The 56,519-nt window shown below is 60.3% G+C and carries 54 protein-coding genes (2 of these 54 running past the window's edge); 46 read left to right on the top strand and 8 right to left on the bottom strand.

Going from position 1 to position 56,519, the window contains the following annotated elements; genetic code table 11:
- Both OKC28_RS04650 and OKC28_RS04645 read left to right on the top strand, forming a co-directional pair.
- A protein-coding gene (locus OKC28_RS04650; RefSeq protein ID WP_125597258.1) for a LysR family transcriptional regulator crosses the window boundary here: on the top strand, positions 1 to 657 show its 3' portion. The gene continues 246 nt to the left of window position 1, outside the view; 657 of the gene's 903 nt are visible here — the last part of the coding sequence; its start codon lies off the left edge, out of view; the stop codon is at positions 655 to 657.
- Between the two features lie 113 nt (positions 658 to 770).
- Complete coding sequence (locus OKC28_RS04645; protein WP_042467471.1) at positions 771 to 1,085, top strand: putative signal transducing protein; 315 nt, start codon at positions 771 to 773, stop codon at positions 1,083 to 1,085.
- 14 nt (positions 1,086 to 1,099) lie between these two features.
- Here OKC28_RS04645 and OKC28_RS04640 read toward each other — a convergent pair whose 3' ends face one another.
- Complete coding sequence (locus tag OKC28_RS04640; protein WP_017412345.1) at positions 1,100 to 2,383, bottom strand: dicarboxylate/amino acid:cation symporter; 1,284 nt, start codon at positions 2,381 to 2,383, stop codon at positions 1,100 to 1,102.
- Between the two features lie 208 nt (positions 2,384 to 2,591).
- On the opposite strand from OKC28_RS04640, the gene OKC28_RS04635 reads away from it, so the two are divergent.
- Together OKC28_RS04635 and OKC28_RS04630 are read left to right on the top strand one after the other, a co-directional pair.
- Positions 2,592 to 2,837: a YecH family metal-binding protein gene (locus tag OKC28_RS04635; RefSeq protein ID WP_270687768.1), complete on the top strand. Its 246-nt coding sequence runs from the start codon at positions 2,592 to 2,594 to the stop codon at positions 2,835 to 2,837.
- A gap of 110 nt (positions 2,838 to 2,947) precedes the next feature.
- Positions 2,948 to 3,547, top strand: coding sequence for a YhgN family NAAT transporter (locus OKC28_RS04630; protein WP_005316467.1), 600 nt, complete (start codon positions 2,948 to 2,950; stop codon positions 3,545 to 3,547).
- A gap of 110 nt (positions 3,548 to 3,657) precedes the next feature.
- Here the strand turns inward: OKC28_RS04630 and OKC28_RS04625 are convergent, their stop codons facing one another.
- Positions 3,658 to 4,626, bottom strand: a complete 969-nt coding sequence (locus OKC28_RS04625; protein ID WP_270687765.1) for a LysR substrate-binding domain-containing protein — start codon at positions 4,624 to 4,626, stop codon at positions 3,658 to 3,660.
- A 272-nt stretch (positions 4,627 to 4,898) separates the two neighbouring features.
- Between OKC28_RS04625 and tatA the strand changes: the two genes are divergently transcribed.
- The 3 genes from tatA (at position 4,899) to OKC28_RS04610 (ending at position 7,026) form a co-directional block, all read left to right on the top strand.
- Positions 4,899 to 5,060, top strand: coding sequence for a twin-arginine translocase TatA/TatE family subunit (gene tatA, locus OKC28_RS04620; RefSeq protein WP_005316461.1), 162 nt, complete (start codon positions 4,899 to 4,901; stop codon positions 5,058 to 5,060).
- Positions 5,061 to 5,074: 14 nt separating this feature from the next.
- The gene (locus OKC28_RS04615) at positions 5,075 to 5,377 is read left to right on the top strand and encodes a YfcZ/YiiS family protein (RefSeq protein WP_005316458.1); all 303 of its coding nucleotides are present in this window, start codon (positions 5,075 to 5,077) and stop codon (positions 5,375 to 5,377) included.
- A 227-nt stretch (positions 5,378 to 5,604) separates the two neighbouring features.
- Entirely contained in the window at positions 5,605 to 7,026 is a 1,422-nt protein-coding gene (locus OKC28_RS04610) for a lytic transglycosylase F (protein ID WP_159165169.1), read from the top strand.
- Between the two features lie 24 nt (positions 7,027 to 7,050).
- On the opposite strand, the gene OKC28_RS04605 is transcribed toward OKC28_RS04610, so the two are convergent.
- Complete coding sequence (locus OKC28_RS04605; RefSeq protein ID WP_005316451.1) at positions 7,051 to 7,197, bottom strand: hypothetical protein; 147 nt, start codon at positions 7,195 to 7,197, stop codon at positions 7,051 to 7,053.
- A 78-nt stretch (positions 7,198 to 7,275) separates the two neighbouring features.
- On the opposite strand from OKC28_RS04605, the gene OKC28_RS04600 reads away from it, so the two are divergent.
- Positions 7,276 to 8,529 (top strand): phospholipase D family protein, encoded by a 1,254-nt coding sequence (locus OKC28_RS04600; RefSeq protein WP_270687759.1) that lies wholly within the window; start codon positions 7,276 to 7,278, stop codon positions 8,527 to 8,529.
- A 468-nt stretch (positions 8,530 to 8,997) separates the two neighbouring features.
- Here the strand turns inward: OKC28_RS04600 and OKC28_RS04595 are convergent, their stop codons facing one another.
- A complete protein-coding gene (locus OKC28_RS04595; protein ID WP_270687757.1) occupies positions 8,998 to 10,116 on the bottom strand; it encodes an acyl-CoA desaturase in 1,119 nt (372 codons plus the stop codon).
- Between the two features lie 149 nt (positions 10,117 to 10,265).
- On the opposite strand from OKC28_RS04595, the gene fabR reads away from it, so the two are divergent.
- Both fabR and OKC28_RS04585 read left to right on the top strand, forming a co-directional pair.
- On the top strand, positions 10,266 to 10,886 hold the full coding sequence (gene fabR / locus OKC28_RS04590) for an HTH-type transcriptional repressor FabR (RefSeq protein WP_005316443.1): 621 nt from the start codon (positions 10,266 to 10,268) through the stop codon (positions 10,884 to 10,886).
- A gap of 21 nt (positions 10,887 to 10,907) precedes the next feature.
- On the top strand, positions 10,908 to 11,273 hold the full coding sequence (locus tag OKC28_RS04585) for a YijD family membrane protein (RefSeq protein WP_021140174.1): 366 nt from the start codon (positions 10,908 to 10,910) through the stop codon (positions 11,271 to 11,273).
- 35 nt (positions 11,274 to 11,308) lie between these two features.
- On the opposite strand, the gene OKC28_RS04580 is transcribed toward OKC28_RS04585, so the two are convergent.
- Entirely contained in the window at positions 11,309 to 11,623 is a 315-nt protein-coding gene (locus OKC28_RS04580; protein WP_125608572.1) for a DUF1145 domain-containing protein, read from the bottom strand.
- On the bottom strand, positions 11,607 to 12,236 hold the full coding sequence (gene rsmD, locus OKC28_RS04575) for a 16S rRNA (guanine(966)-N(2))-methyltransferase RsmD (protein WP_270687753.1): 630 nt from the start codon (positions 12,234 to 12,236) through the stop codon (positions 11,607 to 11,609). Before rsmD ends, OKC28_RS04580 begins: the two co-directional genes overlap by 17 nt.
- A gap of 111 nt (positions 12,237 to 12,347) precedes the next feature.
- On the opposite strand from rsmD, the gene ftsY reads away from it, so the two are divergent.
- The 10 genes from ftsY (at position 12,348) to hutH (ending at position 24,379) form a co-directional block, all read left to right on the top strand.
- Positions 12,348 to 14,153, top strand: coding sequence for a signal recognition particle-docking protein FtsY (gene ftsY, locus OKC28_RS04570; RefSeq protein ID WP_270687751.1), 1,806 nt, complete (start codon positions 12,348 to 12,350; stop codon positions 14,151 to 14,153).
- Positions 14,154 to 14,204: 51 nt separating this feature from the next.
- Positions 14,205 to 14,873: a cell division ATP-binding protein FtsE gene (gene ftsE / locus OKC28_RS04565; RefSeq protein ID WP_005316428.1), complete on the top strand. Its 669-nt coding sequence runs from the start codon at positions 14,205 to 14,207 to the stop codon at positions 14,871 to 14,873.
- Between the two features lie 97 nt (positions 14,874 to 14,970).
- Complete coding sequence (ftsX, locus tag OKC28_RS04560) at positions 14,971 to 15,924, top strand: permease-like cell division protein FtsX (protein WP_005316425.1); 954 nt, start codon at positions 14,971 to 14,973, stop codon at positions 15,922 to 15,924.
- A gap of 451 nt (positions 15,925 to 16,375) precedes the next feature.
- Entirely contained in the window at positions 16,376 to 17,230 is an 855-nt protein-coding gene (rpoH, locus tag OKC28_RS04555; protein ID WP_011899178.1) for an RNA polymerase sigma factor RpoH, read from the top strand.
- A 152-nt stretch (positions 17,231 to 17,382) separates the two neighbouring features.
- A complete protein-coding gene (can, locus tag OKC28_RS04550; protein ID WP_005316416.1) occupies positions 17,383 to 18,042 on the top strand; it encodes a carbonate dehydratase in 660 nt (219 codons plus the stop codon).
- 11 nt (positions 18,043 to 18,053) lie between these two features.
- Positions 18,054 to 18,758: a histidine utilization repressor gene (gene hutC, locus OKC28_RS04545; protein WP_058394753.1), complete on the top strand. Its 705-nt coding sequence runs from the start codon at positions 18,054 to 18,056 to the stop codon at positions 18,756 to 18,758.
- Positions 18,759 to 18,913: 155 nt separating this feature from the next.
- Positions 18,914 to 20,149, top strand: a complete 1,236-nt coding sequence (gene hutI / locus OKC28_RS04540) for an imidazolonepropionase (RefSeq protein ID WP_234595850.1) — start codon at positions 18,914 to 18,916, stop codon at positions 20,147 to 20,149.
- A complete protein-coding gene (hutG, locus tag OKC28_RS04535; RefSeq protein ID WP_270687743.1) occupies positions 20,142 to 21,086 on the top strand; it encodes a formimidoylglutamase in 945 nt (314 codons plus the stop codon). Before hutI ends, hutG begins: the two co-directional genes overlap by 8 nt.
- 55 nt (positions 21,087 to 21,141) lie before the next feature.
- On the top strand, positions 21,142 to 22,845 hold the full coding sequence (hutU, locus tag OKC28_RS04530) for a urocanate hydratase (protein ID WP_270687738.1): 1,704 nt from the start codon (positions 21,142 to 21,144) through the stop codon (positions 22,843 to 22,845).
- 1 nt (position 22,846) lies between these two features.
- Entirely contained in the window at positions 22,847 to 24,379 is a 1,533-nt protein-coding gene (hutH, locus tag OKC28_RS04525; protein WP_270687736.1) for a histidine ammonia-lyase, read from the top strand.
- A gap of 72 nt (positions 24,380 to 24,451) precedes the next feature.
- Here the strand turns inward: hutH and OKC28_RS04520 are convergent, their stop codons facing one another.
- Complete coding sequence (locus tag OKC28_RS04520) at positions 24,452 to 25,549, bottom strand: calcium:proton antiporter (RefSeq protein ID WP_270687734.1); 1,098 nt, start codon at positions 25,547 to 25,549, stop codon at positions 24,452 to 24,454.
- Positions 25,550 to 25,829: 280 nt separating this feature from the next.
- Here OKC28_RS04520 and OKC28_RS04515 point away from each other — a divergent pair, with 280 nt between their 5' ends.
- Both OKC28_RS04515 and OKC28_RS04510 read left to right on the top strand, forming a co-directional pair.
- A complete protein-coding gene (locus OKC28_RS04515; RefSeq protein ID WP_058394758.1) occupies positions 25,830 to 26,480 on the top strand; it encodes a class I SAM-dependent methyltransferase in 651 nt (216 codons plus the stop codon).
- Positions 26,481 to 27,131: 651 nt separating this feature from the next.
- Positions 27,132 to 29,060 (top strand): EAL domain-containing protein, encoded by a 1,929-nt coding sequence (locus tag OKC28_RS04510; RefSeq protein WP_212540607.1) that lies wholly within the window; start codon positions 27,132 to 27,134, stop codon positions 29,058 to 29,060.
- 22 nt (positions 29,061 to 29,082) lie between these two features.
- Here the strand turns inward: OKC28_RS04510 and OKC28_RS04505 are convergent, their stop codons facing one another.
- A complete protein-coding gene (locus tag OKC28_RS04505) occupies positions 29,083 to 30,030 on the bottom strand; it encodes a 1-aminocyclopropane-1-carboxylate deaminase/D-cysteine desulfhydrase (protein ID WP_270687731.1) in 948 nt (315 codons plus the stop codon).
- A gap of 69 nt (positions 30,031 to 30,099) precedes the next feature.
- Here OKC28_RS04505 and OKC28_RS04500 point away from each other — a divergent pair, with 69 nt between their 5' ends.
- The 24 genes from OKC28_RS04500 to OKC28_RS04385 form a co-directional block, all read left to right on the top strand.
- Entirely contained in the window at positions 30,100 to 30,963 is an 864-nt protein-coding gene (locus OKC28_RS04500; RefSeq protein WP_270687729.1) for an MSHA biogenesis protein MshI, read from the top strand.
- Positions 30,963 to 31,556, top strand: coding sequence for a PilN domain-containing protein (locus OKC28_RS04495; protein WP_021139571.1), 594 nt, complete (start codon positions 30,963 to 30,965; stop codon positions 31,554 to 31,556). Before OKC28_RS04500 ends, OKC28_RS04495 begins: the two co-directional genes overlap by 1 nt.
- Positions 31,556 to 32,203, top strand: a complete 648-nt coding sequence (locus OKC28_RS04490) for an MSHA biogenesis protein MshJ (protein ID WP_270687726.1) — start codon at positions 31,556 to 31,558, stop codon at positions 32,201 to 32,203. The genes OKC28_RS04495 and OKC28_RS04490 overlap by 1 nt, the downstream gene beginning before the upstream one ends.
- Positions 32,196 to 32,516 carry a SctD/MshK family protein gene (locus OKC28_RS04485; protein WP_270687724.1) on the top strand — a complete coding sequence of 107 codons (321 nt, stop codon included), beginning with the start codon at positions 32,196 to 32,198 and terminating at the stop codon, positions 32,514 to 32,516. Before OKC28_RS04490 ends, OKC28_RS04485 begins: the two co-directional genes overlap by 8 nt.
- A 70-nt stretch (positions 32,517 to 32,586) precedes the next feature.
- A complete protein-coding gene (gene mshL, locus OKC28_RS04480; RefSeq protein ID WP_096117712.1) occupies positions 32,587 to 34,257 on the top strand; it encodes a pilus (MSHA type) biogenesis protein MshL in 1,671 nt (556 codons plus the stop codon).
- A gap of 92 nt (positions 34,258 to 34,349) precedes the next feature.
- Complete coding sequence (locus OKC28_RS04475; protein WP_270687721.1) at positions 34,350 to 35,240, top strand: ExeA family protein; 891 nt, start codon at positions 34,350 to 34,352, stop codon at positions 35,238 to 35,240.
- Positions 35,237 to 36,301: a tetratricopeptide repeat protein gene (locus tag OKC28_RS04470; RefSeq protein ID WP_270687719.1), complete on the top strand. Its 1,065-nt coding sequence runs from the start codon at positions 35,237 to 35,239 to the stop codon at positions 36,299 to 36,301. The genes OKC28_RS04475 and OKC28_RS04470 overlap by 4 nt, the downstream gene beginning before the upstream one ends.
- 32 nt (positions 36,302 to 36,333) lie before the next feature.
- A complete protein-coding gene (gene mshE, locus OKC28_RS04465; protein ID WP_021139565.1) occupies positions 36,334 to 38,043 on the top strand; it encodes an MSHA fimbrial ATPase MshE in 1,710 nt (569 codons plus the stop codon).
- 74 nt (positions 38,044 to 38,117) lie between these two features.
- Positions 38,118 to 39,338: an MSHA fimbrial biogenesis protein MshG gene (gene mshG / locus OKC28_RS04460; RefSeq protein WP_021139564.1), complete on the top strand. Its 1,221-nt coding sequence runs from the start codon at positions 38,118 to 38,120 to the stop codon at positions 39,336 to 39,338.
- Positions 39,339 to 39,628: 290 nt separating this feature from the next.
- Positions 39,629 to 40,090, top strand: coding sequence for a hypothetical protein (locus OKC28_RS04455; protein WP_058394768.1), 462 nt, complete (start codon positions 39,629 to 39,631; stop codon positions 40,088 to 40,090).
- Between the two features lie 77 nt (positions 40,091 to 40,167).
- Positions 40,168 to 40,839, top strand: coding sequence for a type II secretion system protein (locus OKC28_RS04450; RefSeq protein ID WP_058394769.1), 672 nt, complete (start codon positions 40,168 to 40,170; stop codon positions 40,837 to 40,839).
- A 14-nt stretch (positions 40,840 to 40,853) separates the two neighbouring features.
- Entirely contained in the window at positions 40,854 to 41,288 is a 435-nt protein-coding gene (locus OKC28_RS04445) for a prepilin-type N-terminal cleavage/methylation domain-containing protein (RefSeq protein WP_270687714.1), read from the top strand.
- Between the two features lie 54 nt (positions 41,289 to 41,342).
- Positions 41,343 to 41,831, top strand: coding sequence for a pilus assembly FimT family protein (locus OKC28_RS04440; protein ID WP_270687712.1), 489 nt, complete (start codon positions 41,343 to 41,345; stop codon positions 41,829 to 41,831).
- A complete protein-coding gene (locus tag OKC28_RS04435) occupies positions 41,818 to 42,441 on the top strand; it encodes a prepilin-type N-terminal cleavage/methylation domain-containing protein (RefSeq protein ID WP_270687710.1) in 624 nt (207 codons plus the stop codon). The genes OKC28_RS04440 and OKC28_RS04435 overlap by 14 nt, the downstream gene beginning before the upstream one ends.
- The gene (locus OKC28_RS04430) at positions 42,441 to 43,331 is read left to right on the top strand and encodes a PilW family protein (RefSeq protein ID WP_087757018.1); all 891 of its coding nucleotides are present in this window, start codon (positions 42,441 to 42,443) and stop codon (positions 43,329 to 43,331) included. Before OKC28_RS04435 ends, OKC28_RS04430 begins: the two co-directional genes overlap by 1 nt.
- The gene (locus OKC28_RS04425) at positions 43,321 to 43,791 is read left to right on the top strand and encodes an MSHA biogenesis protein MshP (RefSeq protein WP_392400148.1); all 471 of its coding nucleotides are present in this window, start codon (positions 43,321 to 43,323) and stop codon (positions 43,789 to 43,791) included. The genes OKC28_RS04430 and OKC28_RS04425 overlap by 11 nt, the downstream gene beginning before the upstream one ends.
- Positions 43,788 to 47,432, top strand: a complete 3,645-nt coding sequence (locus OKC28_RS04420) for a DUF6701 domain-containing protein (protein WP_270687707.1) — start codon at positions 43,788 to 43,790, stop codon at positions 47,430 to 47,432. Before OKC28_RS04425 ends, OKC28_RS04420 begins: the two co-directional genes overlap by 4 nt.
- 204 nt (positions 47,433 to 47,636) lie before the next feature.
- Complete coding sequence (locus OKC28_RS04415) at positions 47,637 to 48,677, top strand: rod shape-determining protein (protein ID WP_005308111.1); 1,041 nt, start codon at positions 47,637 to 47,639, stop codon at positions 48,675 to 48,677.
- 42 nt (positions 48,678 to 48,719) lie between these two features.
- A complete protein-coding gene (gene mreC / locus OKC28_RS04410) occupies positions 48,720 to 49,610 on the top strand; it encodes a rod shape-determining protein MreC (RefSeq protein WP_017412500.1) in 891 nt (296 codons plus the stop codon).
- Entirely contained in the window at positions 49,610 to 50,095 is a 486-nt protein-coding gene (gene mreD, locus OKC28_RS04405) for a rod shape-determining protein MreD (RefSeq protein ID WP_005316354.1), read from the top strand. The genes mreC and mreD overlap by 1 nt, the downstream gene beginning before the upstream one ends.
- 100 nt (positions 50,096 to 50,195) lie before the next feature.
- Positions 50,196 to 50,783, top strand: a complete 588-nt coding sequence (locus OKC28_RS04400; RefSeq protein WP_005316352.1) for a Maf family protein — start codon at positions 50,196 to 50,198, stop codon at positions 50,781 to 50,783.
- Between the two features lie 94 nt (positions 50,784 to 50,877).
- Complete coding sequence (rng, locus tag OKC28_RS04395; protein ID WP_005316349.1) at positions 50,878 to 52,347, top strand: ribonuclease G; 1,470 nt, start codon at positions 50,878 to 50,880, stop codon at positions 52,345 to 52,347.
- Positions 52,348 to 56,247 (top strand): YhdP family protein, encoded by a 3,900-nt coding sequence (locus OKC28_RS04390; RefSeq protein ID WP_270687704.1) that lies wholly within the window; start codon positions 52,348 to 52,350, stop codon positions 56,245 to 56,247.
- A gap of 49 nt (positions 56,248 to 56,296) precedes the next feature.
- Positions 56,297 to 56,519 carry the 5' portion of a Dabb family protein gene (locus OKC28_RS04385; RefSeq protein ID WP_270687702.1) on the top strand. It continues 98 nt past the right edge of the window, so 223 of the gene's 321 nt are visible here — the first part of the coding sequence; the start codon lies at positions 56,297 to 56,299; its stop codon lies beyond the right edge, outside the window.

Raw genomic sequence — 56,519 nt, 5'->3', positions numbered from 1 at the left:
AGCGCCAGCCAGCAGGAGGTGACCGGCATTCTCAAGCTGGCGGTACCCATCGAGACGGGGCAGCTGGTGGTGGGTCGGCTGGTGGCCAAATTTCTGCAAGTTTATCCGGGGCTGCAGGTTGAGCTGGAGCTGACCAATCGCATAGTGGATCCCATCAATGAGGGGCTGGATGCCATAGTGCGCATCGGCGACATGAGCGATTCCAACCTGGCGGCGCGGCGGCTGTGGAGCACTGAGCGGCTGCTGTGTGCCAGCCCGGATTATCTGGCCCGCAGTCCGGCCATCACTCATCCCGAGGATCTGGTGCGCCATGAAAGGGTGGCGGTGAGCAGCGGGTTTCTGGCTTCGCACTGGTGCTTCGAGCTGGATGGAAGAGAGGTGCTGGTTGACCCTCCCTCCCGCTTTAGGGTTAATAATATAACCTGTGCCAGAGAGGCCGCGAAGGCGGGGCTCGGGCTCGCCTCCCTGCCCGCCATGCTTTGCCATGAGGAGCTTGCCAGCGGCGCCCTGGTGCCCCTGCTGCCCGAGTGGCAGCAGCCCAAGGTGCCGATTTATCTGTTGTTCCCGGAGCGGCGGCTGATGCCGCGCAAGTTGCGGGCCTTTATCGATTTTATGGTGGCGCAGGGGGCCGATTACGGGATAGACAACTTGCTGTGACAGACAGGTCAGGGGAAGTCGTGGATCCTGGGATCCAGGTTCGATCCCGAGGATGGAAGAGGGGCATGGTGCCAGCTAGACATGGCATCAACAAGCGGTTGCAGGGGGAAGGCATGGATCAATGGATCAATCTTTATCGGGCTTCCCATTCGCTGGAGGCCCATGCCCTGAAAGGGGCACTGGAAGTGGAAGGGGTACTGGTGCGACTCAACGGCGAGGCCCTGTCGGGGGCGCTGGGCGAGCTGCCGGTGGATCTGTTGCAGGTGACCCTGATGGTGCGCGAGCAGGACCGCAGCAAGGCAGGACGGGTCATCGAACGTTATCAGCAGCGCCAGGGCAATGGCTGGCTCTGCGGTCAGTGCGGGGAGGAGAACGGCGCCAACTTTGAGGTCTGCTGGCGCTGTCATCACGATCCCCACGATAGTTAATCCCTCACCCTGCCTCAGCGCAGGGTGAAGTCGATATCATCTCCTGCGCTGGCGTCGTGATAGGTCGCCAGATCCAGCTCCTTCTCGCTGCGAGCAATCAGCACGGACACCAGAATATCGCCGGACACGTTGACCGTGGTACGCGCCATGTCGAGGATCCTGTCGATCCCGGCGATGAGGGCTACCCCTTCCAGCGGCAACCCTACCGCAGTGAGCGTCAGGGTCAGCAACATGAGCCCTGTGCCCGGTGTGCCTGCGGTACCGATACTGGCCAGGGTGGCGATGCTGATGATGGTCAGGTAATCCACCATGTGCAGATCCACGCCAAATGCCTGGGCCACGAACAGGGCTGTGACTCCCTGGTAGAGGGCGGTGCCGTCCATATTGATGGTGGCGCCGATGGGCAGTACCTTGGCGGTGATGGCGGGGGAGACCCCGAGCCGCTTCTCGGCGCAGGCCAGACTGATGGGCAGTGTACTGCTGCTGGAGCTGCTGGTGAAGGCCACGGCCTGGGCATCGACGATGCTCTTGAAGTAGTGCAGCGGGTTGAGCCGCGCCAGCAGGATGAGCAGGCTGCTATAGACGCCAAGCACATGGAGCAGGCAGCCGAGATAGACGGCGCCGATTACCTTGAGCAGCGGCAAGAGCAGACTCACCCCGTATTTACCCGTCATCCAGGCCATCAGGGCGCAGACGCCGTAGGGCGCCAGCGCCATGACCATCTGGGTCAGCTTGAACATTCCCTCTGCCAGCGAGGTAAAGAAGAGGATGGCGGGGCGACCGCGTCGGCCTGTGGCGTTGAGGGCGAGGGCGAGGGCGACCGCAAAAACGATCACCTGCAGTATCTTGCCATCCACCATGGCCTGCACAGGGTTGCGTGGTACCAGATGGCTCAACACGCTGGCCAGGGTTGGCTGTTCCGCCATACCGACCCGCTCATAGGGCCCCATGTTGGCGCCCATGCCGGGTTCCAGCAGCCAGCCCATCATCAGACCGATGCAGATGGCAATGGCGGTGGAAAAGAGATAGAGGCCTATAGCCTTGCTGCCGATCCGATCCAGGCTCTTGCCCTTGAGCAGGGAGGTCAGGCCGGCGATGACAGAACAGAAGATGAGTGGCACCATCAGCATCTGTATGGTGTTGACGAACAGGACGCCAAGGGGCTTGAGCTGCAACGCCTGTTCACTGAAGCCGAGTCCCAGCCCGATCCCCGTCAACATGCCGATCAGGGTCTTCAACCAGAGGGGACGGCGGGTCCAGATCCGCCAGGGCTTGAAAGCCAATCCATGGAACAGCATGACGCCAATGTCCTTATATTCTGTCTGCGATGGCAAAAAGGGGCGTTAGTGTAGCCATCCCCTTGTCAGGTTGCCACATTATCGACAAAGCGGTACTCACGACCAGCTTGCTATGAGGGAAATCGGCAATTTATTGGCCTATATCAAGGTCACCCCCTTCGGCGCAGGATTTAATAGGCATTAAATATGTTTATTAATGAGGTTTGCTATGACTCAATCGGTACACGGTCACGAGGTGATGGAGATGATGCTGGCACAAGGGGGGCAATTTACCCGTGCCAGCCTCAAGCAGGCGATCGATGCGCACTTCGGTGCCGATGCCCGTTTTCATACCTGCAGCGCGAGCGAGATGGATGCCGAGGCGCTGATCGCCTTCCTGGCACAGCGCGGCAAGTTCATCGAATCAGCGCAGGGTTTCCAGACCCACGCCGACAAGATCTGCAACCACGGTTGACCTTCACGGCGGGCACGTCCTTGGTGCTCGCCGAATCACTGTCCCTTTGTTAGTATTTCCTCCTGTTTTTCTCTGCCGAAGGCTTGGCCCGGGCATTGCCCTGGAATCGTATGGACACTTTCTCCGCTGCCGTCATGTTGTTTCTGATCATGGATCCGCTGGGTAACCTGCCGGTCTTCCTGTCGATCCTGCGTCATATCGATCCCAAGCGACGGCGCAAGGTGATGATGCGGGAGCTGTTGTTTTCGCTGGCCATCATGATGGCCTTCCTGTTTGCCGGTCAGCAGATCCTCAATTTCCTCAATTTGCGCCAGGAAGCGGTGAGTATCGCAGGCGGCATCATATTGTTTCTCATCGCCATCAAGATGATCTTCCCGAGCGAGGGTGGGGTGACCGGGCTGGCGGCGGGCGAGGAGCCCTTCCTGGTGCCCATGGCCATCCCCATGATTGCCGGTCCTTCCATTCTTGCCTCCCTGTTGTTGCTGGCAAACCAGGAGCCGACCCGGATGACGGATTGGTCGCTGGCGCTGTTGATGGCCTGGGGTGCCAGCGCTGTGATCCTGATGTTCTACGAGGTATTCAACAAGCTGCTGGGTGAGCGAGGACTCACAGCCGTGGAACGGTTGATGGGCATGCTGCTGGTGATGATTGCGGTGCAGATGCTGCTGGACGGTGTCCACCACTATCTGGCGGTGACGGGTCAGGGCTGACGGTCAGGCTCTCCCCTCGCCAACACTGATAATCAGGCCAGTCGTTGGCGGCGGTATCCGGCTCACTCATGATGAGGAAAGCTGGGCGTTCTCTTACTCGGTGCTGATAGTCAGGACGGCTCGGTTGCCGAGGGTTCCAGCTTGCTCATGATGAGGGCGAGCAGTGTCTCCCGTAACCAGCGGTGGCCCGGGTCCTCTTCGTGGCGCTGATGCCAGATGAGCAGGTGGGAGATGCTGTCGAGTGCAATGGGCAGCGGCAGCGGCACCAGCGGATAGACCTGGGTGGCGTGGCGTGCATAGAGCCTGGATAGGGTCACTATCATGTCCGAGTGCATGCCCATTCGCAGCGCGGCCTCGAACGAGGGCACGGTTGCCTCAATCCGGCGGTAGAGCTCCATCCCCGCCAGCTTGTGATCCAGCATCCAGCGATCCCGTCCCTCGCAATAGGTCTGCACATGGGGATAGGCCAGGTAGCGGGCGAGGTCCCATTCGGGTTCGTGCAGGGCAGGGTGATCGTGCTGCACCAGACAGGTGAGATCATCGATGGCGAGCAGCCGCTGGCAGATGGCGTTGGGCAGGGTATCGAGCCGAAAGTCCGAGCTGATGCAGTTCTCCCGCACCGTGAAGGCAATATCCACCTGACCCTGGCTCATCTCGGTCAGGCTGTTCTCGGTCCACTCCTCGTAGCGCAGCCGTATGCCCGGTGCCTGGCGTTTCAGCTCGCTCAAATAGAGCGGGGCAAACAGGGTGAAGGCGCTGTCCATGCTGGCGATCACAAACTCCCGCTCTGTGCTGGCTGGATCGAAATCCGGCGGCTGGATCAGGTTGTCCAGGGACAGCAGTATGGGTTGTAGTTGCTGTTGCAGCACCAGAGCGCGGGCCGTGGGTTCCAGCCCGTAGGCGGAGCGCACGAACAGGGGATCATCGAAGGTCTCCCGCAGGCGACCCAGGGCCTTGCTGACGGCAGACTGGCTCAGATGCAGGCGACGGGCGGCCCGGCTACCATTCCGCTCTTCCAGTAAAACTTGCAGGATAATCAATAGATTGAGGTCGATACGCCCCAGCTGTTCCAACAACATGATATGAATCCTTTTCAATTCTTAGATGAATTTATACCATTTGTTTTCATATCTTGGCGACCCTATGCTCGGTTCGTCTCTCGCCTTCATGGCGGCTGGTACAGGATGTAGCGGTTGAGGGGACAAGTAGCATCAATTCATACGGCGACCCTGGGTCGCCGTATTTTTTTGGTGATTTATTTGCAAACTTGCACCTGTCTTGATTTTGCCCAACAATCCTTGCGCCTTCTTTTGATACAAACAAAGCGTATCTATCAGTCAGGAGTATCCCGATGGGACTCGGTGGAATTCATATCTGGCATTTGTTGATCCTGCTCGTGGTGGTGGTCGTGGTGTTTGGCAGCAAACGCCTGGCCGGCGCCGGTGAGGATCTGGGCACCGCCATCAGGGATTTTCGTAACGCCTTGCGTGACGATGCCAATCATCCGAAATAAGTAGGAGTGGAAGTATGTCTGTAGACGAGAAAGTTGAATTGAACGAAACCTGCGACAGCTGCGGCTGTTTTGCCGAGATCGGCACCATCATTGGTGAAGGTGACGATCTGATGGAGCTGGTAATCGAAGCTGCAACAGAAGCCGATGCCCGCGCCAAGCTGGCGGCCTATGAGGCGCTGGCCAAGCAGGTGACTGCCGAGGCCATGATCAGCAGCGAGCTGAGCCAGGGTGCCAGCGGCGTGATCCTGAAGGCCCGGTTGCAATTCACCTGCACCGCCGAAAAGCTGATTTTCGAGCTGCGCGCCCGCTCTATCTGAGCCCGGTAGTGACACGGCGGGTTCGCCTGCCGTGTTGACCCTTCTGCTGTGGGTCTGCGTTCTATAGTTAGTTATCCCACAGACGGTTTGCCCGGCGGGAGTCGGCCAACAGAAGGCGTACACATGATGACGCGGCGAGATCTCTGCCGTGAATCCCACCTTCTATAACGACTTATCCTGCTGACCAACAGTCCGGTGCTACCTGGTCCACAGAAGGCGATTACATCATGATGCAGCGATGGATCTGGGGCCTGCTGGCCCTCTGCTGTCTTCCTCTGCTGGCGGCGGACCTCAAGCCACAGCGCTTGCCCCAGCCCGGGGATCTCGAACATATACTGCAAAAGAAAGAACTCAGGGCCCTGGTGGTCTATGAGCGGGGTTTCTTTTTTCTCGATAAAGGCGCCCAGCATGGCATTCTGGTCAATCAGCTGCAGGGTTTCGAGCGCTGGCTGAACCAGACCTACCTCGCCAGGGAGCAGATCAAGCTCAAGATCATCTACATACCGGTGCGCCAGGACAAGCTGCTGGACTACCTCACAGAGGGGCGTGGCGATCTGGTGGCGGCCAACATGACGGTGACCCCGACCCGGCGCGAGCAGGTGGCCTTCTCCAATCCGGTGATCACCCCCATCGAAGAGTGGATCGTGAGTCAGCACGCTCTGCCGACGTTCAACCGTATCACCCAGCTTTCCGGCCGGCGCGTCTGGGTGCGGGCCAGCTCCAGTTATTACGAGAGTCTGCGCCAGCTCAACTGGTTGTTTCGAGAGCTGGGGCTTCCCCCCATCTATATCGAGACTGTCCCCGAATATCTGCAGGATGTGGATCTGCTGGAGATGGTGGCGGCAGGTATTATCCCCCTCACAGTGACCGACAGCTTCAAGGGGCGCATCTGGCTTGGGATGATCAGCGGCCTCAGGGCCCACAAGCTGATCCCGCTGCGGGATAATGGCCGCAGTGCCTGGGCTCTGCGTAAAAACAGCCCCGAGCTGCTCAAGGCGGTCAACGGTTACCTGGCCGATACGGGCAAGCACTCCCTCTACAACGACATGACATTGCGCCAGTTGCTGGTGCGCAGCGACCAGATGAGCAATATTCTGGCGCCCGATCCCATGGGGCGGCTCTCGACCATCCGCAAGGTGCTTGAGCAGTATGCCGACAAGTATCAACTGGACTGGCTGATGCTGGCGGCACTGGCCTACAAGGAGTCTGGGCTCAATACCGGCGCGCGCTCGGTACGTGGGGCCGTGGGGATCATGCAGCTGTTGCCGAGTACCGGCAGCGAGGTGGGCATACGTGGCGCCAGGTTAGCCAGTCTGGAGGGCAATGTAGAGGCGGCTTGCCGCTATCTGCGGCTGATCCTGGACACCTATTTCAACGATCCTGCGCTGGATCAGCTCAATCGCCACCTGTTTGCACTGGCTGCCTATAATGCCGGACCGAACCGGGTACAGGCACTCAGGGCCAAGGCGCAAGCCGCCGGGCTGGATCCCAACGTCTGGTTTGGCAACGTGGAGCAGCTGGTGGCTAACGAGGTGGGGCAGGGCCCCATCAACTACGTCAGTACCATCTACAAGTACTATGTGGCCTATCGCTTCAGCCTGCCACAGCTGGAGGGCAAGGCGGCCGCCATCGAGGCGGCCCGGCCCTGATCACCCCACCGGTCAGGGGGATCTTTAGTGGGGCTGCTCGGGAGAAGAAAAGGGTTCCCAGCCCTGATCCCTGTGTTGCAGATACCAGGGTGTCAGCTGGCCGGTCGGGGAGGGATCCGGCTGGCTGGCTTGCGGTCGATAGCTGATGGCAGGGCGATCACTGAGTTCCATGGTAAATTCCTTTATCCACATTCCAACGAGGCCTGTAGCCAGCGTTATGCCATTCCTCCATGACAAGCAGATGACGCCATGATCCCGGGTGAGTTTGCACTGATCGACCAGCCCGAACTGGCACTCAAGGTGCGTTGCCAGCTGATCCGTAACGCCCGCAGCCGGATCCAGGCCCAGTACTACAGCTGGGAAGAGGACAGCAGCGGCAAGCTGTTGCTGTCCGAGTTGCTGCACGCAGCCCGGCGCGGGGTGCGGGTACAGCTGCTCATTGACGACCTTTATGCCGGTGACAACCGTTTTCTGGAGATAGTCGCGCGTCAGCCCGGCATAGAAGTGCGGCTGTTCAATCCGTTCTGGTTGCGGGGCTGGCGCCCGCTGACCCTGCTGCTGGAGGGGCTGCTCAGCTTTCGCCGCATCAATCACCGCATGCACAACAAGTTGCTGCTGGTGGATGGCAGCCAGGCAGTGATCGGTGGCCGCAACATAGGTGACCGCTATTTCGGGCTGGGCGGTACGCCCCGATTCGTCGATCTGGACCTCGCCTGCCGCGGCCCTGTCTGCCAGCAGGCAGAACAGGGCTTCGACCAATTCTGGCGCAGTCGCTGGAGTCACCCGATCCGCCGTCTGTTGCGCCGTCCCCTGCAGCGGGCCGAGGTGACAGTGGTGAACGACTTCCTGCTCACAATGACAGATCCGCACGTAGCTGCGGTCTACGACCTGCCTGCCAGTCTGTTCGAAGCCGATCCCGTCTCCCTGACCTGGCATCGGGGGCGGGCCGAGGTGTGGTTCGACCGACCCGGCAAGGGGCTGGTGTCGCGACCGACCACTGCGCCCCTGCTCTGGCGCAAGCTGGCTGACAACGCGGGCTCCCTGAAGTTGGTGAGTCCTTACCTGATCCTGACCCGAGGGTTGCGCCGTCGGCTCAGGCAGCAGCGCCAGGCTGGGGTGAATATCGAGATCCTCACCAACTCCCTGGCCAGTACGGATGTACCCCTGGTGTATGGTGCTTACCGGCGCCATCGTCCCTGGATGATCCGGCAGGGGATAGCGCTGTCCGAGCTGGAGGGGGATACCCTCAGCCTGCATGCCAAGTTGATCCTGATCGGGGACGGGGAGGCGCTGCTTGGCAGCTTCAATCTGGATCCTCGATCCCTGATGCTCAACACCGAATTGATGTTGCATCTCGAGTGCCCAGCGCTCTGCGCCGAGCTGCAGCAGTGGCTGACGCACTGGCAGCAGCTGTCTGCTCATTCAGTGGCTGCGCCTCACTCAACCCTGCGCCGGCTGTTGGCGAAGATGAGTGACTGGTTGCCCTTGCAGCGCTGGTTGTGAGCGTGTGCGAGATCTCGTAAAGCCTTGTGCGCCTTAGAGGATAACGTTTGCCATCCAAAGGCGATATTCTATCTTATCGTATTGTTTTTAATCAGATTGTTCTTGTGTAGGAATCCTGGTAGCGCACTGTCGCTTGCATGGCAGACTGAATAAAACGGTTTTTTATTTTATTTAAGTGCGTAATATTTCAATCGCAAGGACAAACACGGCGGCTCGCCCGTCGTGTGGAAAAAGGTCGTGAAGGGAACCGCCAGTTGGATCGCTCCAGCAGGCACCTGATTCGGATGGGTAGCGGAAACTCAAGAAACAGGGCAGAACCCGGCAGGACCGGACTCCAATATGGAACATGCTATTTGCGAGGGGGTGACATGGAAATGTCACCCCATTTTTTATGGCCAGACCCCAAGTTTGTGCCCATAAAAAGACCGCCGGTTGGCGGTCTCTGTGTGCTGTGGCGGGGCCTGTAACTCAGGCGATGCCCGCCAGCAACCGACTCCAGTTGCGCTTGCTGGCAACGAAGCCGTCGTGCAGGTTGCGATATTCCAGTTGCAGTTTCAGCTTGTCGTAGCGGGCAAGCGCCTTGCGTTTGCGCTGCTCCAGCAGGGATTTGCGGCTGGCATAGTAGAGCTGCAACTGCTGGCTCAGTTTGTCGTACTCCTCCTGCAGCAACGCCTGCCACAGCTCCCTGTCTTCGCGTTTGCGCAATTTGGCCTGGGCGCGCTTGAGTTGCATCTCAAGTCTTGCCTGTTCGATCCGCTCTTCCGGGCAGGACCTCAGATCCCGGGCCAGCCCGCACCAGGAGGCGCTGCGGATCAGCCACTTGGTGGGATCGAACTGCCACCAGCGGATGCCGTTACGGTAGTCGTTCTCGAACAGGTGGTGGAAGTTGTGATAACCCTCGCCGAAGGTGAAGAAGGCCAGGATGCCGTTGTCCCGTGCCGTGTTGCGGTCAGTAAATGGCTGACTGCCCCAGATGTGGGCCAGGGAGTTGATGAAGAAGGTGGTGTGGTGGGTCATCACCATGCGCAGCACCCCTGCCAGCAGCAGCATGCCGAGCAGATCGTCGTGGACAAGCCCCAGCAGCAGCGGAATGCCCAGATTGGTGGCCAGGGTCAGCGCCAGATAGTGCTTGTGTTGGAAGGCAACGATGGGGTTGTTCTGCAGATCCCGCACGTTGCTGTAATCGTTATAGATCTCGCGTTGGTACTCGCGCAGCATCCAGCCAATGTGGGAATACCAGAAGCCGCGACCCGCGCTGTAGGGATCCTTCAGGTTGTCATCCACATGGCGATGGTGACGGCGATGGTCGGAAGACCAGTGCAGGGCCGAGTTCTGCAGGGCGAGGGCGCCGCCGATGGCGAAGATCCACTGCAGGATCCGGTGGGCCTTGTAGGCCTTGTGCGACCAGAGGCGGTGATAACCGGCTGTGATGGAGATGCCGCTGTAACAGAACAGCAGCAGGAAGCAGCTCCATTGCCAGAGGTCATAGCCATGGGTCATACCGTACCAGGGCACGGCGATCAGTGCGGTCAGCCCGGAGAGGGCAAACAGCAGGGTGTTGGTCATGATGATAGGTGGGCGTTCCATCTCACTCGGTTCCTTTCAGCGAACAGCTGTGCGCCATTCTCCATGTAGCAAGAATTCGGGTCAATGGTAAAAAAGTAGGAGACAAACCTGATCCTGGCTCGGCCTTCGGGTTATCATTTGGCCTCGATAACCTGAAGGTGACTGTTTTCGTGGGTATTCGCGCGCAACAAAAAGAAAAAACCCGGCGTACTCTGATCGATGCGGCGTTCAGCCAACTGTGCGCCAATCGCAGTTTTTCCAACCTCAGTTTGCGGGAAGTGGCTCGGGAGGCCGGCATAGCACCGACCTCCTTCTATCGCCATTTTCGCGACATGGAGGAGCTGGGCCTGACGCTGGTGGATGAAGGGGGCCTGACCCTGCGCCAGTTGATGCGTCAGGCTCGCCAGCGCATTGCGGGTGGTGGCAGTGTCATCAGCACCTCGGTGCAGACTTTCATGGAATTCGTCGAGAACAACCCGAATATCTTCCGGCTGCTGCTGCGCGAGCGTTCCGGTACCTCGGCTGCATTTCGTCAGGCGGTGGCACGGGAGATCCAGCACTTCATCGCCGAGCTGACCGACTACCTTGAAGCGACCTCGGGGGCTCCGCGGGAGGAGGCCTACATCCAGGCCGAGGCCATGGTGACCATCGTCTTCAGCGCCGGTGCCGATGCGCTCGACATGACGAGCGAGGAGTGTCGGGCCCTGTCAGATCGCACCATACGCCAGCTGCGCATGATCGCCATGGGCGCCGAAGTTCAGAACCAGAAGCGCCGTGAACCTCTTTCTTAAGTCAACAGGATGGACAGCTCCATGCATGACCAGAATCTGATCCCGAAGAAACCCCTGCTGCTGGCCCTGCTCGTTGGTATTTGTGGCGATGCTTCCTTGTCGGCCCTGATCGAGCCTGCGGTGCCCTTCTCCTTCTTTCCCATGATTGCCCTGGTGCTGGCGGCTTATCAGCTTTATCAGCACTACCGCCATGTCTCGCTGGAGGGCAATACCCCGGTTTGCATGCTGCTCTGCTTCTTCATCGGCGGGTTCGGGCATGCGGCGCTGGTCAAGGTGCAGTATCCCGAGCTTGGCAGCAATTTCTTCTCGCTCATCATGATGCTGTTGCTGCTCGCCGTGTTGTCGATCAAGCTGGGTATCAGTGTGGGGAAAAAAGAGAAGGAGTGACCAGCACTCCTTCCTGAACCATGACAGTGCCGGCATCAGTCGGCGCTGTTGATATCTGTGCCATGCTGTTTGGCTTCTATGATGGCTTTGAGTCGGGCGCGGATATCAGCCATGCCGAAGACGCCGAACACCAGTATCAGTATTACTTCGAGCCGGGTGACCACGAAGTAGGGTTTGCAGGCAGACTTGACCATGCTGGCCTGCACCAGGTGGACCAGGGCGATGAGCAGGCCGCATATCGGCAAAAGATCATTCAGCTTGCCGGGTAGCGGAGCCACCAGACTGACCAGCACGCCGAACCAGAAGAACAGGGTCAGCCCCATCGCCAACAGATTAAACATCCGCTTCATTGCTCACCTCCCGCAGATAGAGTTGATAGCAGACTTGACCGGCCTGCTTGTTCTTGAGCAGTTGCCAGCTGGCGGGCAACGTCAGGTCGGCCATCTCTTTCTCCCGCTCCAGATAGATCAGAGCATCCGGTGCCAGCCAGCCGTGCTGTTCCAGCAGATCGCACACCCGGGGCAGCAGCTCGCGCCGAAACGGCGGATCCAGGAACACCAGGTCGAACGGGGTGGCCGGGCCTTGCAGCCAACTGACGGCATCAGACTGGATCACCAGGCCCTTGCTGCTGCCAAGGGCGGTCAGGTTCTTTCTGATCTGGTCGGCGGCACCTTTGTCCATCTCGACCAGAGTGACCTGCTCGGCATAGCGCGACAGCGCCTCCAGCCCCAGGCCGCCGCTGCCGGCAAACAGATCGAGACAGCGAACGCCACGCACATGGGGAGCCAGCCAGTTGAAGATGGTCTCCTTGACGCGATCCGTGGTGGGCCTGAGCCCTTCCACATCCTTGACCGGCAATTTGCGGCCCTTCCACTGGCCGCTGATGATTCTTACAAAGCCCGATTTCCCCTGCGGGGCCGGGCTCTTGTTCGGGATGTTACGGCTGGGTTTCACTCTGGGCATCGCGTTTCGTCGTCAGAAAATAAAGTGGTAGTATAAGGCGGTTCATTTTTATGCCGACCCGCCGAGGGACGGCTATCTTAGCAGTCAGCCAACGAAGTGAGTATTTTTTAGATGGCAAAAGGTTTGTTTTCCTGGCTGGGTTTCGGCCGCAAGAAAGAAGAGGCTGAGGCTGTCCAACCACAGACACCCCAAGCCACCCCTGTTACCACTGAGCCTGAGGTCACTGCTTCCCCCGCTCCCGTTTCTGATACTACGCCGGTCGTGGTGCATGAATTGCCGGCCAGTGCACAAAATGATGCCCTGCATGCTGGCGCTCCACTTCATGATGACGATTGCCCTCCCACTGAGCTGGACGTGGCTCCGCTGGTCGTGGAGGAGTGTGCCTCCGAACTGGAACCCGTCATCGTCAACGAATTGCTGATCGAGCAAGCGCGCGTTGAGGCACAGGCTGTCGAGACCGCTCGTGTTGCTGCCGAGGCGCAAGCCGCAGAAGCGGCCCGTGTTGCTGCCGAAGCACAGGCTGCAGAAGCGGCCCGTGTTGCTGCCGAAGTGCAGGCTGCCGAAGTGGCCCGTGTTGCTGCCGAGGCGCAGGCTGCAGAAGCGGCCCGTGTTGCTGCCGAAGCGGCTCGTATTGCCGCCGAGGCGCAAGCCGCAGAAGCGGCTCGTGTTGCTGCCGAAGCGCAAGTCGCTGAAGCGGCTCGTGTTGCCGCCGAAGCGCAAGCCGCAGAAGCGGCTCGTGTTGCTGCCGAAGCGCAGGCCGCCGAAGCGGCTCGTCTTGCTGCCGAAGCACAGGCCGCAGAAGCTGCTCGTGTTGCTGCCGAAGCGGCTCGTATTGCCGCCGAAGCCCAGGCCGCCGAAGAGGCTCGTATCGCCAAAGATGCCCAGAGAGCGGAAGCTCTTCGCCTGGTTGCCGAGATGGAGGCTGAAGCCGCCGCACTGGCTGCCTTGCCGCTGGCTGCCAAGGTGGATGATGACACTCAGGACAAGCCGCAGCGGGAGGGTTTCTTTGCCCGTCTCAAGCGCAGTCTGGTGCGTACCAAAGAGAATATCGGTTCCGGTTTCTTCGGTCTGTTCAGTGGCAAGAAGATCGATGACGATCTGTTTGAGGAGCTGGAAACCCAGCTGCTGACCGCCGATCTGGGGGTCGATACCACCCGTCGCATCATAGATGGCCTGGTGCAGCATGCGGATCGCAAGCAACTCAAGGATGCCGAGGCACTCTACGGCCTGCTCAAGCAGGACATGGGCGCCATGCTGGCCCAGGTCGAGCAGCCGCTGGTGATCGACACCAGCAAGAAGCCCTATGTGATCCTGATGGTCGGGGTGAACGGTGTCGGCAAGACCACCACCATCGGCAAGCTGGCCAAGCAGTTCCAGGCCGAAGGCAAGAGCGTCATGCTGGCCGCTGGCGATACCTTCCGTGCCGCTGCCGTCGAGCAGCTGCAGGTATGGGGTCAGCGCAACAACATACCCGTGATCGCCCAGCATACCGGTGCCGATTCTGCCTCCGTCATCTATGACGCCATTGAGGCTGCCCGTTCCCGCGGTGCCGACGTGCTGATCGCCGATACTGCCGGTCGCCTGCAGAACAAGAGCAATCTGATGGAAGAGCTCAAGAAAGTGGTGCGGGTGATGAAGAAGCTGGATGAAGAAGCACCTCACGAGATCATGCTGACGCTGGATGCAGGCACCGGTCAGAACGCCCTGAGCCAGGCCAAGCTGTTCAGCGAAGCCGTGGGTCTGGACGGTATCGTCCTCACCAAGCTGGATGGCACCGCCAAGGGCGGCGTCATTTTCGCGGTGGCCGACAAGTTCCAGATCCCGATCCGTTATATCGGGGTGGGCGAGGGGATCGACGATCTGCGCCCCTTCGTCGCCAACGACTTTATCGAGGCACTCTTCAGTCGCGAGGAGTAAGCGCCACATGCCCCGACTCAGGTCGGGGCATGTCAATGTCAGGGATCCGTTATGATTCGTTTTGATAAGGTCAGCAAGGTATATAGCGGCGGCCATCAGGCGTTGCAGAAGGTCAGCTTTCACCTGCACAAAGGGGAGATGGCCTTCCTGACCGGGCACTCGGGGGCTGGCAAGAGTACCCTTTTGAAGCTTATTGGCGTGATGGAGCGACCGACCGATGGCCGTGTCTTCTTTCACGGCGACGATGTCAGCCACATCAAGCGGGGGGATATCCCCTATGTGCGTCGCCAGATCGGCATGATCTTCCAGGATCACCGCCTGCTGATGGACAGAACCGTGTTTGACAACGTGGCCCTGCCGCTGGTGATCGATGGTTACAGCCATGCAGACATCAACAAGCGGGTTGCGGCGGCGCTGGACAAGGTGGGCTTGCTCGGCAAGGAGCGCTACCAGCCGCGCATGCTCTCCGGTGGTGAGCAGCAGCGTGTCGGCATCGCCCGTGCCATCGTCAACAAGCCGCCGTTGCTGCTGGCGGATGAGCCGACCGGCAACCTGGATCCCCAGCTCTCCATGGATATCATGCGGCTGTTCGAGGAGTTCAACCGCTTCGGGGTCTCGGTACTCATTGCTACCCATGATCTGGGGCTGATTGCCCGTATGCGCTACCGCACCCTGACCCTCAAGGCGGGCCGCATGTATTCGGCGGGGGAGGAGCTCTGATGGTTATTGTTCGCCATAAACAACCGCCGCTGCGCCGTCTGATGATGGTCATGTGGATGGATCACGTCGCCGATATTCGACACGGGGGAGAGCTCTGATGGCTATCGTTCGCCATAAACAGCCACCGCTGCGCCGTCTGATGATGTACGGGGTCGATCACGTCCGTCAGGCGTTTGCCAGCCTGGGAGAGTTGTGGCGCAATCCGCTCGCCTCCCTGATGACCCTGGCGGTGCTCGGCGTCAGTCTGGCATTGCCCTCCTGCTTCCACGTCTTGCTGAAAAACGCCGAAGTGGTGGAAGGCAGCTGGCAGACCAGCTCCCAGATTTCTCTTTATCTGCGCAAGGATCTGCCAGAGCAGAGCATTCTCGACATGAAGCAGCGGATCCTGCTCTATCCCGAGGTGGAATCCGTCACCTACATGAGCCGGGAGGAGGCGCTGAAAGAGTTTCGCGAGATCTCCGGCTTCGGCGATGCCCTCGACTATCTGGACAGCAACCCCTTGCCGCCCGTGCTGAGCGTCATTCCGGATCCCCGCTGGCAGAATCCGGAAGGGGCCGCCGAGCTGCTCGGCAAGCTTAACAACGAAGACGGGGTTGAGCAGGGCAAACTGGATCTGCAGTGGCTGACCCGGTTGCAGGGGATCATGAACCTGCTGCGCCATACCATCACAGGCATCGCCGTGCTGTTGCTCTCGGCTGTGCTGCTGATCGTCGGCAATACCCTGCGCCTGAACATCCTCAACCAGCGCTCCGAGATCGAAGTGCTCAAGCTGGTGGGGGCGACTGACGCCTTCATCCATCGTCCCTTCCTTTATACCGGTATCTGGTTCGGGGTCATCGGCGGCATGCTGGCCTGGTGGTTGACCGAAGTCATGGTGATCTGGAGCGAGGGTGTGGTGAAGGAGCTGGCCGGGCTCTACAACAGCAATTTCCGGCTGGTGGGCATGGGGGCGATAGACGGGATCAATCTGGTCTTGCTGGGGGCTTTGCTGGGGCTGATCGCCTCCTGGTTCTCGGTACATCGCCACATTCGCGACATAGAACCATCCTGATTAATTTATCAGCGTTTCAAAGCGCTGGATTTTGAGAGCTGGATCAAGTAAAAGAATTGCCGTTTCTGGCTCGGCCACTGTTCTCGGAGTAATCTGATTAACAGCTATCTTCAGGATCTGCTCTGGATCCGGTGAACCTTCTGATTTATAAGCAGTCTACAAGTGCTGAAGAACTTATACGGGTGTGGCCCCTCTGCCTTGCTCGTCTGACTTGGCAAGCATGTGAAGGTTGCGAGCTCCGCAACAATGGACTTAGCATGCTACTTTTCGGGGGTCCTTGATTGTGACCCCCTTTTTTTGACTGTTCATTCATGATTCATCCTGCCGGCCTAAGATAGCCCGAGTTCAAACTGGGCACAGTGTTTGATGTGGGCCGCAGAATGATATCCGGTCAGTAGACAGACCCTCTCAGGGTGTTAGACTGGTTCGATTGAAAAGAAAGAGGTAAAAAATGGGAACTTCATTGCAACGCACTATGGCTCTGATTCCGCAAGGTAGTCTGGAAGGCTATATCCAGGCAGTAAATTCGATTCCTGTGCTGACCGCAGAGGAAGAGCGTGAGCTGGCTGAGCGTTTGCAGCAGGGTGGCGATCTCGAGGCTGCCCGTCAGCTGGTCATGTCGCACCTGCGTTTTGTCGTTCACGTCGCCAAGAGTTATGCCGGATACGGTCTGCCCCAGGCTGACCTGGTTCAGGAAGGCAACATCGGCCTGATGAAGGCGGTCAAGCGCTTTGACCCGACCGTCGGAGTGCGACTGGTCTCCTTCGCCGTGCACTGGATCAAGGCCGAGATCCACGAGTATGTGCTGCGCAACTGGCGCATGGTAAAAGTGGCCACCACCAAGGCCCAGCGCAAGCTCTTCTTCAACCTGCGCAAATCCAAGAAGCGTCTGGGCTGGTTCAGCCATGACGAAGTGCAGGCCGTCGCCGCCGAGTTGGGAGTCTCCCCGACCGACGTGACCGAGATGGAAGCGCGCATGAGCAACTACGATCAGGCGTTCGATCTGGTCGGTGATGATGAAGACGAAGGTGGCTTTGCCCCTGTCCATTATCTGGAAGACAAATCCTCCGATCTGGCGGCCACCATTGAGAACGACAACTGGGACGATCACGCGACCCGTCGCCTGAGTTCGGCCCTTGCCACTCTGGATGAGCGCAGTCAGCACATCATTCGTGCCCGCTGGCTCGATGATGACAGCAAGACCACTCTGCAGGAGCTGGCCGACACCTATGGTGTCTCCGCCGAGCGGGTGCGTCAGCTTGAGAAGAACGCACTCAAGAAGCTGAAAGACGCCATGGAGGCCTGATGCCTCCCTCACAAAAACAGGGCCTGATGCCTCCCTCACAAAAACAGGGCCTGATGGCCCTGTTTTTGTTTCACGAGTATCTGGTCGGCCTTGCCTTGGTTACCCTTGTCTATGTTATGTTGCCGCCACTGCCACAGTAGGGAGAGCAGATAGTGAAACTGTTGAACGACCTGTTTACCAACAACCGCGAGTGGGCGGAACGGATCAAGGCCGAGGATCCGAATTTCTTCGCTACCCTCTCCGCCCAGCAGGCCCCTGAATACCTCTGGATCGGTTGCTCCGACAGCCGGGTTCCCGCCAACCAGCTGATGGGCTTGCTGCCGGGGGATGTGTTCGTCCACCGCAATGTCGCCAATCTGGTGGTGCACACCGATTTCAACTGCCTCTCGGTGCTGCAATATGCGGTCGAGGTGCTCAAGGTGAAGCACATCATCATCTGCGGCCACTATGGCTGCGGCGGCGTCAAAGCGGCGATGCAGAACCAGGAGCTGGGGCTCATCGACAACTGGCTGCGCAACATCAAGGATGTCTACTTCAAGTATCGTGAACAGCTGGATGCCATCGAAGATGAGCACGAGCGTTTCGATTACCTGTGCGAGCTGAACGTGGCCGAGCAGGTTGCCAACGTCTGCCACACCACCATCATCCAGAACGCCTGGCGCAAGGGGCAGGAGCTGGCGGTGCACGGCTGGATCTATGGCATCAAGGACGGTCTGCTGCACGATCTGGATCTCTGCGTCAGCGGGCCGGATCAGATCCCCGATGTTTACCGCGCCTGGCCGGACATGCGTCCGCCCCACCGCCGTCGCTGAGGAGCCTGCCGTTGGCGCCAGCCCTCTATCTTCAGATCAAGCAGCACATCTTGGACGGGATCCGTGAACGCCACTATCAGGCGGGGGACAGGATCCCGACCGAGGCGGCCCTGTGCGAGCAGTTTGCCGTGAGCCGCATGACGGTCAACAAGGCACTGCGCGAATTGGTGGCCGAGGGCTGGCTGGTACGCACCGCCGGTTCCGGCAGCTTCGTGGCGGACAGGCGTACCGAGTCGCCCTTGCTGGCCATTCGCAACATAGCCGATGAGATCGCCGAGCGAGGCAGCCAGTACAGCGCCCGGGTGATCCGGTTGCAACGCCAGGCCGCCGACGAGAAGGTAGCGGTCCAGCTAGGGCTGAGAGTCGGTGCTGCCATCTTCCACAGCCTCATCGTCCATCAGGCCGATGGGGAGCCGCTGCAACTGGAGGAGCGCTTCGTCGATGCCGAGCGTCTGCCCGGTTATGGCGAGCAGGATTTCACTCAACAGACCCCGAATCGCTACCTGATGGACGTCTGTCCTCTCTCCGAGATGGAGCATGTGGTAGAGGCCGTGTTGCCGAGTGCCGGTGAAGCCGGTCTGCTGCAGGTGCGGGTCGATACCCCCTGCCTGTTGCTGCACCGCCGTACCTGGTCGGAAGGGTATCTGGTCTCCTATGCCCGTCTGCTCTCGCCAGGTTCCCGCTACAAGCTGAGTTCCAAGACCAGTCTCAGTTAATTGTATATACATATAGTTTTGACAGAGCCCACCTCATGGTGGGCTTTTTTGTGCTTAAACTCTAATGAAAGCGCTGTTATCAAGATGTGAACTTGATCCTTTCTTTCCTGACAGAGATCGGATATAAGTTAATGTATATACATTTAGAGGTCGGTATGAACAAGGAACTGTTGAACTGCGAGCGGGTCTGGCTCAACGTGACACCCGCCACCCTGCGCCCCGATCTGGCTGACTACGGTCTGCTGGAACCCCACGCCCTCGGCGTTCATGAAGGCAAGATCCACGCTCTGGTGCCCATGCAGGATCTCAAGGGCCCTTATCCTGCCCACTGGCAGGACATGAAGGGCAAGCTGGCAACCCCGGGGCTCATCGATTGCCACACCCACCTCATCTTTGCCGGCAGCCGCGCCGAAGAGTTCGAGCTGCGCCAGCAGGGGGTGCCTTATGCCGAAATCGCCCGCAAGGGCGGCGGCATCATCAGCACTGTACGTGCGACCCGTGAGGCCAGCGAGGAGCAGTTGTTCACGCTGGCGGCTGCCAGGATCAAGTCGCTGATCCGGGAAGGGGTCACCACGGTAGAGATCAAATCCGGCTACGGCCTCACCCTGGAAGATGAACTCAAGATGCTGCGGGTCGCCCGCCGACTGGGGGAAGCACTGCCCATTCGGGTCAAGACCACCCTGCTGGCTGCCCATGCGGTGCCGCCAGAATATCGCGACGATCCCGACTCCTGGGTCGAGACCATCTGCCAGGAGATAATCCCGGCGGCTGCCGAGGCGGGTCTGGCGGATGCGGTGGATGTCTTCTGCGAGCATATCGGCTTCTCGCTGGCCCAGACCGAGCAGGTCTATCTGGCCGCGGATCAATACGGTCTGCCGGTGAAGGGCCACATGGAGCAGCTCTCCAACCTGGGAGGCAGTGCGCTGGCCGCCAACTTTGGTGCCCTCTCGGTGGATCATCTGGAGCATCTGGATCAGGAAGGGATCCAGGCACTGGCCCACCGTGGCGTGGTCGCCACCCTGCTGCCCACAGCGTTCTATTTCCTGAAAGAGACCAAGCTGCCCCCCATCGCCGCCCTGCGCAAGGCCCATGTGCCCATGGCGGTCTCCTCCGACATCAACCCGGGCACTGCCCCGATTGTGTCGCTGCGCATGGCCATGAACATGGCCTGTACCCTGTTCGGTCTGACCCCGGTCGAGGCCATGGTCGGGGTGACCCGCAACGCCGCCCGCGCACTTGGCGAGCAGGAGCGTTTAGGGCAGTTGAGAGTGGGCATGCTGGCGGATTTCTTGGTCTGGAATTGCGCGCACCCGGCCGAGCTGAGCTACCTCATCGGGGTCGATCAGCTGGTGAGCCGGGTCGTCAACGGGGAGGAGACGCTGCATGGATAAGTTCAGCCTGTCCCATATGTCGGTCTGGCAGGGGCGCCAGGATCCGGAAGATGGTGAGCTCGCCCTGCGCTGGCACGACAAGGTGCAGGCCTGGCCGCTGAGCGGTACTGCCGAACCCGGCGTGGCCCTGGTGGGCTTTGCCTGCGACGAGGGGGTGCGCCGCAACAAGGGGCGCGTGGGGGCCGCTGGCGCACCGCTGGCGATCCGCAAGCTGCTGGCCAACAGTGCCTGGCATCTGACTCGTCCCGTCTATGACAGCGGGGATTTGACCTGCGACGACGGCGATCTCGATGCCGCTCATGCCCGCTTGGCCGAGCGGGTGGCGAGCCTGCTGGATGAGGGACACTTCCCGCTGGTGCTGGGAGGCGGTCACGAGGTGGCGTTCGGCAGCTGGAGCGGTCTCAACCGTCATCTGGTCGGTCAGGGCCGGGTCGGCATCATCAATTTCGATGCCCACTTCGACCTGCGCCGCAAGGTAGAGCAGGCGAGTTCCGGCACTCCCTTCTTCCAGATTGCCGAGCAGTGTACCGCTCAGGGAACGCCTTTCCATTACGCCTGCCTGGGGGTGGCCGAGACCGCCAATACGCAGGCGCTTTTTGCAAGGGCCGACGCCTTGGGGGTCTGGTATGTGAAAGACGAGGCCATGAGCGAGCGCACCCTGCCTACTTTGCTAAGCGGGCTGGATAGCTTTATCGCCCAGTGTGACCACCTCTATCTGACTATCGATCTCGACGTGCTGCCCGGCGCCGTCATGCCGGGGGTGAGTGCTCCCGCCGCCCGTGGCGTCGAGCTGGCCATCATCGAACCCCTGATCGTCCATATCCGGGCCAGCGGCAAGCTGCGGCTCGCCGATCTGGCCGAGTACAACCCGAACCTGGATCAGGATAACCGCAGCGCCCGCGTGGCCGCCCGGCTGGTCCATCAGTTAACCAAGTAGCGCTCTGCCGAGGGCAGGTCGCAATGCTGCTGCATTGATAAAACAAGGAGTGTGTATGTCTGAGCAACACCTGGATCCCCGTCAGGATCCGAGCCGCGTCATCCGTGCCTCCCGTGGTACCACGCTGACTGCCAAGAGCTGGTTCACAGAGGCGCCGCTGCGGATGCTGATGAACAACCTGGATCCGGAAGTGGCCGAGCATCCCCAATCCCTGGTGGTCTATGGCGGTATCGGCCGCGCCGCCCGCAACTGGGCCTGCTACGACAAGATTGTCGAGGTGCTGACACGGCTGGAGGAAGACGAGACCCTGCTGGTGCAATCCGGCAAGCCGGTCGGGGTGTTCCAGACCCACAAGGATGCGCCTCGGGTGCTGATCGCCAACTCCAACCTGGTGCCGCACTGGGCCAACTGGGAACACTTCAACGAGCTGGATAAGAAAGGTCTCATGATGTACGGCCAGATGACGGCCGGATCCTGGATCTACATAGGCACTCAGGGAATCGTGCAGGGTACCTACGAAACCTTCTTCGCGGTGGCCAATCAGCACTTCAACGGCGAACCCAAAGGGCGCTGGATCCTGACCGGCGGTCTGGGTGGCATGGGTGGCGCACAGCCGCTGGCCGCCACCATGGCCGGTTTCTCCATGATTGCCGTCGAGTGCGACGAGACCCGCATCGATTTTCGCCTCAAGACCCGCTACGTCGACAAGAAGGCCCACAGCCTGGATGAGGCGCTGGCCATGGTCGAGGAGGCCAAACAGAGCGGCACCGCCGTTTCCATCGGCCTGCTTGGCAACGCCGCCGATGTCTTTGCCGAGCTGGTGGCCCGTGGCATCACCCCGGACGTGGTGACCGACCAGACCTCGGCCCACGACCCCATCCACGGCTACTTGCCGCAGGGGTGGAGCGTCGCCCAGTGGCGCGAGCTGCAAAAATCTGCGCCCCAGGAAGTGAATCAGGCGGCTCGTCACTCCATGGCCCGTCAGGTGGAAGCCATGCTGACCCTGCAATCCCGTGGCGCGGCGACCCTCGATTACGGCAACAACATCCGCCAGATGGCACTGGAAGAAGGGGTAAAAAACGCCTTCGATTTCCCCGGCTTCGTGCCTGCTTATATTCGCCCGCTGTTCTGCGAGGGGATTGGTCCCTTCCGCTGGGTGGCGCTGTCCGGCGATCCGGAAGATATCTACAAGACGGATCAGAAGGTCAAAGAGTTGATCCCGGACGATCCCCACCTGCACAACTGGCTCGACATGGCCCGCAAGCGCATCGCCTTCCAGGGCCTGCCTGCGCGGATCTGCTGGGTCGGGGTCAAGGATCGGGTACGCCTGGGCCTGGCTTTCAACGAGATGGTGAAAAATGGCGAGCTGAAGGCGCCCGTGGTCATAGGTCGCGATCACCTGGACTCCGGCTCTGTGGCCAGCCCGAACCGGGAGACCGAATCCATGATGGATGGCTCGGATGCCGTCTCCGACTGGCCGCTGCTCAATGCCCTGCTCAACACGGCCGGTGGCGCGACCTGGGTCTCCCTGCACCACGGTGGCGGCGTGGGCATGGGCTTCTCCCAGCACTCGGGTGTGGTGATTGTCTGTGACGGCAGCGACGATGCTGCCAAGCGGGTCGGCCGCGTGCTGCGCAATGACCCGGCCACCGGCGTGATGCGCCATGCGGATGCGGGTTACGAGATTGCCATCAACTGTGCCCATGATGCGAAACTGGATCTGCCGATGCTGACCGCAACGGCCAAAGGGGTTAAATAAGATGTTTGAACTCAATCTGTTACCGGGCAAGCTCTGCCTCAACACCTTGCGCCGCGTCAGCCGCGAGCCGGTCCATATCAGCCTGGATCCGGCCGCGCTGCCCGGGATCCGCGCCTCTGCAGCCGTGGTCACCAAGGTGATCGAGCAAAACCGCGTTGTGTATGGCATCAACACCGGCTTTGGCCTGCTGGCCAACACCCGCATTCCGGTGGAGCAGCTGGACGAATTGCAACGATCCATCGTGCTCTCCCACGCTGCCGGCATCGGTACCTACATGGATGACGCCACCGTGCGGCTGATGATGGTGCTCAAGGTCAATTCCCTGGCGCGGGGCTTCTCCGGCATCCGCTTGACTGTGCTTGAGGCGCTGATGACCCTCATCAACGCCGAAGTCTATCCGGTGGTGCCGAAGAAGGGCTCCGTCGGCGCCTCCGGCGATCTGGCGCCGCTGGCTCACATGAGCTGTCTGCTGATCGGGGAGGGCAAGGCCCGCTACAAGGGCGAGCTGATGGACGCTGCCACGGCGCTGAAGATCGCGGGTCTCGAGCCTATTTCATTGGCGCCGAAGGAGGGACTGGCCCTGCTCAACGGTACCCAGGCCAGCACGGCGTTCGCGCTGGAAGGCCTGTTCCACGCCGAAGATCTGTTCGCCGGCGCCATCACCATAGGCGCCATGAGTGTGGAGGCGGCTCTGGGCAGTCGTCGTCCGTTCGATGCCCGCATCCATGAGGTGCGCGGTCAGCGTGGCCAGATCGATGCCGCGGCTTGCTATCGTCACCTGCTGGTGGATGGCAGCGAGATCGGCATGTCCCATCACAACTGCGAGAAGGTGCAGGATCCTTACTCATTGCGCTGCCAGCCCCAGGTGATGGGGGCCTGTCTGGCCCAGATCCGCCACGCCGCCGAGGTGCTGGTGTGCGAGGCCAACGCTGTCTCCGACAACCCGCTGGTGTTCGCCGAGGATGAGGAGATCCTCTCCGGTGGCAACTTCCATGCAGAACCCGTGGCTTTCGCCGCCGACAACCTGGCCCTGGCCATCGCCGAAATCGGGTCGCTGTCGGAGCGCCGCATGGCGCTGCTGATCGATTCCCGCATGTCGGGCCTGCCTGCCTTCCTGGTCAACAACGGCGGGGTCAACTCGGGCTTCATGATCGCCCAGGTCACCTCGGCGGCGCTCGCCTCCGAGAACAAGAGCCTGGCTCATCCGGCCTCGGTAGACAGCCTGCCCACCTCCGCCAACCAGGAAGATCACGTCTCTATGGCCACCTTCGCCGCTCGCCGACTGACGGACATGGCGGAGAACACCCGTGGCATACTGGCCGTCGAGCTGCTGGCAGCGGCCCAGGGGCTGGATTTCCGTGCTCCGCTGCGCACCACAGCGCTGCTGGAGCAGGCCAAGGGGCGGCTGCGGGCAGAGGTGAGCTTCTACGACAAGGACAGGTACTTCTCGCCGGACATAGAGGCGGCGGCTGCGCTGCTGGCCAGGGCGAGTTACAACGACCTGATCCCGGTCGGTGTGCTGCCCAGCCTCTAAGCCCCCATTCGGCTCATAGCAAAAGACCGCCCATCGGGCGGTCTTGTCATTTCTGGTGTTGGCTGGCGCGGGTTATTCGTGTTCAAACATCAGGAACAGATAAACCACGAACAGCACCAGGTGGGTAGCGCCGTGCAGCACATTGGTGCGGCCGCTGCTGAAGGTGACTTTGCAGACCATAAGCGTGGTGACGAGCAGTACCATGTCGGCGGCGGAGAGGCCGAGGCGCACCTCCTGGCCCAGCATGGCGCCGATGAACAGCACGGCCGGTACTGTCAGGGCTATGGTGGCCAGCACAGAGCCGAAATAGAGGTTCATGGCCCGTTGCAACTGGTTGTTGAAGGCTGCCTTGATGGCACCGACCCCCTTGGGGGCAAGTACGATACAGGCCACGATAAAGCCACCCAGCGCAGGAGGCGCCGCCATGATCTTCACGCCGAAGTTGATGGGTACGGCCAGGGTCTTGGCCAGCAGGATCACCACCACCAGATAGGCGAGCAGCAGTATGGTGTGATAGACGTTGCTGCGCAGCGGGCCGTGGTGCTCCTCGTAATCCTCGTGGTCGCTGTCGACGAAGAAGTGGCTGTGGCTGCGGGTCTGGATTAGCAGGAAGATACCGTAGAGCAGGACGGAGATGATGATCAGCATCCAGGACATGGGGCTCGACATGCTGCCGATGGTGCCGCCCCGGGTGAAGTTGGGCAGCACCAGACAGAGTAGCGCCAGCGGTATGATGGCGACCAGATAGGATTTGACCCCATCCAGATTGAAGCTCTGGGTGTGGTAGCGCCAGCCGCCAAACAGCAGGGTGAAGCCCACCAGGCCATTGGTGACCAGCATCACCACTGCAAACATGGTATCGCGGGCCATTACGGGATTGGGATCGCCTGTGAGCATGACGGAGGAGATCATCACCACTTCCAGCGAGATGACGGAGAGCGTCAGGATAAGGGTACCGAAGGGCTCACCCAGCTTGATGGCGAGGGCATCCGAGTGGCGCACCACAGAGAAGATGGCCCAGGTGACGATGGCAAGCAGCGCCGCCGAGACAGGCAGATAAATCCCGAGCGGAGTCGCCTCTGTCAGCAGCTCGCTCCCTGTGGTCTTGAAGAACAGCAGGGTCAGCAGGCCAACGGGCAGGGCAATCTCTTGCCGGATAAATGACTTCATAGGCAATGGTTCTCATCTCGGGGCGGCATGAGCCGACGGGGTATGGAGGCAATGATGCAAGGTCACGGCAGGTGACGACCCAGACAATGATAAAGGCTGTTGTCCGGATCGGGAAAAATCATTTTGTTACAAACCAAGCAGTGGTGGGCTCGCCTGACACCCGTGGTCAGCCGATGGTCGGGATATAGATAGCTAATCTGACCGTATGCTGCGTAGCATGGACTATGCCGATCGCATTCATGCTCTTGTGGATCTGGCGGCATTCCGACCAAGGACTCCCATGTCTGTTGTGCGTCTGCGCTATCACACCATAGAGTTTGGCGAACTCGACATCCACCTGCGCACCCTGCGCGACAACCAGCAATTCTCCGATGACGAGGGGGAGGCGGAGGCGCTCGGCATCTCTTCAGCCTTCTGGCCGCTATTCGGTATCGTCTGGGATTCCGGCAATGTGCTGGCCCATCTGATGGTGGAGTACGAGATAGTTGGCTTGCGGATCCTGGAGGTGGGCTGCGGCATCGCCTTGGCGAGTCTGGTGCTCAACCATAGGCTGGCCGACATCACGGCCACTGATTATCACCCGGAGGCGGGCGCCTTTCTGGCGGAAAATGTGCTGCTCAACAAAGGCAGCCTCATCCCCTTTATTCGCACCGGTTGGGCAGATACCACCACGGCGCTGGGTCGCTTCGATCTCATCATCGGCAGCGATCTGCTCTATGAGCGTGGTCAGGTCGAGACCCTGGCCGCCTTTATCGAACAACACGCCAAGCCCCATTGCGAGGTGATCCTGGTGGACCCGGGTCGTGGCCTGCATGCCCGCTTCAGCAAGCGGATGGTGACCCTGGGCTATCAGCACAGTCAGCACAAGCCGCTGGATGTGAGCTATCTGAGCCAGCCATTTCGTGGCCAGATCCTGCAATACCGGCGCTAGTCATCGGCAGTATGGGCTGCCGTCGCGCCAGACTTCCCTATCCGGTAGTAGTTTCTTTATCGACCCGGTGGGCGGTCAAGGCCGCGGCGGCATAAGCCTGAGGGCGGGATTTGTCGCAAGGAGGAAGGGTTTGATGCACGGATGGGATGCAAATGGGAGGCGTTGTTCTGGTGCATTAGCTGTATCAATTTGATCCGCAGGGAGCGCCGTGGCAATGATAAATTATAACTCAATGATAAATATGGATTTTATAAAGTACGCTGATGAAGATTCAATCGCTTACCTGTCATAAGTGACAATTGTCCAGCTTATCTGAAATGGCTAGAGTAGCCGTGCGGTTTGACTCACCGTGTGTTCAATACTCCTGTATCTGTTTTTTTGTCAGTAGCACAGAGTGTTAGTTTTGATATGAGTGTTTCTTTCGGTCCCCTTAGTGGGACCATTTTTCTGCCTGAAAATCCCTGATCCCGCCACTTCGCTCCCATTTTTCTGCCCCGGTAGCCATTTTTCACGGATGGCTTGGTGTTCCTGTGCCCATTTGGTTATGCTCGCCCGCTTAATTCCAGAAGCGGGATCTTCGTCCATAGGCGCGCTTCGGCGTTGGCTGATACGATGAAGCCACATGGATGTTGTCGGGCATACGGAAGGCATATGAAACTGACTACTCAGCTTGTCTCGTTTATTACCCTGTGCGTGATCGCCTCCATGGCCATGGTGCTGCTCGGCGGCGTGTTCAGCTTTCGTGAGCTGGGGATGGAGCTGCAGCAAAAGAAGGTCAACTCTCTGGTCGAGGTGATCGACAAGCAGCTGGAGGCGGCCGATGACCATCAGGAGCTCACCCGCTGGTTGCCGACCCTGCTGCGTTCGGCCCATGTGGTGGAGCTGGAGATCCGTCAGGGCAAGCAGCGGATTTACTGGTTTCGCGACGTGCAGCAGCAGACCGACGAGAGTCTGTTGATCCCCTACAGCCAGCCCATCTCTCATCAGACAGGCATGCAAGCCGACTTCAAGCTGGAGCGACCGTTCAAGGAGTTCGAATACTCCATGAAGGCCATGTCCGGCATATCCCTCGGTATCTTCATCGCCATCTTCGGGCTCTGGTACTCCATTCGCTGGCTGCGGCTGCAACTGCGAGGCGCCGAGCTGCTGGCCGAAAGGGCCCAGCTTATTCTCGACAACAAGCTCACCAAGCTGGCCCACGATCCGGCGGAGGAGTGGCCCGTCTCCGCCAGTCAGGCCCTGGATCATCTGCTGGCCGAGCTGGCGGATGCCCGCAAGGAACGCAGCCGCTTTGACAACTTCATCCGCAGCAATGCCTTCGTCGACAAGATGACAGGCATAGGCAACCGGCTGTTCTTTGACAACCGGCTCGAGAGCGCCATCATGGAGGCGAGCGTGATGAGCGGCGGTGTGCTGCTGATCGACCTTGCCGGTCTGGAGGATCTGGATCCCGAGCTGAGCGGGCGCCAGAGCCAGGATCTGCTGATGGAGGCGAGCGCCTCCATCGCCGCCTTCGTGCGCAAGCACAGCGGCGCCCTGCAGGCCCGCTATGCCGGTCAGGTATTTGCCGTGCTGCTGCCCAACATGTCCGAGAGCGAAATGGTGGATGGCGCGGGTCAGCTGCACAAGAGCCTGCAACGACTGCACTGGCCCGCGGCGGTCAATGTCGAGACCGCCGTCTACCTGGGCGCCGTCTGCTATCAGGCGCAGGATTCCCTGCTCAAGGTGCAGGAAGAGGCCGAACTGGCGCTCAAAAGCGCGCGGCTGCAGGGTCATACCGGCTGGTTCCTCTACGAGAAGCAGCTGGATGAGGAGCAGAGCAGCAAGGGCACGGTACGCTGGCGCACCCTGATAGGCCGCCGCATCGAGGAGCATGGCATCGATTTTTACGTTCAACCGGTGCAGCAGGAGCGGGATCAGGTGGTGCTTCAGCAGGATTTGCTGATCCGCATTCACGACGAGCAGGGTCGGGCGTTGCAGGCTGGCGTCTTCATGCCCATGGCAGAAAAGGCGGGGCTGCTGTTGCCACTGGATCGGCTGGTGGCGGAACAGACCCTGCGGCTGCTGCGTCAGCGCTCAGAGCAGAGCTGCCCCATCAGTCTGACCCTCTGTGCCCAGAGCCTGCTGCACCGCGAGTTTCAGCGCTGGCTCTTCTTCGACCTGTTCCAGCTGCCGCGCAGCACCAACGAGCGGCTTATCCTGCAATTGTCCGAAGCCCAGGTGACTCGCCACTACGAGGCACTCAAGCGGCCGCTGCGGGCGCTGCGCATGCTGGGCTGCCAGCTGGCCATCGATCACGCCGGTCAGGATGTGGTGAGTACCCAATACATCAAGGAGTTCGAGATCAACTTCCTCAAGCTCCACCCCAGTCTGGTGCGGGAGATCCACACCCGACAGGTCAACCAGATGGCGGTGCGCAGCCTGGTGGGAGGCTGCGCCAACACCCGTACCCGGGTGATCGCCGTCGGGGTGGAGAGTGGCGACGAGTGGAAGATGCTGCGCCACCTCGGCGTTCATGCCGGTCAGGGCCCCTGGTTCGCCGAGCCGGAGCGGCTGGTGATGGAACCGGCCGGCGCCTGATGGTGTGGCCGCAGGGCAGCCTTCAGATCCGGCCCTGCTCCTTCAAACCCATAAGCCCCTGCATGCCACCCGTGTGGATAAAGACTATCTTGCTGCCACGGGGGATGCGCCCGGCGGCCAGCTCGCGAAACAGGCCCCACATTGCCTTGCCGCTGTAGATGGGTTCCAGCGGCAGGCCTGTCTCGACGCTGAAATCCTGCACCCACTGCCACAGGGCCGGGCTGAATTTGGCATAGCCACCATCATGGTGATCCAGCGCTATCTGCCAGCCGGGCGTGCTGGCAGCGGCAGGATGGAGGCGACACACCTCGTCAGCGATAAAACCGCCCCCCTTCAGTACCGCGATGGCGAGGATCTGCTCCCGATCCCGTTTGCCGGTGATGAGGCCAGCCAGGGTGCCGCCGCTGGCGCAGGGCAGTACCCAGAGATCCGGCGAGAAGGGCACTTCTTCGACCAGCTCGGCCACCCCGGGAATGGCGAGCTGGCTGCTGCCTCCTTCCGGCACTATCAGGGTATCGGATGCCGCAAACTGGGCCAGCCAGTCGGGGTCCTGACGCCGCCGGTAACTCTGGCGGTCGACAAAAATGAGATCCATGCCCCAGCCTTTTGCTGCGCTCAGGGTGGAGTTGCTGACGGCCTCTGCTTCACCACGTATGATGCCGGTAGTTCTCAGGCCAGATTGACTCCCAGCTGCCGCCAGCGCATGAATGTGGTTGGAATAGGCACCGCCAAACGAGAGCAGGTGCTGCATGCCCTGTTCCCGGGCATGTTGCAGCTGGTACTTGAGTTTGCGCCACTTGTTGCCCGAGATGGTCGGGTGGATCAGGTCATCTCGTTTGCACCAGAGCTGGACGTCGTATTGCCGCAGCAGAGGGTGGGAGATGGATTCCAGTGGCGAGGGCAGCCGGGCCGGTTGCAGGGCAAACGCCTGCGGGCGGGTCGAACTGGGTAACAATGAGTAATCCGTCATTTATCTGGAGGCTAATGCCCTGTTTATGCTAAGGTTTAATGCGTTTTATGCAGCCAGGTGCGGGTTTCAATGAAACAACTTTTCAGACGTTCAACCCCAAGCCGTCAGGTGGGGCTCCTGCTTGCCAGCGACCGGATCATGCTGGCCTCGCTGGGCAACCCCCCTGTCTTCGCCACCCGCGCCATCAACGGCCCGCAAGAGTGGCCGCTTGCCATGAGCGAGCTGTTCAGCCGCCATGGCCTCGCCAAGTCTAAAGTGCGGGTCGCCCTCGCCGCCACTCTTTATCAGCAAGTCCAGATCGACAAGCCCGCCGTGCCTGAGGCAGAAATGGCGGGCGCTCTGCCCTGGGCCATCAAGGATTATGTCAACGAGCCCGTGTTGCAGCTCGCCATGGATTATGTGGACTTGCCCACTCCGCCTGCTGGCAGGCCGCGGATCAACGTGATCTGCGTGCCCAAGGCGCGGGTGCAGCAACTGGCGGATGCGGTCAACAGCATAGCGAGTCTGGATGCCATCGTCAGCGACGAGTTGGCCATGACGGCGCTTTATGAGGCCGACAACACAGTACGCATGTTGCTGTGGCAACCCAGGGGGCAGGATCTGCAACTGCTGGTATTCCATCAGGGCGGGCTCTGTTTCTCCCGCCAGCTGCGCGGTTTCACCGCCCTCACAGGTGAGCATGAGCCGGACAGCTTGCTGCTCGATTCACTGGCGCTGGAGATCCAGCGCTCCCTCGATTATCTGGCCGGCCAGCTCAAGCTGCCGGAGCTTGGCCAGATGCAGCTCGCCATCGCCTCCTCCTTCATCGGTACCCTGGTGCGCCACATGGAGCAGACCTTCGGTTTTGCCGTCTCCGCCATGGCCAACAAGGCTGTGCTGGCCGGTGTTGAGTACCTGTCGGCCTACGCCGCAGCCATCGGGGAGCCTGCCTGATGAAACGTCAGATAAACCTCTATGGCGCAGAATTTCGCCCCAAACGCCAGTGGGCCAGCCTCAATCAGATGGCGCTGGTGTGGGGGGGCTGCGTGATCCTGTTGCTCTGCATGGCAGCCTTTTACGGCTGGCAGCAGCAAGGGGTCAGCCGTGAGCTGGCACAGGTGCGCGCGGCGCTGGAGGTCAAACGTGGGGAGGCCCAGCGGCTGGATGCCGCGTTGACTCGCCATCAGGCCAACACACAGTTGCAACAGCAGCTGGCCAACAAGCAGGAAGAGTTGACTGCCAAGCAGGGGCTGATGCGTCAGTTGGGCAGCCTGGCGTTGCAAAAATCCCAGGGCTACGCCGGCCTGATGGCCGATCTCTCCCGCATTCGGGACAAACAGCTCTCCTTGCAGCGGATCGAGATCGCCGAGGGGCGCATCAATATCTCCGGCTTCGCCGGTCGCAGCCAGGATGTGCCCGCCTGGGTAAACCGTTTCAAGCAGACACCGTCGCTGGCGGGCAAGCAGTTTGGTGAATTGACCCTGAGCCGTGACAAGGAGGGCCGCCTGGCCTTCCAGCTCAGCGGTATCGAGCGGGAGAAGCCCTGATGAGCCTGAAAGCACAATGGCAGGCGTGGGCAGACAAGATTGCCGCCCTCAGCCAGCGCGAGCGGATATTGATACTGTTGACCGGGCTGGTGCTGGTCTGTGCCGGTGGCATTTATGGCTGGCTGGATGATGCCACCCTGCGCCTTGAGCAGGAGCGCGCGGCCTTGACCTCGGCCCAGCGGGATCTGGAGATCATGGATCTCGAGAATCTGGGCAAGCAGGCGCGTCTGGCGCGGAATCCCGATCAGAATGTACGGGAGCAGCTGGCGCGGGTTGAGGGTGAGCTTGGCAAGCTGGATGCCGAACTCAAGGCCCAGACGGTGGATCTGATCCCGGCCCACGAGATGCCGGAGGTACTGGAGGCCTTGCTGTCACGCTCCACCAATCTGCACATGCTGGCGCTGACCTCCCTCGCCCCTGAGCCGCTGATGGCGGGGGATCAGGGCATCAACCTGTTCAAGCACGGTATTCGCCTCAAACTGGAAGGCGGTTATTTCGATGTGTATCAGTACCTGAAAGCGCTGGAGGCGCTGCCTCGTCATTTCTACTGGAAGCAGTTTGACTATCGGGTGGAAGCATACCCCAAGGCGGTGGTGGAGATGGAAATCTACACCCTGAGCACCAGCAAGGAGTTTATTCGTGGTTAGATGGCTGACGCTATTGTGTTGCCTGCTGGGCTCAGTGGCCCAGGCCGAGGTACTGCAGGATCCCACCGAACCGCTCGAGGGAATAAACAGCCAGGCGGGGGCGGTAGAGAGCCCGAGCGCCGGTCTGCCCAAGTTGCAGAGCGTGGTGCTGGGCAACGGCCCGGCGCTGGCGGTGCTCAACGGAAAAAGTTACCGGATAGGCCAGCAGGTCGAGGGATATCGACTGGTGGCCATCAGTGCAGATGCCGTTGTGCTGGAGAAGGGGGGCAAGCGCCAGTCGCTGACCCTGTTTGCCAGCAAGATCCGTATCTGAACGGGCCCTGCCCGGGATGGGCGGGGCAAGGTTTGTCGAGTTTAATTGCAAGTCAGGGTGCACTCATTACATGAAAAAAAATCATCTCTGCCTGATCTCCGTAGCCGTTCTGGCTGCAGGCTGTACCAGCTATCGGCACCCCGAACCCGTGCAGGCCAAGGACGCACTGAAACACGCCATGACCGAGCAGAACAAGGTCGGCGCCCTGGCAACCGTACCCAAGTCGGTACAAAGCGAATTGTTGCAGATGAACCGGCCGCCCCAGGCCATCAGCATGCCGGAACAGCGGCTGCGCATCGCCGCCCACGATGTGGAGGCGGTGGAGTTTTTCGGCTCCTTGTTCAAGGGCTCCCGTTACAGCGTGGCCGTGCATCCAGGGGTGGGCGGGCTGGTTTCCGTCGAGCTCAAGGACGTGACCCTGCCCGAGGTGCTGGCCGTGGTGGGTGACATGTACGGCTTCGACGTGCAGCGCAAGGGTAACGTGTTCCACGTCTATCCGGCTGGCCTGCGCACCGAGACCATACCGGTGAACTATCTGATGATGTCCCGCCGGGGTCTGTCCCGCACCTCTGTCAGTACCGGCGGTGTGACGGCCAACGACAACAACAGCAATAACAGCAGTGTCGACAATGCCAACGGCAACAGCAGTGGCAGCAACAACTCGTCCAACGGCAGTTCCGGCTCGAACAGCAGCAACGGCACCCGTATCGAGACAGACACCAACAGTGACTACTGGACCGATCTGCGCACCTCGCTGGAGATGCTGATCGGCAGCGGCGATGGCCGCGCCGTCATCACCAGTCCGCAGGCGGGTCTGGTCACCATCCGTGCCTATCCCAAAGAGCTCAAGGCGGTGCGTGAATTCCTCAGTCAGTCCGAAACCCATCTCAAGCGTCAGGTGGTGCTGGAGGCGCGGATCCTGGAGGTCGCCCTCAACGAGGGGTACGAACAGGGGGTGGACTGGAGCGGTCTCTCCGCCAGCTGGGATGGCAACAAGGGCATTACTGGTGGCGGTTCTCTCTCGCCGACCCAGTTGCCTACTACTCCCAATCAGATCTTCACCGCACTGGGTGGCGGGGCCGGTTTCAAGATCTCAGACGGCAACTTCAACGTGGCGGTCAATCTGCTCAAGACCCAGGGGGATGTAAATACTCTCTCCAGCCCCAGGGTGACGGCGACCAACAACCAGAAGGCGGTGATCAAGGTGGGGACGGACGAGTACTTCGTCACCAAGGCTTCGACCACCATCACCAGCAACTCGTCCGGGGTCTCGGATAGAACACCGAACGTTGAGCTGACACCTTTCTTCTCCGGGATTTCGCTGGACGTGACGCCGCAGATCGACGAAGAGGGCAAGGTGCTGCTGCATATCCATCCCTCCGTTATCGATACGGAAGAGCAGAACAAGGTGATCGATATGGGCACCTCCGGTGGCCGGCTGGAACTGCCGCTCGCCAAGAGCTCGATCCGTGAGTCCGATACAGTGGTACAGGCCAACAACGGTGACATCATCGTCATTGGTGGCCTGATGAAGACCGACAAGCAGGAGATCGTCAGCAAGGTGCCCCTGCTGGGGGACATTCCCTGGATTGGCGAAGCCTTCACTAACCGCCGCGAGAGCACCAAGAAGGTGGAGCTGGTGATCCTGCTCAAGCCCACAGTGGTGGAGAAAGACACCTGGCAGAATGAGCTGAAACGCAGCGCCGATCTGCTGGACAAGTGGTATCCGCCCAAGGGCTAAGCCATGAAGCAGCGCGCGGTCAGCCTTACCCCATGTGCCCTCTTGCCCTGCGTCACCGCGGGCTGCTTGTTCGGGATGGCAGGTGACAACCCATGTACCTGAACCACTTCGGCTTGCAGGAGGCGCCGTTCGGCCTCACCCCCAACACGGGTTTTTACTATGGCTTGCCGCCCCACGAAGAGGCGTTGCAGGTGCTGAACTGGGCGCTGGCACAGGGGGAGGGCTTCATCAAGGTGACCGGTGAGGTGGGTACCGGCAAGACACTGCTCTGCCGCAAGCTGTTGAGCGAGCTGGGGTCTGAGGCTCACCCCGTGCGTCTGGCCTGGTTGCCCAACCCGCACCTCACGCCGGCCGAGCTGCGCACCGCCCTGGCGCTGGAGCTGGGATTGTCGGTGCGGGAGGGGGCTGAGCTGGATCTCACGGATCGTATTCATCGCCACCTTATCAGCCTGCATCAGCAGGGCAGTCGAGTGGTGGTGCTGATCGACGAGGCGCAGGCCCTGCCGGACGAGACCCTGGAGGCGATCCGGCTGTTTGGCAACCTGGAGACGGAGTCGAACAAGCTGCTGCAAATCGTGCTGTTCGGTCAGCCCGAGCTGGACACCCGGCTGGCAAAGCCTCATTTGCGTCAGTTGCGTCAGCGGATCGGCTTCTCCTACTGCCTGCGCCCCCTGCGCTTTGACGAGACCCGAGCCTATCTGGAGCACAGATTGCAGGTCTCCGGTTACCGCGGGGCACCGCTGTTTGCAGGGTACGCCATGCGCCTGCTGTGGCGGGCGTCGCGCGGGATCCCCAGGCTTATCAACATACTGGCGCAGAAGTGCCTGATGCTGGCCTATGGCCAGGGGGCGCGCCAGATCGACAGCCGTCTGGTGCGGCTCGCCATTCGCGATACCGACGATGCCAGCCGCTTTGCGCCGTTGCGCTGGTGGCCCCTGTTACTGTTGCTGGGGTGTGCCCTGGCTTATGGAGTCTGGCCATGAGCGTGATCAATCAGATGCTCAAGGATCTGGAGCAGCGCCAGCAGGGCGGCGAGGGTGCCGTCTATGTGCCGCCCGTGCGGCAACAGGGCTGGTGGATGCTGGTGCTGACCCTGATCTGCTGCCTGGCCCTTGGCATTCTGGGCTGGCGGACCTGGATTTACTGGCAGCAGAGTCTGGTCCAGGCCAGCGAGCCAGGGCCTGATGCCGTTGCCCGTGCCGTGCCCGCCACGCCGACCTATGTAGAGCAGGAGCCGGTGGATCTGGTGGTGGCCTTGCCCACACTGGGCTCCGGGCCCGAGACCCGCTCTCGGCCTGCAGTCGAACCCGGGCTGGCACAAGAGCAGGATGAGATCGCCTATGAAGAGGCTCCGCCGAGCGATGAAGAGCTGCAACCTGAGCTCTATGCCGAGCAGGAAGCGGAACAAGAAGCGGTCGCCCCGCCACCGCGCAAACCGGGGGTGCTGAAGATAGAGACGGTGAACCTCTCCGAGGCCGAACTGGCAACTCTGGCCGAGCGCAAGGCCACGACCGCCATGGCCAGGGGGCAACTGCGCGACGCCCAGGACAACTACTATCAGGTGCTGGTTCACGACCCCCACAATCAGGGCGCCCGCGAACAGCTGGCGGGTCTGCTCTACGGCGAAGGGCGGCTGAGTGAGGCTGGCCAGTTGCTGGAAGAGGGGATACGGCTCGATCCGGCGCAGGCGGATTTCCGTCTGCTGCTGGCACGGCTTGCCATCAGCGGCGGCGATCAGCTCAAGGCTCTTGGCTGGCTGACTGGTTATCAACCTGACCTGGCCAGCAATCTGGATTATTACGCCACCTGGGCCGGGTTGACCCAGGAGCTGGGCCGCAACGCCGAGGCGGCAGAGATCTATGTGAAATTGCTGCGTCAGCAGCCGGATCAGGGGCGCTGGTGGCTCGGGCTCGGTGTGGCCGAAGATGGCCAGGGCCACAGCCTGCGGGCGCTCGATGCCTATCGCAATGCCCAGTTGCATGGCAACCTCGGCGAGGCGTCGACCAGCTGGATTGAACAGCGAATTGCCCAGCTCGCCCCCTGACGGGCGGTACGGTTAACTTTTTTGGAGTTTGCATGGCACAACCCAGACTGAAAATGCGCCTCGGCGACCTGCTGGTACAAGAGCAGATCATCTCGGATGATCAACTGCAGCTTGCCCTGCAGCAGCAGCGTCAGACCGGCCGCAAGCTGGGCACCACACTGATCGATCTCGGCTTCATCAGTGAGGTGCAACTGCTGCAGTTCCTCGCCCGCCAGCTGGACGTGCCCTTCTTCGATCTCAACAACCTCACCATAGACGCCTCCGCGGTGCCGCTTCTGCCCGAGGTTCAGGCGCGCCGTTATCGCGCCCTGGCGGTCAATCTCACCGACAACCGGGTGACTGTGGCCATGTCGGATCCGGCGGATCTGAGTGCCCTCGACGCCATCGCGGCCTTGCTCAGCCCCAGGGAAATGGTGCTGGCGGTGGCGCGGGAAGGTCAGCTGCTGGAGTATTTCGACCGCCTCTATCGCCGTACCCGCGAGATAGAGAGCTTTGCTGAACAGCTTCACGAGGAGTATCAGGACTCCGGCTTCGAGCTGGGTTCCAGCAACCTGGGCGCCGGCGACGAGGGGGAGGCGACGGTGGCCAAGCTGCTGCGCTCCCTGTTCGAGGATGCGGTGCAGGTGGGGGCGTCCGATATCCATATCGAGCCGGATGAGAAGGTGCTGCGCATTCGCCAGCGGATCGACGGCATACTGCACGAGAATATTCTCAACGAAGTGCGCATTGCCCAGGCGCTGGTGCTGCGCCTCAAGTTGGTGGCCGGGCTCGACATCTCCGAGAAGCGACTGCCCCAGGATGGCCGCTTCAACATGAAGGTGCGTGGTCGGGACGTGGATGTGCGTATGTCCACCATGCCGGTGCAGTACGGCGAGTCGGTGGTGATGCGTCTGCTGGATCAATCCTCCGGCATATTGTCGCTGAGCGAAACCGGCATGCCGCCGGAGATCCTGACCCGCTTCCGTCGCCAGCTCAAACGCCCCCACGGCATGATACTGGTGACAGGCCCGACCGGGAGCGGCAAGACCACCACCCTGTATGGCGCTCTGTCTGAACTCAATCAGGCCAGCAACAAGATCATCACGGTGGAAGACCCGGTGGAATACCGCTTGCCCAGGGTCAATCAGGTGCAGGTCAATCCCAAGATAGGCCTCACCTTCTCCCATGTGTTGCGCTCCACCCTGCGTCAGGATCCGGACATCTTGCTGGTGGGGGAGATGCGGGACAACGAGACGGTGGAGATAGGCCTGCGTGGCGCCATCACGGGCCATCTGGTGCTCACCACATTGCACACCAACGATGCGGTCACCAGCGCCCTGCGTCTCATCGACATGGGCGCGCCTGGCTATCTGGTGGCGAGCGCGCTGCGTGCCGTCATCGCCCAGCGGTTGGTGCGGCGGGTGTGCGAGCACTGCGTCGAGGAGAAGGCGCCTGACGAGGGACAGGCGACCTGGCTGAGGGTGCTTTCCGGCGAGGCGCCGGGTCAGCATGTCTACCACAAGGGACGTGGCTGCCAGAGCTGCAACTTCACCGGCTACTCTGGCCGGATCGGTGTCTACGAGCTGCTGGAGCTGGATCAACCCATGATGGATGCCCTGCGCCGCAACGATGCGGAAGGCTTTGCCAAGGCGGCGCGTCAGCATGAGCACTACCGGCCGCTGGCCCTGACAGCGCTCGATTATGCCCGCCAGGGGATCACGTCGGTGGACGAGGTGCTGCGGTTGGCCGAGGACTTGGGGTAAGTGATGACCAACTTCATCGGCAATGAGCAACCCGGACGGCAGCGCCCTGCCATTTGGCTTGTGCGGGGCGCGGCATGAATACCTTCGCCTACAAGGGTCGCGACAGTCAGGGCAATGCCGTCAATGGCGTGGTCGATGCTGCCAACGAGATGGCTGCCGCCGAGCAGCTGATGCGCCGTGGCGTTATGCCCACCGAACTCAAACCCGGCAAGGCGAAATCCGCGGCCATCGACTGGTCTTTGCTGCTGGAAGGTGGCGTCAAGCTGGACGAGCTGGTGGTATTCAGCCGCCAGATGTACGCCTTGACCCGGGCAGGTATTCCCATACTGCGTGCCATCGCTGGCTTGGAAGAGACAGCCCACAGCAAGCCGCTCAAACGGGCGCTGCATGCGCTGGGAGAAGATCTCGGCAACGGTAGGCCCCTGTCCAGCTCTATGCAGGCGCACCCCAGGGTGTTCAGCAGCCTGTTCGTCGCCATCATTCACGTGGGTGAGAACACGGGTCAGCTGGAAGAGGCCTTCCTGCAACTGGCCAATTATTTCGAGCTGGAGCTGGAGACCCGCAAGCGGATCAAGACCGCCATGCGCTATCCCAGCTTCGTGATGATTGCCATCGGCATCGCCATGGTGATCCTCAATATCATGGTGATCCCCGTCTTCGCCGGCATGTTCGCCAAGTTCGGGGTCGAGCTGCCGCTGGCCACCCGCATTCTGCTCGCTACCTCCCACTTTTTCGTCAACTACTGGTGGCTGCTGCTCGGCATGCTGCTGGCCATGGTGTTTGGCTGGCGGCGCTGGGTTGCCACTGTCAAGGGCAAGCTGACCTGGCACAGATGGCAACTCAAATTGCCCATTGTCGGCACCATCATAGAGCGCTCCCTGCTGGCCCGCTTTGCGCGCAGCTTTTCCATGATGCTCAAGGCTGGTGTGCCGCTCAATACCGCACTGACCCTGGTGGCCGATGCGGTGGACAACGCTTATATGGCGGGTCAGATCCGCGACATGCGGGCCGGTATCGAGCGGGGCGAGAGCCTGCTGCGCACCGCCGGCAGCAGCGGTCTGTTTACGCCCCTGGTGATGCAGATGATAGCGGTGGGGGAAGAGACGGGTCAGGTGGATGATCTGTTGCACGAGGCGGCTGAGTATTACGAGCGAGAGGTGGATTATGACCTCAAGAGCCTGACCGCCCGTATCGAGCCCATCCTGATCGGGATCGTAGCCGTCATGGTACTGGTGCTGGCACTGGGTATCTTTACGCCCATGTGGGACATGATGAGTGCTGTAAGGGGTAAATAATGATCTTTCCTCCTCCTGGTGGGGGAATGATGAGCGCGGTGCGCGGAAAATAAGCGGCATCTTTACCCTCCCGATGGTGGGACATGATGAGTGCGGTGCGCGGCAAGTGATGATCTTTACTCCTCCTGGTGGGGGAGTGATGAGCGCCGTACGCGGCAAATAAGCAGTATCTTTACCCTCCCGATGGTGGGACATGATGAGCCTCGTAAGAGGCAAATAAGCAGACTCTTTATTTCAACGTAGGGGCCTGATGCGGAGTGGATGATCAACAGGGTGCGGGAGAGGTGCGGTTGAACAGACAGTCACAACAGGATGATCGCTGGCTGGGAGGGTATCGACGGATGGCCGTGCTGATCTTGCTGTTGATCATGGTGGCGACCCTGGCCCAGAGCTATCGTAGCCACAGGGCCGAGGCGCTGGCCCTCAGCCTGACCCTGCTGGGGGAGCAGTTTGCCGAGCGGGTACAAAGGTTGCACGGTCTCTGGCTGGATCAGCGCCGTCCCGCCGTCCTGCATGCAGATGGGGTGGCCTGGCAATTCGATGCCAGGGGCTGGCCTCTGGGTGTTGATGCGCTGCTGGCCCCTTCGGAAAATTGCCGCCAGCTCTGGTCGTCGATCATTGGCACACAGAGCCAGGCCCTGCCGCCGTTGCAGGCCATGGCGAGCCGAGATGGCACGGGATGCGAGTTCGGGTGGGAAGATAATTGGCTGATTTATCAATTTTATGATGGCAGAGTGACACTAAAGCCTTGAATGAGGCCGATAGTGTGGTTCAGTTAAATGATTTTTTTATATCTGCATGAAATAATGTGGGTTATTACGGAGGGACCATGGCAACAAATCGAATGGCACCAAGACATCCCGCGTCGATGATGACGAGTCGGGCAGCCGGTTTCTCGTTGATCGAGCTGGTGATCGTCATCGTTATCCTGGGGATACTGGCGGTGACCGCCCTGCCTCGCTTCCTCGATGTGACCGATGAGGCCAAGAAGGCCAGCGTGGAGGGGGTCTCTGGCGGTTTCGCCACTGCGGTTTCGCTGGTACGGGCCCAGTGGGAGGCAGAAGGACGTCCCAAGGAGGACGGTCAGAACACTGTGCTGTATGACGGCTCTCGTTTCTATCTGACGACCCCGACCGAGACGCAGGTCAGCAATGGTGAGCTCTCGCCCGGCTATCCCATGGATACATCGGCAGGGGGCGGCATAGATGTTGATCCGGCCAACCTGACAGCCCAGCGCTGTCTCAAGATTTGGGAGGGATTATTACAGAACCCACCCAAGGCTACCGCCAGCTTCAACGAGGTGAGCGGTAGCGGCAATGACCTGAAATACTATGTCAGTGTGACCAATAACGGCCTGGACTCGGTCTGCCGCTACTATCTGGTCAATAGTTTGAGTAAGGGTAGTGATGGCAAGTATCAGGATCCGCAAGGTAGTACTGATGCATTCATGAGTTTCAGTTACCGTCCGGCTTCCGGTCAGGTGACCACCAATATCAATTGACAGAGGATAGTAAAATGAAAAAACAGGCGGGTTTTACCCTGATCGAACTGGTCATAGTGATCATCATTCTGGGCATTCTGGCAGTGACCGCTGCGCCCAAGTTCCTGAATTTGCAAGGTGATGCACGTAAGGCTGCTGCGGATGGTGTTAAGGCATCACTGCAAAGCGCTGCTCAGCTGATATATAGCAAGGCTGCAATCCAAGGGGTTGAAGCCTCTTCCTCTGCAGTATCTGTTGCTGGCACAACAGTTACTGCGAAGTTCGGGTATCCGACAGCAGCAACTATTGCAAACGCAGTTACCCTGGATGGTTGGGATGAAGTATCTGCATCCAAGGGTACATTTAAGCCTGCGGATGCTGGTAGCAGCGCTAATTGCCAAGTTGTATATAACGAAGCAAGCACGGCAACTTCATCATTCAGTGTTAATGTTTCCGGATGTGGTAACTGATAGGTCTGAGCGAGGCTTCGGCCTCGCTTTCTCTTTCCCCTTGTGAGAATCCCAATGCCTGCAGCCAAGGGCTTCACCCTGATTGAACTGGTCATTGTGGTCCTGTTGCTCGGGATTCTGGCCGCCTTTGCCGTGCCCAAGTGGCTGGGCAAAGGCGGCTTTGAAACTCAAACCGTTCGTGACGAACTGCTGACCCGGCTGCGGCTGGTGCAGACCGTCAATATGCACGAACCGGCCAATCGTTGTACCTCACTGCGGGTTGACGCGGGCCAGTTTGGCCACAGCACGCTCTCCCCTTGTGGCGATCCTGCGGCCATATCGAGCTGGAACGCTAATCAGCTCACCCGTGGTCGTCCGGTGACGCTGTCTGCCGGGATCACCCTCTCCTCGAACAAGGGCACGCCTCCTTTTGTGATCCGCTTTGATCAGATGGGCCGCCCGCTCGGTAGCTGCGCCGGTGGCTGCGAGCTGCAAGTCACCAATGGCCGCGAGAGTGGCCGTATCAAGATTGAGTCAGAGGGATTTATCCATGAGATCCCCTGATGGCGGTTTTACTCTGATTGAGCTGATTGTCGGCATAGTGCTGTTGGCGGTGGCGCTGACCGGCATTCTGGGGCTCCTGATCAATCAGGCGCCCCAGGCGGTGGATCCGGTGCAGCAGGTGCGTGCCGCCCAGCTGGCCCAGCGTCTGGCCGGCGAAATGCTGCAAAAATCGTTCGATGAGCAGTCTGATCATAACGGTGGCCGCTATCGCTGTGGTGAGACGGTAGATGGCCAATTTTACGGGGACTGCAGTTGCCCTGCCGGGGGGGCATGTACCCAGAAGCCTCCCGCTCCGGCCATCACAGGTTGGCAACCCAGTATCTACGGCCCCGATGGCGAGCCGGCGCCTTATGCCTACAACGATGTGGATGACTTCGATACCGCGGGCAACTGGGTGGATGCCAATCGGTTTACCCAGACTGCAGCGGGGATCAGCGACGAGGAGTATCGCAACTACCAGGTGAAAATTGCGGTGAACGGGGTCGATTTCAGCGATGGTAGCTTCAATAGCTGCACAGCCCCCTGCTCTGTGGGCAAACGCATCGACTTGCAGGTCAAGCTGCCGGATGAGAGCGTGCTCGACTTCTCCTTCTATCGGGGGAACTACTGATGGATCGGCTTTGCGATCGTGTCCGAGTGTCCAATCATGCTTCCGATGTCCGATTACGCCGGCAGGCGAATCGAACCTGCGCCAGACGTGGGCGTGCCCGCGGTTTTACCCTGGTCGAGCTGGTGATGGTGATCCTTCTGCTCGGGATCATGGCGACCTTTACCAGCCAGTTTATCGGTATCGGCAGCCAGATCTATGGGGATGCCAGCAGTCGTGAGCAGCTGATGAGCGATGCCCGCTTCGCCATGGAGCGACTCAACCGCGAAGTGCGTGATGCGGTACCCGGTTCGGAGCGAATTGAAGATCAGGATGGTAACTGGCTGGACCAAGGTCCCTGCCTGCGGTTCTGGCCGATCAGTAACTCAGGGCGCTATCTGGCCCTCAATCGCCCGTCGGGCAGTTCGTCCTCACTTGAGCTGGTCATGGTGGCACCGCCTGTTGCGGTTGAGCCGAGTAAGGACTGGTTGGTGGTGTTTCCCCAACCCGTTTCCAGTGGTACGCAGTCTATAAAGGATCGCTGTGATTATGGTCGTTGCGTGGCGCAGGTTGAGGCTGTGGGTCCAGTGATCTCTGGTGCCCAATCAATCGGGTATAGCGGTGCACAGCTGGATGGTACATCTCCCGGCATGAGAGCGTATTTTGCTCGCGAGCAGGTGCGTTACTGCGTATCAGGGGGGGCGCTATACCGTACCAGTGCCGGGATCAGTGCCGCTGGCAGCTCTTTGCCACTAGGAGTCCTGATGGCCGAGTCACTGCGGCCTGGCAATGTCTTCTATCGGGAAACCTCGGCGTTTAACGCCGAAGGGGAGTTTGGCATGCGCTTTGTGTTCGAGCGCAAAGGGGAGTCAGTCACCTTCAACCACAAGATAGAGGTGCTCAATGTGCCCTGATACACAGGCTCTTGGACGCATGCGTGGCAGTGCCCTGATGATCGCCCTGTTTGTCATTGTGGTGATGGCACTGCTGGCGGCTGCCATGGGTCGCTTTCTGGTAGACAGCAGCGAGAAAAATGCAGTGGAGGTGCGCAGTGTGCGCGCCTTGCTGGCGGCACAGAGCGGGCTGGAGATAGCACTCTATAGGTTGTTTCCCAACCGGACTAGCGCCCAACCGGCACCACCCTCAGTATGCGAGGCGAGCCGGACTGTGGGTTTTACCGGTAATCCGGGACTGGCTGGCTGCGAGGCAAGGATCAGTTGCGTGCAACTGCCTGTGACCTATAACGGAGAGGTGACCAATGGCTACCGCCTGCTCAGTGTCGGCTCCTGTGGCTCGACTGATCTCGGCAGTGCCAACCCCGATTTTGCCGTGAGCAGGACAGTGACGGCCGAAGCCTATGATGGAGGTTTATGATGAAATGGCTATGGGGTCTGGCCCTTCTTGGTAGTCAGGCGTGTGCATTCGCTCCCATCGACATCGGCACAGTTTTCCCTGCTGTGGTGCAGGGGCACCATGGCAACAACAACAATGCCTGCCACCAGATCAGCGGCGACCAGCTCATCCAGCTTAACAATCCCAAGATCAATGGCACCGGCGGTCTGCCACTCAACTTCTGTTCCATCCAGCCCGATCAGAACAATAGTCCCCGTTGCGATGATGGTGCTGGCGGTTACAAGGTCTGCACGGTTACTGGCAGTGATATTCGCGGCCTTGCCCTGAATGGCAACAACGCTTTTCTCTCCACCAGTTCCAATAGGACCCAGACTTGTTTGTCGGGATCGCAAACGGCCTCCAGCGCGGCTTATGGCACCATGACGGTAGAAAACTGCACCATGACCTTCCCGAGTCGCAGCGCCTATCAGCTCAAGAACCTGACGGTGCGCAACAATGCGACTCTGGTGTTGGGTGAGGGAGACTATTTCATCGACAAGTTGACCTTGGACAACGGTACCATCCGCCTGTCTGGCAGCGGCATCACCCGGATCTTCGTCAATCAGGACGTGAAGCTGGTCAATACGGTCAACATCAACGCCAACAATCAGGGCAGCCTCATCTGGGTTAACTACAACAACATGGTGATCGACAATAGCACCACGTTTTACGGTTACCTCTATGCAGATGGGCTGCTCACCATGAACAACAAGGCTACCGTCTATGGCAGGGTGACCGCCGGTTACCTGAAGATGGATGCTCAATCCAGCATCAACGAAACGGTGCTGACCCCCATGCTGACTTGTTTTGCCGACGGCTTTGACAGCGCCCAGATCAACCCGGACCGCTGGGTGGTAGCTCAGCGCAACAGCAGCACGCTGCCATCTGTGCAAAATGGCCGCCTGCGCCTCACCCAGAACGTCACCAATCAGGCCACCTCGGCCACCTTCCAGCGCCTCTTCCCGGGAGCCAGCAACCTGGTGACGGTCGAGTTCGACCAATTCGCCTACAAAACCTCTGGCACGAGCGGGGCGGACGGGATGGCGGTGGTGCTCTCGGATGCGACCCAGACGCCCCAGCCCGGTGCCTTTGGCGGTCCGCTGGGCTACGGCTTCAAGACCGGATTCAGCGGCTTTGCGGGCGGCTGGCTCGGGGTGGGGCTCGACGAGTACGGCAACTATGCCAATGAAGGTGGATCCTACAACCTTGGATCACGCCCGCAGGCAGTTTCCATCCGTGGTTCGGGTTCTGGCACCTCTGGCTACAACTATCTCGCCGGTACTGGCAGCAACCTGAGCCCCCCCGTTGACAGCGGCACCAACAGCAATCGCCCCCACCGCTATCGTATTACCGTCGACTCCCGGACGGCAGGCAGCTCGCTGGCTAAAGTCGAGCGGGATACCGGCTCGGGTTACAGCACTTTAGTTGGTCCCATCAACATGGCGAGTCAGGCCGGCCAGGCTGCGGTGCCAGCCAATTTCCTGCTCTCCCTGACCGGTTCCACCGGCTCGGTGACCAATTTCCACGAAATCGACAACGTGCGGATCTGTGCCCTGCGATCCAACCCTGTCGGGGTTCAAATTGACCACTTCCAGCTCGATCACTCCGGTCAGCCGCTGACGTGCAATCCCGAGACGGTGACGGTCAACGCGTGTGCCGATGCTGCTTGTACCACGCTTATCAAAGACCCGGTGACCGCGACCCTGAGTCTTACCCCTATTTCTGCCAGCAATGGTTGGATTGGTGGCAATACGGTGACCTTCAGTGACGGCTCGACCACGGTGCAGTTGCGCAACAATACGCCGACCGCGGTAACCATCGGCGTTTCCGGTTCGACCCCGACCACCAAGCCATTCAGTACCACCTTGTGCAAAGCTGGCGCCGGGACGCCCAGTGCAGCAGCCTGTACCCTGAATTTTGCCGATAGCGGCTTCTTCTTCGATGTGCCGGATACCTATTCCAATCAGCCGCAGACAGTGACCATCAAGGCGGTCAAAAAGAGCGATGTGACCAAGCTGTGTGTGCCGGGCTTTGCCAGCCAGACCAAGAGCGTCAAATTCTGGAGCAGCTATATCTCCCCGGCCAGCAACCTCAGCAACAGCAAGATAAGTGTCAACAGCAGCGTGCTTGGCACCAGTCAGGGGACTGCTGTCCCCGTGTCCCTGGCGTTTGATGCACAGGGGCAGTCGACCATGACGGTCAAGTATCCGGATGCAGGCAAGGTACAGCTGGATGCCCGTTATGATGGTACGGGCAACGAGGCGGGTCTGGTGATGCTAGGTGCGGATCAGTTCGTGGCGCGTCCTGTCGGCTTGTGCATTACCCCCCCGCAAGGGGTCTGTGCGGTAGGGAATGCCAGCTGCCCGGTCTTCAAGAAAGCGGGAGAGACATTCCAGGTAGATATCAAGGCGATGGCCTGGGAGTCGGCCAATGATGGGGATATCTGCGCGGGGAATCAGACAACCCCCAATTTTGTGCTGAACGGCATTGGCCTGGGCAGCACCCTGGTGGCGCCAAGCCCAGGTACCAATGCGACAGTGAGTACCACCACCTATAACCATGTGGCTGCGACCAACAGTCTCAACAGCGTCAACCAGACGGTGAGCGAGGTGGGGGTATTCAGGATGACGGCGACGCCGCCCACCAGCAACTACTTCGGATATACCATCCCTTCTGCTCAGAGCCAGCCGGTGGGCCGTTTTATCCCTGCCGACTTCAATCTGGTCAGTGGCGACATAGTGCCTGCCTGTAGCGTCTTCTCCTACATGGGCCAGCCATTCGGGGTGACGCTGGATATCATTGCCCGCAATGTGGCGGGGGGACAGACCCGTAATTACACCGGCGACTTTGCCAAGGGCAATGCTTATATCACCACCGCCAATAGCAAGAATGGTACCTCTCTATCGAGCCGCTTGCGCAGCCTGCAACCTCTGCCCTGGCTAGATGGGCAGGCGGCGTTCAGCGGCAGCAGCGAGTTTGTTCGCCTCTCCGATACCCAGCCGGATGGCCCCTTCAAGGCACTGCTGTTTGGCCTCTATATGCAGGATAACGATGGCGAACGCACCCTGATTGCCAGCCCCGATTTCAATGAGGTGGTGACTGGCGATTGCAGCGGAAGTAACTGCAATGCTCGCCTTATCGATGCGACATCCATGAAAGCCTATTTTGGCCGATTGCTGGCGGGCACTGGGGCGGGGCTCGCAGCAGCGCCGCTGGCTATTCCACTGCAAATGCAATATTACGAATCAGGCGACTGGCTGCTCAACGAGGAAGATCAATGCACTCTGCTCTCTCTCGCCGGTGATGGGATCAACTTCATCAATCCGAGTCACACCTTTGATGTGGCCACCCAAGACCTGAATCTGGGAGCCAATCGCAAGATCAGGCTGGGGCTGGGGGAGCCGCCCCCGGGAGTTATGTCGGCTACAGCCACAGATGGTGAGATCCTGTTCCAGTTTGCCAAGCCGGATATCTCGGTACGCATTCCCTACAAGGTCGACTTGTCAAAACAGCCGGCTCAGCCGCTCTGGTTATCTGACCCCGTTAGCCTGCAAGGTGAGGCCATTTTTGGCTCCAGCAGAGGTAATGACAGAATTATTTATCGGCGTGAAGTGATGCAGTAGCGGAGGCGGGGCAGCGGATCTTCGGGATCTTCCCCCCTATCTTCTTGTTTATTAGCGTTTGTCGGCTTGTGCGAGTGAGTGATGACTCGCATTTTTGTCGCGACTGATTGATTGGCGACAGTTTGAGCGCTTGCCCATTGGGGTAGGCATTGGTAAAGTTAGCCGGTTTTCTGCACCTCCAAATTCTTAGGATTTCCCGTAGCCATGTTCAAAAAGCTCAGAGGCGTCTTTTCCAACGATCTGTCGATCGACTTGGGAACTGCCAACACCCTGATCTACGTAAAAGATCAAGGGATCGTCCTTAACGAACCCTCAGTTGTCGCCATTCGCCAAGAGCGCGGGAACGCCAAATCGGTCGCTGCCGTGGGTCATGCCGCCAAGCAGATGCTGGGTCGTACCCCAGGCAACATCTCCGCGATCCGTCCGATGAAAGACGGCGTCATCGCCGACTTCTACGTGACCGAGAAGATGCTGCAGCACTTTATCAAGCAGGTTCACGACAACAACTATTTCCGCCCCAGCCCCCGTGTGCTGGTGTGCGTGCCGTGTGGCTCTACCCAGGTAGAACGCCGCGCCATCAAGGAATCCGCACTGGGCGCTGGCGCCCGTGAGGTTTACCTGATCGACGAACCCATGGCTGCCGCCATCGGTGCCGGCTTGCCGGTCTCCGAAGCGACCGGTTCCATGGTGGTCGATATCGGTGGCGGTACCACTGAAGTGGCCATCATCTCCCTGAACGGCGTGGTTTACTCCCAGTCTGTCCGTATCGGTGGCGACAAATTTGACGAAGCCATCATCAGCTACGTCCGTCGCAACTACGGCAGCCTGATCGGGGAAGCGACCGCCGAGCGCATCAAGCACGAAATCGGCTCCGCCTATCCGGGCGAAGAGGTGCGCGAGATCGAAGTCCGTGGTCGCAACCTGGCCGAAGGTGTGCCACGCAGCTTCACCCTCAACTCCAACGAGATCCTGGAAGCGCTGCAAGAGCCGCTGTCCGGTATCGTCTCCGCCGTTATGGTGGCGCTGGAGCAGTCTCCGCCGGAACTGGCGTCCGACATCTCTGAGCGCGGCATGGTGCTGACCGGTGGTGGCGCACTGCTGAAGGATATCGACCGTCTGCTGATGGAAGAGACCGGCATACCAGTCGTGGTTGCCGAAGATCCCCTCACCTGTGTGGCCCGTGGTGGCGGCAAGGCGCTGGAGCTGATCGATATGCACGGTGGCGACCTGTTCCACTACGAATAAGACCCAAAGCCGGCCAGCGCGCCGGCTCTTTTTTGACGACCCATGAAACCCATTTTTGGTAGAGGCCCTTCGCTTCAGTTACGGTTGTTTCTCGCCGTCATCATCTCCATTGCTGCCATCGTAGCGGACTCCCGCTTCGGTGTGTTTACCCACGTCCGCGTCTACCTCAGTTCCCTTGTCAGCCCGTTGCAATACATAGCCAATGCACCAGGTATCATGCTCGATACCATGTCGACCCAGGTGCAGACCCGGGCAGGCCTTATCGAACAGACCAAGCAGCAGGAACAGCAGCTGTTCACCCTGCGTTCGCGCCTGCTCAAGATGGATCATCTGGAGCACGAGAACCAGCGCCTGCGTGAGCTGCTCGGTTCGCCGGTGCACAAGGAGTCCCGCAAGATGGTGGCCGAGCTGCTGTCTGTGGATTCCGACCCCTTCAGCCATCAGGTGCTGATCAACAAGGGGGCGCTGGACGGTGTCTATAACGGCCAGCCGGTGATCAACGATCAGGGGGTCATAGGTCAGGTGCTGCACGTGGGGTCCACCACCAGCCGCGTCCTGCTTGTGACCGACTCCAGTCACGGCATTCCGGTGCGGGTGCTGCGCAATGACCTGCGCGCCATTGCCTCCGGCAGCGGCGAGCTGGACAAGCTGGAGCTGCGCAACCTGCCGCGCAACACGGATGTGCAGGTCGGCGATCTGCTGGTCACCTCCGGGCTCGGCGGCCGTTTCCCGGAAGGTTATCCGGTGGCGACCGTGACCCGCTCCGACTATGTGGAAGGCAAACCCTTCGCCCAGGTCGAAGCCAAGCCGCTGGTGGCGCTGGACAGATTGCGCTACCTGCTCTTGCTGTGGACCGACAAGAAACCGGATGTGCATGATGATGACGTGGCGCCAGCCGCGCCGGCAACCTCGGCAGCGGGAGCAACACGCTGATGCTAGAACCCGCCAGCGGCAGGATCTGGATCTGGATCTCGATCCTGCTGGCTCTGTGCCTGTCGATCCTGCCGCTTCCCTTTCAATTTGAACCCTTCCGTCCGGACTGGCTCGCCATGGTGCTCATCTACTGGGCGCTGGCCTTGCCGCACCGCACCAACGTCGGCTCCGCCTGGGTGGCGGGCCTGCTGCTGGATGTGCTGCTGGGCAGCACGCTCGGCGTGCGGGCCATGGCCATGGCCATCACCACCTATCTGGCGGCCTTCCAGTTTCAGAAGATCCGCAACTTCTCCCTCTGGCAACAGGCGCTGATCATCGGCTGTCTCTCGCTGGTGGGCAAGGTGACCATCTTCTGGGCCGAGCACCTGTTCAGCCGTGCCAGCCTCAATTTCGCCTACTTTTGGTCGACCCTGAGCACGATGCTAATATGGCCCTGGGTTTTTCTGGTCTTGCGCAAGGTGCGCCGTCGCTTCAATATCAAGTGAATATGAGCAAAAACAACGAACTACAACTTTACCTCAGCTCATTAAGCGAATATGAATAAGCACAGCGAACTGCAACTCTACCTCATCTCATTAAGCGAATATGAACAAGCACAACGAACTGCAACTCTATCTTGCCTCGGGCTCGCCCCGCCGCCATGAACTGCTCGCCCAGCTGGGCTACCGCTTCGAGGTACTCAGACTGGACGTGCCAGAGCGGCGTGAAGAGGGTGAAAAGGCACAGGATTATGTCTGTCGCCTCGCCCGCGACAAGGCGATGGCCGGGGTGGCAGCCGCCCCGACCATGCTGCCTGTGCTGGGCGCCGACACCATAGTGGTGCTGGGTGATCGGGTGCTCGAGAAGCCCTCCGACCTGCTCGACGCCAAAGACATGCTGGAAGCGCTCTCCGGCAAGGTGCATCAGGTGATGACGGCGGTGGCGCTGGCTACCCCGGATCGCTGCGATGTACGACTGGTCACCACCAATGTGGCGTTTCGCAAGCTGGATGAGGCCGAGATCGAAGCCTACTGGCGCACGGGTGAGCCCTGTGACAAGGCCGGTGCCTATGCGATTCAGGGGATTGCCGGCAAGTTTGTCAGCCGGATTGAGGGGAGCTACAGCGCCGTTGTCGGTCTGCCCCTGCTGGAAACGGATCTGCTGATCAAGCATCATCTGGAACAGATCCGATAATTTTTCGTCAGCTGTGCTCTGCTGCGTTCTCCCTTGCGCGCGTTGTACCGGATTGGCTTTATAGAATTCAAAACTGGAACAGGCAAGGTAACTTATGTCGGTAGAACTGCTGGTGAACGTCACCCCCTCCGAAACCCGTGTCGCCCTGGTCGAAAACGGTCTGCTGCAGGAAGTGCACGTAGAGCGTCAGGCCAAGCGTGGCATAGTGGGCAATATCTACAAAGGCAAGATCAGTCGGGTGCTGCCCGGCATGCAGGCGGCTTTCGTCGATATCGGCATGGACAAGGCGGCGTTCCTGCACGCTTCCGACATAGTGCCGCACACCGAGTGTGTGGCGGTGAAGGAGAAGGAGCAGTTCCAGGCCGGCAACATCGCCGAGCTGGTGCGCCAGGGCCAGGACATCATGGTGCAGGTGGTGAAAGATCCGCTGGGTACCAAGGGGGCCCGCCTCACCACCGACATTACCCTGCCGTCCCGCTATCTGGTGTTCATGCCAGGCAGCGCCCACGTCGGTGTCTCCCAGCGTATCGAGTCCGAAGCGGAGCGCGAGCGCCTCAAGCGTACCGTGGCCGGTTATGTGGACGATCTGGGTGGCTACATCATCCGTACCGCCGCCGAAGGGGTGGGTGAGCAGGAGCTGGAGCAGGATGCCGCCTTCCTGAAACGCCTGTGGCGCAAGATCCTGGAGCGCAAGCACAAGTATCCTCCCTGCAAGATCCTCTACGAGGATCCCAGCCTGGCGTTTCGGGTGGTGCGCGACTTCGTCGGTGCCGAACTGGACAAGATCCGGGTCGATTCACGCCAGAGCTTCGATCAGCTCAAGCGCTTCACCGAGGAGTACGTGCCCGAGCTGGCCGGCAAGCTGGAGTATTACCCGGGCGAGTCGCCGATTTTCGATCTCTACGATGTGGAGAACGAGATCCAGCGCGCGCTGGAACGCAAGGTAGAGCTCAAGTCCGGCGGCTACCTCATCATCGACCAGACCGAAGCCATGACCACTGTGGACATCAACACGGGCGCCTTTGTGGGTCATCGCAATCTGGAAGAGACCATCTTCAATACCAACGTCGAGGCGACGGCTGCCATCGCCCGCCACCTGCGCCTGCGCAACCTCGGCGGCATCATCATCATCGATTTCATCGACATGCAGTCGGAAGATCATCGTCGCCGTGTGCTGCACAGTCTGGAACAGGCGCTGGCCAAGGATCGCGCCAAGACCAACGTCAACGGTTTCTCCCAGCTTGGTCTGGTGGAGATGACCCGCAAGCGCACCCGCGAAAGCCTGGAGCACGTGCTCTGCTCCGAATGCCCCGAGTGCAAGGGGCGCGGTCGGGTCAAGACGGTGGAGTCGGTCTGTTTCGAGATCCTGCGAGAGATCATCCGGGTCAACCGCGCCTATGATGCGGATCAGTTCACCGTTTACGCCGCACCGGCCGTGATCGACTATCTGCGCGGCGAGGAGTCCCACAGTCTCGCCGAGCTGGAGGTGTTCATCGGCAAGCAGGTCAGGGTGGTGAGTGAGCCCCTCTGTGGTCAGGAACAGTTCGATGTGGTGATGATGTAATTGGTCTATCGCTGGTTGAGTCGGGGCTGGTTGGCCCTCGGGGTCTTCTTCGTGCTGCTGGCCATTCTGGTCAGTCTGGTGCGCTTTGGCGGCCCCTTGCTCAATCAGCACAGACAGGCACTGCTCGATGCCCTGCTGGCCGACAATCAGCTGGAGGCCAGTGTTGAACACATAGGCCTGGACTGGACCCAGCGCGGCCCGGCGCTCGAGCTGCAACAGCTGGCGATAGCGCCGGATTCGGGTCGCTTCGCCCTGCGTCTTGGCAAGGTGTGGGCTCACCTCGACTTCTGGCGCTCCCTCAATGAACTCAGGCCCGTGTTCGGCCAGCTCATACTGAGCGATGGCGACATAGCGCTGGATCTGGCTCAGTCCGCCGATCCCGATCCCCGTGGCGGCGTCGATCAACAGCAGGCGTTGCTGCGCTTTTTTCTCACCCAGCTATCCACGTTCGATATTCACGATACCCGCCTCAGCCTGACGACGGCGCTGGGGGAGGTGCGGGCCCTCGATATCGCCCAACTGCGCTGGCAGAACCGCGGCAAACGCCATCAGGGGGTCGGCAAGGCCTATCTCATCAACGGGGTGGGCGAGAGCACCATAGATCTCATCCTGGATGTGGATACCCCCGAGGTACGGCTCGATCGCTTGCGGGGCCAGCTCTATCTCGGCGCCAGCCAGTTCGATGTCAGCCCAATGCTGGCGCGGATCCACGCCGGTGAGCCCAAGGTCGCCGGCCAGCTCGATTTCCAGCTCTGGAGTGAATTTGCCGACGGTCAGCTGGGAGAGTCCCTGCTGGCGTTTGGCGACAACTACCTGATCTGGAAGGATGAGAAGCAGGATGTCATGCACCGCCTCGGCCTGCAGGGTGGCAAGATCCAGCTGCGCCGGGATGGTGAGGAGTGGCAGCTCGCCAGCCATGACATGACCTTCAAGCTCGATGGCAAACCCTGGTTGCGCAGCCGCTTGCAGCTCGAGCGGATCGGCTCCCGCATCCAGGGTTATGTGCCTGCCATCGATCTCGATCAGGTCGCCAACCTGAGCCAGCTGGTATCGGGTCTCTATCCCGCCCTGACCGAGACCCTCAAGCGCACCCAGCCCAAGGGTCAGCTGCAGGATCTCATTTTGCAGGCCGATGCCGGCTGGCGTGGGCTCTCTCTCAGCGGCCGGCTATCCCACATCAAGGTCAGCGCCTGGCAGGATGTGCCCGGCGTGCAGGATCTCAATGGCGAATTCTGGCTGACCCCGACGGGGGGCAGTGCCCGACTGGCCCTTGCCAATGACAAGGTGGATCCGGCCCGCCACTTCAAGGAGCCGATCCCGGTGGACAGCTTCTCGGCACAGCTCGACTGGTGGCAAGTCCCGCAGGGCTGGGTGCTCTATGGTCAGGATGTGGCGCTGGACAACCCGGATCTGCGCCTCGACAGCCGCTTCAGGATGGATCTGTTCGAACATACTTTCCTTGCGCTGACAGGCCGCATCGACGTCAAGAATGCGGGCAATGCGGATCGCTACTATCCGTTGCAGGTGATGGACAAGAGCCTGGTGGATTACCTGAGCGGCGCCATCAAGGGTGGTCAGGCCAAGGGCGCCGACCTGCTCTGGTACGGCGAGTTCAAGGATTTCCCCTACAGCAAGGGCGAGGGCATCTTCCAGGTGGCGGTTCCGCTCGAGCAGGCGACCTTCCAGTTCTTCCCCGGTTGGCAACCCCTCACCGACCTGCAGATCGATCTGCTGTTCCAGAACGCCAGTCTCGACATGAGCAGCCGTTCCACCCACCTTGGCAAGGCCAGCTCCGACTCGGTCCATGCCTGGATCCCGGATCTCTATCCCGGCGCCCATCTCTATGTGGATGCCAAGGTAGAGGGTGAGGGCAAGGCCATCAGCGACTACCTGCAGGACTCTCCTCTGGGGGATTCCGTCGGTCAGGCGCTGCGTGAGATAGAGATCCGCGGCCCGCTCAAGGGGTCGGTCAAGCTGGATATTCCCCTCGATGGTGAAAGCGAGGTCAGGGCGAGCGGCGATGCCCTGTTCGACAACAACAAGGTGCGGGTCGCCAGCCTGGATCTGCCGCTGGAGCAGGTACAGGGGCGCCTCGAATATGACAACGAGCAGACCCGGTTCAGCAACCTCAAGGCCAGCCTGTGGAACCAGCCGCTGACCCTGGATTATCAGGGCAAGCAGCTGCCGAACCGCTATCAGGTTGATCTCAAGTTCAAGGGACAGTGGGACAGCCGCCGCGAGCAGCGCAAGATCCCCGCCCTCGATATCCTCAAGGGGCGCAGCAACTGGGCCGGAACCCTGGGGCTGACCCTGCCCAATGACAAACCGTTCAGCTTCCAGCTGGCGATGGACTCCAACCTGCAGGGCATGGCGCTGGATCTGCCGCTCCCCCTGACCAAGGCTGCCAACAGCCGATTGCCGCTCAAGGTGACAGTGCGCGGGCGTGACGGCAGTGCCGACATTCGCGCCGTGCTGGGGGCCGATGTGGATTTGCAGAGCCGGCTGGTTTATGGGGACGGGGTTCCTTACCTCAGCCGGGTCAGGGTGAACATAGGCCAGCCGGGGGCACGGGTGCTGCGGGACAAGCCCATGCTGCTGGCCATCAACCAGCAACAGGCCGATGTGGCCGGCTGGCTGGCCAGACTCAAACAGTGGGTGCCTGCGAGCAGTGCGCCGAGCGGCGGTGCCGTGGTTGGCCCTCCTTTCCTGCCGCAGGAGTGGTGGGTGGATGGCCAGCTGGCCCGCGCCGATATCGGCAGTGCCAATCTCAAGGCGGTGCACTTCACCGTGGGCCCGGTCAAGGACGCCACAGAGGTGATGATCGACAGCCCGGACGTCATGGGGGTGATCCGCCTGCCGGTGACTGACCGTCAGCCCATTGATGCCAAATTTGCCCGCATCCATTGGTCCGGCAAGAGTTCGGATCTGAGCCCAGAGCCTGATGCGCGGCAGGACAAAGCCATCATGGATGCCATTCCCTGGCTCACCTTCAGCTGCGTGGATTGTCGCTTCGGCGAACTGCCGCTCGGCGAGGTGAAGGGAGAGCTGCTCCCCGGGGCCAACAAGCTGACCCTCAAGGGGCTGGATATGCGGCTGGCGGGTAGCCAGCTGACGGGCACAGTGGATTGGCTGGCTGAGCCAGGCCGGATGCAGACCCATGCCAGAGCCAAGATCACCAGTAAAAACAGTGAATTGCTTCTAAAACGGATCGGCTATACCTCACCCATTGGTGATGCACCCGGCAAGATGGCACTGGATCTGAGCTGGAGTGATGTGCCCTACCGGCTGAGCCTGCCGACCCTGGCTGGCAGCGCCAACTATCAGCTGGAGGGGGGCACGCTGCGGGAAGTCAATGACAAGGGGGCGCGACTGCTCTCCCTGCTCAGTCTCGACTCCCTGCTGCGCAAGTTGCGGCTCGATTTTCGCGATGTGTTCGACAAGGGCTTCTACTTCGAATCCATGTCCGCCTCGGCCAAGATCAAGCAGGGGGTGATGGATAACAAAGACTTCTACATGAAGGGGGCAGCGGGCAACCTGCGTGGTGAAGGCATCGCCGATCTGGTGCGCTGGCGGCTTGACTACGAGCTGAGCTTCTCCCCCAATCTGGGCGGTACCCTGCCGGTGGTGGCGGCTTTCTCGCTGACGCCGATCACGGGTCTGTATGTGCTGGCACTCTCCAAACTGCTGGAGCCAGTGGTGGATGTGGTGACCCGCATCGATTTTCGGGTTGAAGGGCCGCTGGACAATCCCAAGCTGATCGAGGCCGGACGAGATAGAGCCCGCATCAAGCTCAACCAGCAGCAGAAACAGGCGGTGGATACGGTAGCGCCCAAGTTGCCTGCCGCCGAAGTCACCCCTTTTCTGCTGAACCCGCAACCAGGGAGTCCCCGTCAGCCCTGATGCTGGCGCCATCCCTTGTCTCGACCTGCTTACGCTCAAGGAGAGAGCCATGATCCGACATATTCTGCTGATTGCCTTCAAAGCGGGCACCCAGGCTGACGATATTGCCGCTGTCAGGGCGGCTTTTCTCGGCATACCCGCCAGGGTCAATGGCGTGGTGGCGGTCGAGTGGGGGGAGAATGACAGCCCCGAGGGGCGCGCCGAAGGCTTTACCCACAGCGTCTTGATGACCTTTGCCGACGAAGCGGCCCGTCAGCGTTACCTGCCCCATC

The sequence above is a fragment of the Aeromonas sp. D3 genome (assembly GCF_027705025.1).
Lineage (GTDB): Bacteria > Pseudomonadota > Gammaproteobacteria > Enterobacterales > Aeromonadaceae > Aeromonas > Aeromonas salmonicida.
The sequence above is the reverse complement of the archived record's forward strand: the minus strand, read 5'-3'. Positions and strand labels throughout refer to the sequence as shown.

Excerpts from the sequence above, each read along its gene's own strand:
- OKC28_RS04495 (WP_021139571.1), top strand. The coding sequence starts at position 30,963 with ATGAAACGTCAGATAAACCTCTATGGCGCAGAATTTCGCCCCAAACGC.
- OKC28_RS04470 (WP_270687719.1), top strand. The coding sequence starts at position 35,237 with ATGAGCGTGATCAATCAGATGCTCAAGGATCTGGAGCAGCGCCAGCAG.
- OKC28_RS04400 (WP_005316352.1), top strand. The coding sequence starts at position 50,196 with ATGAACAAGCACAACGAACTGCAACTCTATCTTGCCTCGGGCTCGCCC.
- OKC28_RS04610 (WP_159165169.1), top strand. The coding sequence starts at position 5,605 with ATGATGCAGCGATGGATCTGGGGCCTGCTGGCCCTCTGCTGTCTTCCT.
- hutG (WP_270687743.1), top strand. The coding sequence starts at position 20,142 with ATGGATAAGTTCAGCCTGTCCCATATGTCGGTCTGGCAGGGGCGCCAG.
- OKC28_RS04585 (WP_021140174.1), top strand. The coding sequence starts at position 10,908 with ATGCATGACCAGAATCTGATCCCGAAGAAACCCCTGCTGCTGGCCCTG.
- OKC28_RS04520 (WP_270687734.1), bottom strand. The coding sequence starts at position 25,549 with ATGAAGTCATTTATCCGGCAAGAGATTGCCCTGCCCGTTGGCCTGCTG.
- mreC (WP_017412500.1), top strand. The coding sequence starts at position 48,720 with ATGAAACCCATTTTTGGTAGAGGCCCTTCGCTTCAGTTACGGTTGTTT.
- OKC28_RS04415 (WP_005308111.1), top strand. The coding sequence starts at position 47,637 with ATGTTCAAAAAGCTCAGAGGCGTCTTTTCCAACGATCTGTCGATCGAC.
- OKC28_RS04605 (WP_005316451.1), bottom strand. The coding sequence starts at position 7,197 with ATGGAACTCAGTGATCGCCCTGCCATCAGCTATCGACCGCAAGCCAGC.
- OKC28_RS04500 (WP_270687729.1), top strand. The coding sequence starts at position 30,100 with ATGAAACAACTTTTCAGACGTTCAACCCCAAGCCGTCAGGTGGGGCTC.
- rng (WP_005316349.1), top strand. The coding sequence starts at position 50,878 with ATGTCGGTAGAACTGCTGGTGAACGTCACCCCCTCCGAAACCCGTGTC.
- ftsE (WP_005316428.1), top strand. The coding sequence starts at position 14,205 with ATGATTCGTTTTGATAAGGTCAGCAAGGTATATAGCGGCGGCCATCAG.
- hutH (WP_270687736.1), top strand. The coding sequence starts at position 22,847 with ATGTTTGAACTCAATCTGTTACCGGGCAAGCTCTGCCTCAACACCTTG.
- OKC28_RS04425 (WP_392400148.1), top strand. The coding sequence starts at position 43,321 with ATGTGCCCTGATACACAGGCTCTTGGACGCATGCGTGGCAGTGCCCTG.
- OKC28_RS04490 (WP_270687726.1), top strand. The coding sequence starts at position 31,556 with ATGAGCCTGAAAGCACAATGGCAGGCGTGGGCAGACAAGATTGCCGCC.
- OKC28_RS04645 (WP_042467471.1), top strand. The coding sequence starts at position 771 with ATGGATCAATGGATCAATCTTTATCGGGCTTCCCATTCGCTGGAGGCC.
- hutI (WP_234595850.1), top strand. The coding sequence starts at position 18,914 with ATGAACAAGGAACTGTTGAACTGCGAGCGGGTCTGGCTCAACGTGACA.
- rsmD (WP_270687753.1), bottom strand. The coding sequence starts at position 12,236 with ATGCCCAGAGTGAAACCCAGCCGTAACATCCCGAACAAGAGCCCGGCC.
- OKC28_RS04475 (WP_270687721.1), top strand. The coding sequence starts at position 34,350 with ATGTACCTGAACCACTTCGGCTTGCAGGAGGCGCCGTTCGGCCTCACC.
- mshE (WP_021139565.1), top strand. The coding sequence starts at position 36,334 with ATGGCACAACCCAGACTGAAAATGCGCCTCGGCGACCTGCTGGTACAA.
- ftsY (WP_270687751.1), top strand. The coding sequence starts at position 12,348 with ATGGCAAAAGGTTTGTTTTCCTGGCTGGGTTTCGGCCGCAAGAAAGAA.
- OKC28_RS04580 (WP_125608572.1), bottom strand. The coding sequence starts at position 11,623 with ATGAAGCGGATGTTTAATCTGTTGGCGATGGGGCTGACCCTGTTCTTC.
- OKC28_RS04505 (WP_270687731.1), bottom strand. The coding sequence starts at position 30,030 with ATGACGGATTACTCATTGTTACCCAGTTCGACCCGCCCGCAGGCGTTT.
- mshL (WP_096117712.1), top strand. The coding sequence starts at position 32,587 with ATGAAAAAAAATCATCTCTGCCTGATCTCCGTAGCCGTTCTGGCTGCA.
- OKC28_RS04630 (WP_005316467.1), top strand. The coding sequence starts at position 2,948 with ATGGACACTTTCTCCGCTGCCGTCATGTTGTTTCTGATCATGGATCCG.
- OKC28_RS04635 (WP_270687768.1), top strand. The coding sequence starts at position 2,592 with ATGACTCAATCGGTACACGGTCACGAGGTGATGGAGATGATGCTGGCA.
- ftsX (WP_005316425.1), top strand. The coding sequence starts at position 14,971 with ATGGCTATCGTTCGCCATAAACAGCCACCGCTGCGCCGTCTGATGATG.
- rpoH (WP_011899178.1), top strand. The coding sequence starts at position 16,376 with ATGGGAACTTCATTGCAACGCACTATGGCTCTGATTCCGCAAGGTAGT.
- hutU (WP_270687738.1), top strand. The coding sequence starts at position 21,142 with ATGTCTGAGCAACACCTGGATCCCCGTCAGGATCCGAGCCGCGTCATC.
- OKC28_RS04600 (WP_270687759.1), top strand. The coding sequence starts at position 7,276 with ATGATCCCGGGTGAGTTTGCACTGATCGACCAGCCCGAACTGGCACTC.
- OKC28_RS04450 (WP_058394769.1), top strand. The coding sequence starts at position 40,168 with ATGGCAACAAATCGAATGGCACCAAGACATCCCGCGTCGATGATGACG.
- OKC28_RS04435 (WP_270687710.1), top strand. The coding sequence starts at position 41,818 with ATGAGATCCCCTGATGGCGGTTTTACTCTGATTGAGCTGATTGTCGGC.
- mreD (WP_005316354.1), top strand. The coding sequence starts at position 49,610 with ATGCTAGAACCCGCCAGCGGCAGGATCTGGATCTGGATCTCGATCCTG.
- OKC28_RS04595 (WP_270687757.1), bottom strand. The coding sequence starts at position 10,116 with ATGGAACGCCCACCTATCATCATGACCAACACCCTGCTGTTTGCCCTC.
- OKC28_RS04625 (WP_270687765.1), bottom strand. The coding sequence starts at position 4,626 with ATGTTGTTGGAACAGCTGGGGCGTATCGACCTCAATCTATTGATTATC.
- OKC28_RS04440 (WP_270687712.1), top strand. The coding sequence starts at position 41,343 with ATGCCTGCAGCCAAGGGCTTCACCCTGATTGAACTGGTCATTGTGGTC.
- OKC28_RS04445 (WP_270687714.1), top strand. The coding sequence starts at position 40,854 with ATGAAAAAACAGGCGGGTTTTACCCTGATCGAACTGGTCATAGTGATC.
- tatA (WP_005316461.1), top strand. The coding sequence starts at position 4,899 with ATGGGACTCGGTGGAATTCATATCTGGCATTTGTTGATCCTGCTCGTG.
- OKC28_RS04640 (WP_017412345.1), bottom strand. The coding sequence starts at position 2,383 with ATGCTGTTCCATGGATTGGCTTTCAAGCCCTGGCGGATCTGGACCCGC.
- mshG (WP_021139564.1), top strand. The coding sequence starts at position 38,118 with ATGAATACCTTCGCCTACAAGGGTCGCGACAGTCAGGGCAATGCCGTC.
- OKC28_RS04615 (WP_005316458.1), top strand. The coding sequence starts at position 5,075 with ATGTCTGTAGACGAGAAAGTTGAATTGAACGAAACCTGCGACAGCTGC.
- OKC28_RS04515 (WP_058394758.1), top strand. The coding sequence starts at position 25,830 with ATGTCTGTTGTGCGTCTGCGCTATCACACCATAGAGTTTGGCGAACTC.
- OKC28_RS04420 (WP_270687707.1), top strand. The coding sequence starts at position 43,788 with ATGATGAAATGGCTATGGGGTCTGGCCCTTCTTGGTAGTCAGGCGTGT.
- OKC28_RS04510 (WP_212540607.1), top strand. The coding sequence starts at position 27,132 with ATGAAACTGACTACTCAGCTTGTCTCGTTTATTACCCTGTGCGTGATC.
- OKC28_RS04430 (WP_087757018.1), top strand. The coding sequence starts at position 42,441 with ATGGATCGGCTTTGCGATCGTGTCCGAGTGTCCAATCATGCTTCCGAT.